This is a genomic window from Streptomyces sp. NPDC014907, assembly GCF_055562975.1.
Genome location: NZ_JBVHEG010000006.1, coordinates 151449 through 202457 on the forward strand (window position 1 = coordinate 151449; position 51009 = coordinate 202457).

47 protein-coding genes, 1 tRNA gene and 1 pseudogene (1 of these 49 cut by a window edge) are annotated in these 51009 nt (G+C 74.2%); 31 read left to right on the forward strand and 18 right to left on the reverse strand.

The genetic code is table 11. From position 1 onward, the window contains the following. A protein-coding gene (locus tag ACZ3IL_RS18440) for an MFS transporter (protein ID WP_467391466.1) crosses the window boundary here: on the forward strand, nucleotides 1-986 show its 3' portion. The gene continues 553 nt to the left of window position 1, outside the view; the window shows 986 of its 1539 coding nt (coding positions 554-1539); its start codon lies off the left edge, out of view; its stop codon occupies nucleotides 984-986. Between the two features lie 33 nt (nucleotides 987-1019). Here the strand turns inward: ACZ3IL_RS18440 and ACZ3IL_RS18445 are convergent, their stop codons facing one another. Next, entirely contained in the window at nucleotides 1020-1517 is a 498-nt protein-coding gene (locus ACZ3IL_RS18445; protein WP_467391467.1) for a MarR family winged helix-turn-helix transcriptional regulator, read from the reverse strand. Nucleotides 1518-1675: 158 nt separating this feature from the next. On the opposite strand from ACZ3IL_RS18445, the gene ACZ3IL_RS18450 reads away from it, so the two are divergent. Then, nucleotides 1676-2464, forward strand: coding sequence for a dioxygenase family protein (locus ACZ3IL_RS18450; RefSeq protein ID WP_467391468.1), 789 nt, complete (start codon nucleotides 1676-1678; stop codon nucleotides 2462-2464). Here ACZ3IL_RS18450 and ACZ3IL_RS18455 read toward each other — a convergent pair. Then, nucleotides 2361-3058, reverse strand: a pseudogene (locus ACZ3IL_RS18455) (hypothetical protein); the annotation flags it as partial. The gene ACZ3IL_RS18450 and the pseudogene ACZ3IL_RS18455 overlap by 104 nt on opposite strands. 335 nt (nucleotides 3059-3393) lie before the next feature. On the opposite strand from ACZ3IL_RS18455, the gene ACZ3IL_RS18460 reads away from it, so the two are divergent. Beyond that, nucleotides 3394-4395, forward strand: a complete 1002-nt coding sequence (locus ACZ3IL_RS18460; RefSeq protein WP_467391469.1) for a sigma-70 family RNA polymerase sigma factor — start codon at nucleotides 3394-3396, stop codon at nucleotides 4393-4395. Between the two features lie 76 nt (nucleotides 4396-4471). Here the strand turns inward: ACZ3IL_RS18460 and ACZ3IL_RS18465 are convergent, their stop codons facing one another. Then, complete coding sequence (locus ACZ3IL_RS18465; protein WP_467391470.1) at nucleotides 4472-5431, reverse strand: helix-turn-helix transcriptional regulator; 960 nt, start codon at nucleotides 5429-5431, stop codon at nucleotides 4472-4474. A gap of 62 nt (nucleotides 5432-5493) precedes the next feature. Between ACZ3IL_RS18465 and ACZ3IL_RS18470 the strand changes: the two genes are divergently transcribed. Next, nucleotides 5494-7101: an MFS transporter gene (locus ACZ3IL_RS18470; protein ID WP_467391471.1), complete on the forward strand. Its 1608-nt coding sequence runs from the start codon at nucleotides 5494-5496 to the stop codon at nucleotides 7099-7101. An 84-nt stretch (nucleotides 7102-7185) separates the two neighbouring features. Here ACZ3IL_RS18470 and ACZ3IL_RS18475 read toward each other — a convergent pair whose 3' ends face one another. The 3 genes from ACZ3IL_RS18475 to ACZ3IL_RS18485 all read right to left on the reverse strand — a co-directional run bounded on the left by ACZ3IL_RS18475 (nucleotide 7186) and on the right by ACZ3IL_RS18485 (nucleotide 10383). After that, nucleotides 7186-7959, reverse strand: coding sequence for a DUF6227 family protein (locus ACZ3IL_RS18475; protein ID WP_467391472.1), 774 nt, complete (start codon nucleotides 7957-7959; stop codon nucleotides 7186-7188). A gap of 138 nt (nucleotides 7960-8097) precedes the next feature. Continuing rightward, nucleotides 8098-9174 (reverse strand): P1 family peptidase, encoded by a 1077-nt coding sequence (locus tag ACZ3IL_RS18480; protein WP_467391473.1) that lies wholly within the window; start codon nucleotides 9172-9174, stop codon nucleotides 8098-8100. Between the two features lie 33 nt (nucleotides 9175-9207). Next, entirely contained in the window at nucleotides 9208-10383 is a 1176-nt protein-coding gene (locus ACZ3IL_RS18485) for a low temperature requirement protein A (protein ID WP_467391474.1), read from the reverse strand. Nucleotides 10384-10926: 543 nt separating this feature from the next. On the opposite strand from ACZ3IL_RS18485, the gene ACZ3IL_RS18490 reads away from it, so the two are divergent. Continuing rightward, nucleotides 10927-11148 carry a hypothetical protein gene (locus ACZ3IL_RS18490; RefSeq protein WP_467391475.1) on the forward strand — a complete coding sequence of 74 codons (222 nt, stop codon included), beginning with the start codon at nucleotides 10927-10929 and terminating at the stop codon, nucleotides 11146-11148. Between the two features lie 19 nt (nucleotides 11149-11167). Here the strand turns inward: ACZ3IL_RS18490 and mscL are convergent, their stop codons facing one another. The 5 genes from mscL to ACZ3IL_RS18515 all read right to left on the reverse strand — a co-directional run bounded on the left by mscL (nucleotide 11168) and on the right by ACZ3IL_RS18515 (nucleotide 16519). Further along, complete coding sequence (gene mscL, locus ACZ3IL_RS18495; protein WP_467391476.1) at nucleotides 11168-11701, reverse strand: large conductance mechanosensitive channel protein MscL; 534 nt, start codon at nucleotides 11699-11701, stop codon at nucleotides 11168-11170. A 117-nt stretch (nucleotides 11702-11818) separates the two neighbouring features. Beyond that, nucleotides 11819-12460, reverse strand: coding sequence for a hypothetical protein (locus ACZ3IL_RS18500; RefSeq protein WP_467391477.1), 642 nt, complete (start codon nucleotides 12458-12460; stop codon nucleotides 11819-11821). 394 nt (nucleotides 12461-12854) lie between these two features. Then, nucleotides 12855-13184 carry an FmdB family zinc ribbon protein gene (locus tag ACZ3IL_RS18505; protein WP_467391478.1) on the reverse strand — a complete coding sequence of 110 codons (330 nt, stop codon included), beginning with the start codon at nucleotides 13182-13184 and terminating at the stop codon, nucleotides 12855-12857. A 68-nt stretch (nucleotides 13185-13252) separates the two neighbouring features. Further along, complete coding sequence (locus ACZ3IL_RS18510; RefSeq protein WP_467391479.1) at nucleotides 13253-14554, reverse strand: MFS transporter; 1302 nt, start codon at nucleotides 14552-14554, stop codon at nucleotides 13253-13255. A gap of 387 nt (nucleotides 14555-14941) precedes the next feature. After that, the gene (locus ACZ3IL_RS18515) at nucleotides 14942-16519 is read right to left on the reverse strand and encodes a potassium/proton antiporter (RefSeq protein ID WP_467391480.1); all 1578 of its coding nucleotides are present in this window, start codon (nucleotides 16517-16519) and stop codon (nucleotides 14942-14944) included. Between the two features lie 259 nt (nucleotides 16520-16778). Between ACZ3IL_RS18515 and ACZ3IL_RS18520 the strand changes: the two genes are divergently transcribed. Further along, a complete protein-coding gene (locus tag ACZ3IL_RS18520) occupies nucleotides 16779-19553 on the forward strand; it encodes a penicillin acylase family protein (protein WP_467391481.1) in 2775 nt (924 codons plus the stop codon). Here ACZ3IL_RS18520 and ACZ3IL_RS18525 read toward each other — a convergent pair. Beyond that, the gene (locus ACZ3IL_RS18525; protein WP_467391482.1) at nucleotides 19543-20151 is read right to left on the reverse strand and encodes a 5-formyltetrahydrofolate cyclo-ligase; all 609 of its coding nucleotides are present in this window, start codon (nucleotides 20149-20151) and stop codon (nucleotides 19543-19545) included. The genes ACZ3IL_RS18520 and ACZ3IL_RS18525 overlap by 11 nt on opposite strands. A gap of 104 nt (nucleotides 20152-20255) precedes the next feature. On the opposite strand from ACZ3IL_RS18525, the gene galU reads away from it, so the two are divergent. The 7 genes from galU (at nucleotide 20256) to ACZ3IL_RS18560 (ending at nucleotide 25791) form a co-directional block, all read left to right on the forward strand. Further along, entirely contained in the window at nucleotides 20256-21167 is a 912-nt protein-coding gene (gene galU / locus ACZ3IL_RS18530) for a UTP--glucose-1-phosphate uridylyltransferase GalU (RefSeq protein ID WP_467391483.1), read from the forward strand. A 106-nt stretch (nucleotides 21168-21273) separates the two neighbouring features. Continuing rightward, the gene (gene glp / locus ACZ3IL_RS18535) at nucleotides 21274-22602 is read left to right on the forward strand and encodes a molybdotransferase-like divisome protein Glp (RefSeq protein WP_467391654.1); all 1329 of its coding nucleotides are present in this window, start codon (nucleotides 21274-21276) and stop codon (nucleotides 22600-22602) included. Between the two features lie 57 nt (nucleotides 22603-22659). Further along, a complete protein-coding gene (moaC, locus tag ACZ3IL_RS18540) occupies nucleotides 22660-23145 on the forward strand; it encodes a cyclic pyranopterin monophosphate synthase MoaC (protein WP_467391484.1) in 486 nt (161 codons plus the stop codon). Between the two features lie 74 nt (nucleotides 23146-23219). Beyond that, nucleotides 23220-23708, forward strand: coding sequence for a MogA/MoaB family molybdenum cofactor biosynthesis protein (locus ACZ3IL_RS18545; RefSeq protein ID WP_467391485.1), 489 nt, complete (start codon nucleotides 23220-23222; stop codon nucleotides 23706-23708). Then, the gene (locus ACZ3IL_RS18550) at nucleotides 23705-24316 is read left to right on the forward strand and encodes a GNAT family N-acetyltransferase (RefSeq protein WP_467391486.1); all 612 of its coding nucleotides are present in this window, start codon (nucleotides 23705-23707) and stop codon (nucleotides 24314-24316) included. The genes ACZ3IL_RS18545 and ACZ3IL_RS18550 overlap by 4 nt, the downstream gene beginning before the upstream one ends. Before the next feature lie 137 nt (nucleotides 24317-24453). Next, nucleotides 24454-25482, forward strand: a complete 1029-nt coding sequence (sepX, locus tag ACZ3IL_RS18555; RefSeq protein WP_467391487.1) for a divisome protein SepX/GlpR — start codon at nucleotides 24454-24456, stop codon at nucleotides 25480-25482. A 235-nt stretch (nucleotides 25483-25717) separates the two neighbouring features. Further along, a tRNA-Ala gene (locus ACZ3IL_RS18560) sits at nucleotides 25718-25791 on the forward strand. A 193-nt stretch (nucleotides 25792-25984) separates the two neighbouring features. Here ACZ3IL_RS18560 and ACZ3IL_RS18565 read toward each other — a convergent pair. Then, complete coding sequence (locus ACZ3IL_RS18565; RefSeq protein ID WP_467391488.1) at nucleotides 25985-26464, reverse strand: GNAT family N-acetyltransferase; 480 nt, start codon at nucleotides 26462-26464, stop codon at nucleotides 25985-25987. A 50-nt stretch (nucleotides 26465-26514) separates the two neighbouring features. Here ACZ3IL_RS18565 and ACZ3IL_RS18570 point away from each other — a divergent pair, with 50 nt between their 5' ends. Continuing rightward, nucleotides 26515-27318, forward strand: coding sequence for an exodeoxyribonuclease III (locus tag ACZ3IL_RS18570; RefSeq protein WP_467391489.1), 804 nt, complete (start codon nucleotides 26515-26517; stop codon nucleotides 27316-27318). 59 nt (nucleotides 27319-27377) lie between these two features. Here the strand turns inward: ACZ3IL_RS18570 and ACZ3IL_RS18575 are convergent, their stop codons facing one another. Beyond that, nucleotides 27378-28061: a MerR family transcriptional regulator gene (locus ACZ3IL_RS18575; RefSeq protein ID WP_467391655.1), complete on the reverse strand. Its 684-nt coding sequence runs from the start codon at nucleotides 28059-28061 to the stop codon at nucleotides 27378-27380. A gap of 260 nt (nucleotides 28062-28321) precedes the next feature. Here ACZ3IL_RS18575 and ACZ3IL_RS18580 point away from each other — a divergent pair, with 260 nt between their 5' ends. The 4 genes from ACZ3IL_RS18580 to ACZ3IL_RS18595 all read left to right on the forward strand — a co-directional run bounded on the left by ACZ3IL_RS18580 (nucleotide 28322) and on the right by ACZ3IL_RS18595 (nucleotide 31992). Continuing rightward, the gene (locus tag ACZ3IL_RS18580; protein WP_467391490.1) at nucleotides 28322-29848 is read left to right on the forward strand and encodes a flavin-containing monooxygenase; all 1527 of its coding nucleotides are present in this window, start codon (nucleotides 28322-28324) and stop codon (nucleotides 29846-29848) included. Nucleotides 29849-29856: 8 nt separating this feature from the next. Then, complete coding sequence (locus ACZ3IL_RS18585; protein ID WP_467391656.1) at nucleotides 29857-30765, forward strand: alpha/beta fold hydrolase; 909 nt, start codon at nucleotides 29857-29859, stop codon at nucleotides 30763-30765. Then, nucleotides 30762-31643 (forward strand): SDR family oxidoreductase, encoded by an 882-nt coding sequence (locus tag ACZ3IL_RS18590; protein WP_467391491.1) that lies wholly within the window; start codon nucleotides 30762-30764, stop codon nucleotides 31641-31643. The genes ACZ3IL_RS18585 and ACZ3IL_RS18590 overlap by 4 nt, the downstream gene beginning before the upstream one ends. Nucleotides 31644-31806: 163 nt before the next feature. Further along, the gene (locus ACZ3IL_RS18595; protein WP_467391492.1) at nucleotides 31807-31992 is read left to right on the forward strand and encodes a hypothetical protein; all 186 of its coding nucleotides are present in this window, start codon (nucleotides 31807-31809) and stop codon (nucleotides 31990-31992) included. 66 nt (nucleotides 31993-32058) lie between these two features. Here ACZ3IL_RS18595 and ACZ3IL_RS18600 read toward each other — a convergent pair whose 3' ends face one another. Continuing rightward, nucleotides 32059-34215, reverse strand: coding sequence for an FG-GAP repeat domain-containing protein (locus tag ACZ3IL_RS18600; RefSeq protein WP_467391493.1), 2157 nt, complete (start codon nucleotides 34213-34215; stop codon nucleotides 32059-32061). 111 nt (nucleotides 34216-34326) lie between these two features. On the opposite strand from ACZ3IL_RS18600, the gene ACZ3IL_RS18605 reads away from it, so the two are divergent. Beyond that, nucleotides 34327-34830: a GNAT family N-acetyltransferase gene (locus ACZ3IL_RS18605; protein WP_467391494.1), complete on the forward strand. Its 504-nt coding sequence runs from the start codon at nucleotides 34327-34329 to the stop codon at nucleotides 34828-34830. Nucleotides 34831-34871: 41 nt separating this feature from the next. Here the strand turns inward: ACZ3IL_RS18605 and ACZ3IL_RS18610 are convergent, their stop codons facing one another. Both ACZ3IL_RS18610 and ACZ3IL_RS18615 read right to left on the reverse strand, forming a co-directional pair. After that, a complete protein-coding gene (locus tag ACZ3IL_RS18610; RefSeq protein WP_467391495.1) occupies nucleotides 34872-35282 on the reverse strand; it encodes a RidA family protein in 411 nt (136 codons plus the stop codon). 244 nt (nucleotides 35283-35526) lie between these two features. Beyond that, nucleotides 35527-38898: a S41 family peptidase gene (locus ACZ3IL_RS18615; protein WP_467391496.1), complete on the reverse strand. Its 3372-nt coding sequence runs from the start codon at nucleotides 38896-38898 to the stop codon at nucleotides 35527-35529. A 191-nt stretch (nucleotides 38899-39089) separates the two neighbouring features. On the opposite strand from ACZ3IL_RS18615, the gene ACZ3IL_RS18620 reads away from it, so the two are divergent. After that, a complete protein-coding gene (locus tag ACZ3IL_RS18620) occupies nucleotides 39090-39671 on the forward strand; it encodes a TetR/AcrR family transcriptional regulator (RefSeq protein ID WP_467391497.1) in 582 nt (193 codons plus the stop codon). 97 nt (nucleotides 39672-39768) lie between these two features. Beyond that, nucleotides 39769-41952 (forward strand): MMPL family transporter, encoded by a 2184-nt coding sequence (locus ACZ3IL_RS18625; protein ID WP_467391498.1) that lies wholly within the window; start codon nucleotides 39769-39771, stop codon nucleotides 41950-41952. Nucleotides 41953-42005: 53 nt separating this feature from the next. On the opposite strand, the gene ACZ3IL_RS18630 is transcribed toward ACZ3IL_RS18625, so the two are convergent. Beyond that, a complete protein-coding gene (locus tag ACZ3IL_RS18630; RefSeq protein WP_467391499.1) occupies nucleotides 42006-42380 on the reverse strand; it encodes an SsgA family sporulation/cell division regulator in 375 nt (124 codons plus the stop codon). A 143-nt stretch (nucleotides 42381-42523) separates the two neighbouring features. Here ACZ3IL_RS18630 and ACZ3IL_RS18635 point away from each other — a divergent pair, with 143 nt between their 5' ends. From ACZ3IL_RS18635 to ACZ3IL_RS18680, 10 genes are all read left to right on the forward strand, one after another. Beyond that, complete coding sequence (locus tag ACZ3IL_RS18635) at nucleotides 42524-43561, forward strand: energy-coupling factor ABC transporter permease (RefSeq protein ID WP_467391500.1); 1038 nt, start codon at nucleotides 42524-42526, stop codon at nucleotides 43559-43561. Nucleotide 43562: 1 nt separating this feature from the next. Beyond that, on the forward strand, nucleotides 43563-44327 hold the full coding sequence (gene cbiQ, locus ACZ3IL_RS18640) for a cobalt ECF transporter T component CbiQ (RefSeq protein WP_467391501.1): 765 nt from the start codon (nucleotides 43563-43565) through the stop codon (nucleotides 44325-44327). After that, nucleotides 44324-45082, forward strand: coding sequence for an energy-coupling factor ABC transporter ATP-binding protein (locus ACZ3IL_RS18645; RefSeq protein ID WP_467391502.1), 759 nt, complete (start codon nucleotides 44324-44326; stop codon nucleotides 45080-45082). The genes cbiQ and ACZ3IL_RS18645 overlap by 4 nt, the downstream gene beginning before the upstream one ends. A 76-nt stretch (nucleotides 45083-45158) precedes the next feature. After that, nucleotides 45159-46334 carry a serine hydrolase domain-containing protein gene (locus ACZ3IL_RS18650; RefSeq protein WP_467391503.1) on the forward strand — a complete coding sequence of 392 codons (1176 nt, stop codon included), beginning with the start codon at nucleotides 45159-45161 and terminating at the stop codon, nucleotides 46332-46334. A gap of 79 nt (nucleotides 46335-46413) precedes the next feature. Then, nucleotides 46414-46977, forward strand: coding sequence for a YbaK/EbsC family protein (locus ACZ3IL_RS18655; protein WP_467391504.1), 564 nt, complete (start codon nucleotides 46414-46416; stop codon nucleotides 46975-46977). 49 nt (nucleotides 46978-47026) lie between these two features. Further along, entirely contained in the window at nucleotides 47027-47806 is a 780-nt protein-coding gene (locus ACZ3IL_RS18660; RefSeq protein ID WP_467391505.1) for an SDR family NAD(P)-dependent oxidoreductase, read from the forward strand. 82 nt (nucleotides 47807-47888) lie between these two features. Continuing rightward, complete coding sequence (locus ACZ3IL_RS18665) at nucleotides 47889-48959, forward strand: YihY/virulence factor BrkB family protein (RefSeq protein ID WP_467391506.1); 1071 nt, start codon at nucleotides 47889-47891, stop codon at nucleotides 48957-48959. 109 nt (nucleotides 48960-49068) lie between these two features. Further along, a complete protein-coding gene (locus ACZ3IL_RS18670) occupies nucleotides 49069-49671 on the forward strand; it encodes a phosphatase PAP2 family protein (RefSeq protein ID WP_467391507.1) in 603 nt (200 codons plus the stop codon). A gap of 212 nt (nucleotides 49672-49883) precedes the next feature. Then, nucleotides 49884-50303: a phage holin family protein gene (locus ACZ3IL_RS18675; RefSeq protein ID WP_467391508.1), complete on the forward strand. Its 420-nt coding sequence runs from the start codon at nucleotides 49884-49886 to the stop codon at nucleotides 50301-50303. Then, nucleotides 50300-50866, forward strand: coding sequence for a DUF3618 domain-containing protein (locus tag ACZ3IL_RS18680; RefSeq protein ID WP_467391509.1), 567 nt, complete (start codon nucleotides 50300-50302; stop codon nucleotides 50864-50866). The genes ACZ3IL_RS18675 and ACZ3IL_RS18680 overlap by 4 nt, the downstream gene beginning before the upstream one ends. Nucleotides 50867-51009: the final 143 nt, after the last annotated feature.

Here is a 51009-nt window from a genome sequence, read left to right on the forward strand (position 1 = left end):
TCGCCGCGGTCGCGGCCGTCGGCGCGTACCTCGTCGTCCGCGAGCCCGCGGGCGGCCGCAACCGCTCCGCGCTCGACGTCCCCGGAGTCGTCCTGTCCACCCTGGGCCTGGTCGCGCTCGTGTACGGCTTCACCCGCGCCGAGTCCGAGGGCTGGAGCGAGGCGGGCACGGTCGGCCTCTTCGCCGGCTCCGCCGTGCTGCTCCTGGCGTTCGTGGTCACCGAGGCGCGCGTGAAGTCGCCGCTGCTCCCGCTGCGCGTCCTGGCCGACCGCAACCGCGGCGGCGTCTACCTGTCGCTCGGCCTCGCCGTCATCGCGATGTTCGGCCTGTTCCTCTTCCTGACGTACTACCTCCAGGTCGTGAAGGGGTACTCGCCGGTCAGGACGGGCTTCGCGTTCCTGCCGATGATCGTGGGCATGATCACGGGTTCGACCCAGATCGGGGCGCGCCTGATGACCCGCGTCCCGCCGCGCCTGCTGATGGCCCCGGGCTTCCTGACCGCCGCCGTCGGCATGCTGCTCCTGACGCGGCTGGAGATCGGCACCTCCTACGCCGGCCTGATCCTGCCCGCGCAGCTGCTGCTCGGCCTGGGCATGGGCACGGCGTTCATGCCGGCCATGTCGCTCGCGACGCACGGCGTGGACCCGAAGGACGCCGGCGTGGCCTCCGCGATGGTCAACACCTCGCAGCAGGTCGGCGGCGCCATCGGTACGGCCCTGCTGAACACGATCGCCGCCTCGGCGACCACCGCCTATCTGACCGGCCACGCGGCCGGCGCCACCACCCCGGCCGCCCGGAAGCTGCTCCAGCTCCAGAGCATGGTCGAGGGGTACGCGGCGGCCATCTGGTGGGCGGTCGGCATCCTGGCGGTCTCGGCCGCGATCGCCTTCGCGTTCATCACCACCGGGAAGCCGGAGGGCGGCGTGGCCGCCGGGTCCGGCGCGGACGCCGGCGACGAGGTGAAGATCCCGGTCCTGGTCCACTGACCCCCGGCCGGCGCCCCCGCCCCGGCTCCGCGCTCAGCGGAGCCAGGGCAGGTCCGCGTCCGGGCCCACGGGTTCGAGCCCCTCCGCCATCACCCGCATGATCTCGCCGAGCTGCCCCACCTGTTCCGGGGAGAGCCGGTCGAAGAGGGCCTGGCGCACGGCCGCCACATGGCCGGGTGCGTTCCGGCGCAGGACCTCCGTGCCCTCGTCCGTGAGCCGGGCGAACTGGCCGCGCTTGTCGGAGGGGCAGTCCTCGCGCCGGACCCAGCCGTTCTTCTCCAGCCGGGCCACGGCGTGGGAGAGCCGGGAACGGGTGATCTTGGCGTCCTTGGCCAGTTCGGTCATCCGCATCCTGCGGCGGGGCGCCTGGGAGAGCCGGACGAGCAGGCCGTAGTAGACGTGCGGCATTCCGGCGTCGCGCTGGAGCTGGCGGTCGAGGTGGTCCTCCAGGAGCGTGGTGGCGTGCAGGTACGCGCGCCAGACGCGGTGCTCCTCGTCGGTGAGCCAGCGGGGTTCGGTCGTGTCTCCCATGCCCCCATCGTACGACTCATCCTTGAAAGTTGAACTATATCGTCCTATGCTGCTTCCCCGGTGAACTTGAAGTTTCAAGAACCGGGTCGCGGTGCACCGGAACGAACGGAAGCACGCGGAACACATCGGAACCCTGCCGGAAGTCGGAGGTGGCCGCCATGGACGCCACGCTGGAACGGATGCCCGCCCTCTACCTGTCCCACGGGGCCCCGCCGCTCGCCGACGACCCCCTCTGGCCCGGCGAACTGGCCGCCTGGGCCGCCGGCCTGCCGCGCCCGAAGGCGATCCTGATGGTCTCCGCCCACTGGGAGGAGGCCCCGCTCGCGCTCGGCGCCACCGAGACCGTCCCCCTCGTGTACGACTTCTGGGGATTCCCCGAGCACTACTACCGCGTCCGGTACGGGGCCCCCGGCGCGCCGGCCCTCGCCGAGAGCGTCCGCAAACTGCTCCGCGCGCCCGGCACGCCCGTGCAGGACATGCCCGGCCGGGGCCTCGACCACGGCGCGTACGTCCCGCTCGTCGAGATGTACCCCGACGCCGACGTGCCCGTGCTCCAGATCTCCCTGCCCACGCTCGACCCGCGCCGGCTCATGGACATCGGGCGCCGGCTCGCCCCGCTGCGCGACGAAGGGGTCCTGATCGTCGGCAGCGGCTTCTTCACCCACAACCTCGCCGCGCTCCGGCACCCCGGCGGCGGGGTGCCCGCCTGGTCCGCCGAGTTCGACGCCTGGGGGCGCGAGGCCCTGGGCGCGCGGGACGTCGACGCCCTCCTCGACTTCGCGGACAAGTCGCCCGCCGGACGCCTCGCCCACCCCCGCACCGAACACTTCGCCCCGCTCTTCGTCACCCTCGGCGCGGCGGACGCGGCCGGCGACCTCGCCACGGAGCGGTCGGTGATCGACGGCTTCTGGATGGGCCTCGCCAAGCGGTCCGTGCAGTTCGGCTGACCGCCCCCGGCCGTCCTCGGGAGACGGGCGGATTCAGCTCGACCGCGCGGAGGGCGGCCGCCGGGGCCGGCGGCCCGCCCACGTCGAGCGCCGTGTCCGCGAACTCGACCGTGTGGTCGGCGCCGTGCGCCGCCGCCCGCGCGAAGACCTCCTCGGGCCTCCACGGGGCCCGCGCGTACGGGGCGGCCGCCGCCGGGGCGTGGGCGGCGGTCACCGCGGCCGCCGCCGCCCAGGCCGCGGCCGGGCTCGGTACCCACAGCGCGCGGGGGAGCGCGGGCAGGGCGCGCAGGACCGCGGTCGCCGCGTGCGCCGGCATGACCGGTCCGCCGTACCCGCGGGACGCGTACCGGTGCGTCGCCGCCGCCACCAGCTCCTCCAGCAGCGCCTTCGCCGGGTCCGGGCCGTGCCCCACGCCGGGAACGCCGTCAGCCGCGCGAGCCGGCTCCTGATCCCGCCCCCCTGGTCCGGCACCGGGGGCACGGAGTCCAGCGCCGCCGCCGTCGGCGCGGCGGGCAGCGCGGTGAGCGGCGGAAGCGGCTGGTGGCGGGCCGCCCGGTACCCGAGGGCGTGCGCCGGTTCGGCGCGGCGCGGACCGCCCCCACCGTCCCCACCGGGGGGCGCGGGCGCGGGACGGGCAACCCCGTACCACCGTGACGCGTCTGAAGGAGTGCCGCCGGGTGTGATCGTGATCTCACCCGCGGTGAGGACGAGGGCTCGCGCCGAGGGTGAGGCACCCCCTCCACGGCCGCTCTGACCTGCGCGTCCACGGATGCGGGCGGACCATCGGGTGCGGTGGGAGCCGCGCAGGATACTGCATGATCGCGAGAATCCAGGGGCGGGTGGGAATTCTGTCCTGATTCCAGTCGTTGTTTCCGTCGGATGCAGGGCACCCGAAAGGGTGTCGTGACCTACTCAGCAAGGGAGCACGCATGGCAACCCGTGCCGTTGCCCGCCGCAAGACCTCCGCCGTGAGCGGGGCCGGCCGGGCAAGCAGCGTTCGCGCCGTGGGCGGGGAGATCGCCGATCGCGACCTGGTCGGCATGTACCTCGACGAGATCGCGCGCACGCCCCTGCTCGACGCCGCCAAGGAGGTCGAGCTCTCCCAGACGATCGAGGCCGGCGTGTACGCCCGGCAGATCCTGGACGGGGAGGTCGAGAGCGAGGCGGGCGGCGCGACCCGCGAGGAGCTCGAAGCGCTGGTCGCCGAGGGCGAGCGCGCCAAGGACCTCTTCATCAAGTCCAACCTGCGGCTCGTGGTGGCCGTCGCCCGGCGCTACCCGCGCAGCGGCCTGCCGCTGCTCGACCTGATCCAGGAGGGGAACGCGGGCCTGGTGCGCGCGGTCGAGAAGTTCGACTACGCGAAGGGCTTCAAGTTCTCCACGTACGCGACCTGGTGGATCCGGCAGGCCATCACCCGTTCCATCGCCGACCAGTCCCGCACCATCCGGCTCCCCGTCCACCTGGTGGAGGAGCTGGGGCGCATCCGGCGCGTGCAGCGCGAGTTCAACCGGGAGAACGGGCGCGATCCCGAGCCCGCGGAGATCGCCGCCGAACTCGGCTCGACGCCCGAGCGGATCGTCGACGTCATGGACTGGGCGCGGGACCCGGTCTCGCTGAACATGTCGGTGGACGACGAGGGCGAGACCCAGTTCGGCGACCTCCTGGAGGACACCTCGGCGGTCTCCCCGGAGCAGTCGGTGCTCACGCTGCTGCGCAGCGAGGAGCTGGACGACCTGATCGCCAAGCTGGACCACCGCACGGCCTCGATCATCCGCATGCGGTACGGCATCGAGGACGGACGCGAGCGGACCCTGACCGAGGTCGGCAAGGAGCACGGACTGACCCGCGAGCGCATTCGCCAGATCGAGAAGCACGCCCTCCTGGAACTGAAGAAGATGGCCCGCGACACGGGCTTCGACGCGGTGGCCTAGGCCGGCCGCGCGTCCGGAGCCGGCCGCGCCCCTCCCCGGAGCCCGGGGACGGCGCGCGTCCCCGGCCCCGGGGCGCTCACCCGCGCACCGACGCCGCCAGGCGTCCCGCCAGGTCCTCCACGTACGCGCGCAGGGGTTCCGGGCCGTGGACGGTGAAGGGGGAGTCCACCAGGGCCAGGCGCAGGGCCAGCCACTCGACGGAGTCGGTGGAGCGGGCGCGCAGCCGGCAGGAGGACGGACCCGTCGGGGCGGGGACCAGATGGGACGGCAGGCGGGCCGTCACGAAGTCGGCGGGCGCCTCGAACGACACGTCCAGGTCCAGTTCGGGCTGCATGCGGGAGATGGAGCCCGCCAGGAGCTGCGCCGCGTCGCCCGCGGGCAGTTCGCGCGGGCCGAAACGGGCCCCGGTGGCCAGCGGGTCGCTCACCCGGTCCACCCGGAAGGTGCGCCAGTCCTCGCGCCCCAGGTCGTACGCGACCAGGTACCAGCGGCGCCCGGTGGAGACGAGCCGGTAGGGCTCCACCAGCCGCTTCGACTCGACGCCGTCGCCCGCCCGGTAGCCGAAGCGCAGCTTCTCCCGCCCGGTGACCGCTCCCGCGAGCGTGGTCAGGGTGGCGGGCGCGACCGTCGCGCCGTCGCCCCGGGTCAGCGGGATCGTCGCGTTCTGGAGGGTGGAGACCCGGTGCCGGAGGCGGGCGGGCAGGACCTGCTCCAGTTTCGCCAGGGCCCGTACGGAGGCCTCCTCCACGCCCTCGATGGCGTGTCCGGCCCCGGCGCGCAGCCCGACCGCGATCGCGACGGCCTCCTCGTCGTCGAGGAGCAGCGGCGGCAGGGCCGTACCGGCGACGAGCCGGTAGCCGCCCACCGCGCCCATGGACGCCTCGACCGGGTAGCCGAGGTCGCGGAGCCGGTCGATGTCCCGGCGGATGGTGCGCGGGGAGACCGAGAGCCGTTCGGCGAGTTCGCTTCCGGGCCACTCGCGCGGGGTCTGGAGGAGCGAGAGCAGGTTCAGGAGTCGTGCCGGGGTGTCCGTCATGCGTCCAGCATGCGTCCCATCTAGGACATGATCCGACCTACATACCTCCTATCGTCCTTCGTATGAGTTCACACGACGCCGTCACGGGCGCGGCGGCCCCCGCCGCCCCGGCCCCCACCGCCCCGGTTCCCGCCGGCCCGGCCTCCGCGGCCCCGGACGACAGGCGGCGCTGGATCGCCCTCGCCATCGTCATGACCGCCGCCTTCATGGACCTGGTCGACGCCACGATCGTCAACATCGCGATCCCCAGCATCGAACGGGACCTCGGCGCCTCCTTCGGGGCCATCCAGTGGATCACCGCCGGGTACGCGCTCGCGTTCGCCGCCGGGCTGATCACCGGCGGGCGGCTCGGCGACATCTACGGCCGCAAGCGCCTCTTCCTCCTCGGCACCGCCGGCTTCACCCTCGCCTCGGCGCTCTGCGGCTTCGCGGCCGGCCAGGAGATGCTGGTCGCCTCCCGCCTCCTCCAGGGCGCGGCGGCCGCGATGATGGTGCCGCAGGTCCTGTCGATCGTCCACGTCACCTTCCCGGCGCACGAACGCGGCAAGGTCTTCGGGCTCTTCGGCGCGATCGTGGGCCTGGGCGCGGTCTCCGGCCCGCTGCTCGGCGCGCTGCTCACCCAGTGGAACATCGCGGGCCTGGAATGGCGCCCGATCTTCCTCATCAACCTGCCGGTCGGCATCGCGGGCCTGCTCCTGGGCCGGAAGTTCATCATCGAGTCGAAGGCGCCGAAGGCGCTCCGCCTCGACCTGGTCGGCGTGCTCCTGGTGACCGCCGCGCTGCTCATGCTGATCTACCCGCTGACGCGCGGCCGCGAGCTGGACTGGCCGCTGTGGGGCCACCTGATGATGGCCGGCAGCCTCGTCGTCTTCGCCCTCCTCGTCGCCTACGAGAAGCACAAGACGCGCAAGGACGGCTCGCCGCTCGTCGAGCTGTCGCTGTTCAGGGTGAAGAGCTTCGCGGCCGGCATCGCGGTGCAGCTGACCTTCGGCGTCGTGATGGGCATCTTCTTCCTGGTCTGGACGCTCTACATGCAGATCGGGCTCGGCTGGAGCGCGCTGCGGGCGGGCCTCACCGGTGTGCCGTTCTCGATCGCGGTCTCGACGGCCGCCGGCCTCTCGGTGCAGAAGCTGGTGCCGCGCTTCGGCCGGAAGGTGCTCCAGGCGGGCGCCCTGACGATGACGGCGGGCGTCCTGCTCTACCTCTTCGAGGCGGGCCGGTACGGGACCGCGATCACCTCGTGGCAGATGATCCCGCCGCTGGTCGTGATGGGCCTCGGCATGGGCCTGATCGTGGCGCCGCTGACGGACGCGGTCCTCTCGGAGGTGCCGCGCGAGCACGCCGGTTCGGCCTCGGGCCTGATCAACACGACCACGCAGATGGGCAACGCGCTCGGCCTCGGCCTGGTGTCGGTCGTCTTCTTCGGCGTGATCGACGACGGGCGCCTCTCCGGGGCCCCGGCGGAGACGGGCGCGGCCTTCACGGACGCCTTCCAGAACGCGATGGGCTGGGTGGCGGGCGTGCTCGCCGTGATCTTCCTGGTGATGTTCGCGCTGCCCGCGAAGCCGAAGCAGCACCTGGAGGGCGGCGAGGGCGACGGTGGGGAGGACGAGGGGAACGGCGACACCGCGGCCGTCGTCGTCGAGAAGGAGTCGGCGCTCGCGCGCTGAACCGCCGCGCGCTGAACCGTCGAGCGAAGGGCCCCGGCCCCGGGACGCCTCCCGGGGCCGGGGCCCTTCGCCGTGCCGGCGGCGTCAGCGCACCCGGGCGCGGGACTCCATCGCGCTGCGGGCCGCGTCCTCGTCCTCGTACACCTCGCACATGTGACGGCCGTCGGGAGTCGCCGTGTGCTCGACCTCCCAGAGGCTGACCTCGCTGCCGTCGAGCAGCAGGAACTGGTGCTCGTAGAGGGTGAAACCGGCCTCCCTGCCGCCCGCCACCGGGCAGCGGCGCCCGAAGGCCTGCGTGATGTGGTGCGCGAAGGCCAGCCGCAGACGGCGGGCCGTCGCCCCGCCCGGCCGGTCCGCGTTCTCCGCGCGCCGCAGGACACGGCGCGCGTGGTCGGCGGAGTTGTCCGGCACGTACGTCCTCGGCCGGGCGGGTATCGGATGGGTGAGCAGGGCGCTCAGCGGCTCGAAGTCGTCGTCCCCGTCGGGGCCGTGACCGCCGGCGGGGTCCGCCGGGCGGCCCGGCGGACCGCCCGGCAGACGGGAGGCCGCGAGCCGGGCCTCCGCCTCCCGCGTGTACAGCTCGTGCTGCTCGGCGCCGTCCCGGCCCGCGTTGTGCACGAGCTCCCAGAGGCTGAGCGTGCTGCCGTCGGCGAGCAGGTACGTGTGGCGGTGGGTCGTGCGGTGCAGCGACGCGCTGTGGTGCGAGGAGTGCGGCGTGCTGGAGTGCGCGAGCGCCGTGCCGAGGCGCTCGACGGTCGAGTCGGGCAGGTCGAAGGAGTTGAGTGCCCGGCCGAGAAGCCGTTCGATGTGCGTCTCGGTCGTCTCGTACGGATCGGGAAGATCCTGCGGATCGTTCAAGAGGGTCTCCAGGCCGTCGCCGCATGTCACTCGGTGCTTGCTCAACGTAGTCCCTGGGTCTGACATCGTGTCCGGGTTCCGGCAAAACGAGCGGAGGACGGCCGGAGTTCCCGCCCCCGGCCCCCAACTCCCGTGGGTCTAGGGGGAGTGCGGACCCTCGGGCGGTCCGTACAGCTCCCGGTACGAGGGGAAGTCCCCGCCGGGGCCGCGCAGTCCGGCGGGAGCCGCGAGCAGCGCCCGGACGATCGCCCGGGTCACCAGGTCCGCGCCCGCCGCCAGGATCTCGTTCAGGGCGAGCGGGTCCGCCCCGCCCGGCAGCTCCCGGGCCCCGGTGGCGAGGGCGAAGACCGTGTCCCCGTCGTTCATCAGGTGCACCGGCCGGACGGCGCGCGCGATGCCGTCGTGCGCCGTGCCCGCGACCTTCCGCGCCTGCGCGCGGGACAGCGCGGCGTCCGTCGCGACCACGGCGAGCGTGGTGTTCAGCGGGGGCGGGGCGGACGCCGCCCGGGCCTCCGCGAGGCGCCGCCGCGCCGCCTCGTGCACCTCCGGGCCGGGGAAGGCGGGCCGCCCGTCCTCGAAGTAACTCCCGTACGGGACGCCCGTGGACGGGTCCACGGCCGAGCCGACCGCGTTCACCACGACCAGCGCGCCGACCGTGACGCCCGACGCCAGGACGGTGCTCGCCGTCCCGACACCGCCCCGCAGGCCGCCGACCACGGCCCCGGTGCCCGCGCCGACCGCGCCCGTCGCCACGGGCGCGCGGTCGCCGCTCGCGTGGGCCGCCTCCACCGCCGCCCGGCCCGTCCCCGCGCCGGGCCGGGCCGTGAAGTCACCGCCCCGTCCCAGGTCGAAGACGCACGCGGCGGGCACCACCGGCACCACGTGGGACGGGTCGGGGCCCACCCGGACGCCCCGGTGCCGCTCCGCCAGCCAGGCCGTCACCCCGGAGGCGGAGTCAAGGCCGTAGGCGCTGCCGCCGGTCAGGACGACCGCGTCGATCCGCCGGACCACGTTCCGCGGGTCCAGGGCGTCCGTCTCCCGCGTGCCCGGCCCGCCGCCCCGTACGTCCACGGCGGCGACCACCCCGCCCTCCGGCGCGAGGACCACCGTGGTCCCGCTCAGCGCCCCGGGCCCGGCCACGTGCGCGTGCCCCACGCGCAGCCCGTCCACGTCGGTGATCGCGTCCTGACCGTGCGCCCGCCGGGGGAGTGTCATGCCCCCTGCCTACCACGGGGCCCGATGCCGGGGTCAGGATTCCGCGGCACCGGACCGCCGGTTCCGGGCGGTCAGGACCACCCCGGCCGCGACGGCCGCCGTCGCGACCAGCCCGGCCGCGAGGACGGCCCAGCGGCCCGCGAACGAGCACATCAGGATCGCGAGCGCCGCGACCGGCAGGACCGACTGCTGGGCGATGCCGACCTTGAAGTGGCGGGCGTGCAGCAGCCACACCGACAGCAGGAAGAGGGCGGCCGGGACCGTCACGGCGGCGGAGGCGGCGAGCGTCGAGAGGGGGGCCTCGCCCACGGCCTGCTCGACGGCGATCTCCAGGCCCGCCCCGACCGCGGCGGCCGACGCGAAGATCACGTAGTGCCCGTAGCCCCACAGGAAGGCCTGGCGGCTGGAGGTCAGCCGGTCGTGGGCGGGCACGGCGAAGTAGACCCACCAGGCGGCGAAGACGAGCAGCAGACCGCCGATGGCGATCGGCAGCAGCTCGTTCAGGGCGTCGTTCGCGACGACGCCCGACTTCACGGCGACGGTCGCGGCGGCGATGGTCTCGCCGAGCACGATGATGGTGAACAGGCCGTACCGCTCGGCGATGTGACGGGGATGCCAGGTGCTGGGGGCGTCCTTCTCCGCGTACACGGGCACGGCCATCTCGGCGAGCGCCATGACCACGAAGACCCACGGGCGGGCGGGTTCGGGCGCGAGGACCAGCGCGAGCCAGCCCACCTGGACGGCGAGGACCCCGCCCGCGTACCGGCGGCACATCGTCCGCTCGGCCGGGTCGGTGGCGTGACGGGCGGCGCGCAGCCACTGCGAGACCATGGCGAGGCGCATCACGACGTAGCCGAGGTAGACGACGAGGAAGTCGTGCTCCTCGAAGGCGCGCGAGACACCGGCCGCCAGGACGAGCACACCGGCGATCTGGACGAGGGTGACGACCCTGTAGAGGACGTCGTCGTTGTCGTAGGCGGAGGCGAACCAGGAGAAGTTCATCCAGGCCCACCAGATGGCGAAGAAGATCATCGCGTAGTCGGCGACGCCCTCGCCGGCGTGCCCCGCGGCCACCGCGTGCACCAGCTCGGCGCCCGCCTGGGCGACGGCGACGACGAAACACAGGTCGAAGAGGAGTTCCAGGGGCGTGGAGGCCCGGTGCGACTCCTCGCGGGAGCGGGCGGCGAGCGGACGGAGAGGTGCTGTCATGGGCCCAGCACATCAGAGCGGGCGGACCGTGGCACACCGCGGGCGGCCCGCGTGTCCGCCACCGCCACCCCCCGCCGCCGGCTCCGGCGGGATCGGCGCCGCCCGGGCCTTCCCCTGCGCGAGCTCCGTCCGCAGCGCCGGCCCGCCGGCGGCTGCGGCAACCCCCGGGCCGGGCACACCGCGCCGGGGTCGGGGCTGGGTGCGGGAGCGGTGCAGGAGCCCGAGCGCTCCCCGGAACTCCCGTCCGCCCGCCCGACCGGCTGCCCGGCCGCCCGTCTCGTGCCCGCCCTCCCGGCCGTCCGCCGGTCGGCTCCGGGGCCCGACGACCGTGGTGGACCCGTGGGCGCGTGGGCGCGTAGACATGTGGGCGACTGGACGCCGGGCGGTGCCGGCACCGCGTAGGGAGGTGCGGGCTTCCTCGTTCCGTCCTCCCCGGTGGTCCCCGGCCTCCGGCCGTCCGTCCCGGAGGGGCGCTGAACGGCGGGTCCCGGTACCGGGCCCGACCGGGGGGACGGACGCGGGGAGCGGGCGTACCCTGGAGGGATGAGCACCGCCCCCGCCCACGGCCCGCGAGATACGGAGCGATCCGGCACGCCGTCCCGTTCCGAGGACAGGCCGAAGCCGGTCATCGTCTTCGACGATCCGCTGGACCGGCAGTCCGCGGACGACACGGACCGCGGGTGGGGCGAGCGGCCTCCGGCCGGCGGTGACGGCGCCGCCGACCTGGCGCGCTTCCTCGACGAGAAGCCGCCGCACCACCTCTGAACCCGGCGCGCCGCGCCGGTCAGGAGGTGGAGTGCGCTCCCGCACCGCCGGAGCCCGCGCCACCGCCGGGCCCGCGGGACGTTCCCGCGCCCGGGCCCGACGAGGGGCCGCCCTGGGCGACCAGGTGGTCGCGGATCTCCTTGAGGACTTCCAGCTCGCTGACCTCCAGGGTCTCCTGGACGCCTTCCTTCGCCTTGTCGTGCGCGGCGCGCTTCGCGAGGATCTTCGCCATCGGCAGGACCATCAGGAAGTAGACGACGGCCGCGGTGATCAGGAAGCTCAGCACCGCGCTGAGAACCAGACCCCACTGGATCTGGATGCCCTGCATCTCGCCGTCGACCATCTTGCAGGGGTCCTTGAGGCAGGACGCGTAACTCTCCAGGTCCTTCGTGCCGAAGGCGCCCACGACCGGGTTGATGACGCCCTTGACCACCGAGTTCACGATGTTCGTGAAAGCGGCACCGACGACGACCGCCACCGCGAGGTCGATCACGTTGCCGCGCATCAGAAAGGCCTTGAAGCCTCCCAGCAGACTTTCCTTCTTCTCCGCCACCGAGGTGCCTTCCGTGTTCGTCCCGTGTGCTGTGTGCGCAGTCATTACGCCGTGTGGGGGGTGGGGGCGTCCAATCGGTACACACGAGACGGTTACCCGCCAGGCTGTGCGTGCGAATCAGCACACCGTCACCGCCAGCCGGGACGTGACGCCCGCGCTCGCGAGGGCCGCCGCCGTCGTCCGGGGCACGGACAGGACCACGAGCGCTCCTCCGTCGGGACGGGACTCGTCCGGGAGCGGAACCCCGGCCACCCGGGCGCCCGTCGCGATCACCCGGGTCTCGCCCTCCTCGCCCCACCGCGCGGCGATCACGTCGACCCGGTCTCCGGGCCTCAGCAGCCGTACGGTCGCGGCGTCGGCGATCCGTACCGGGGCGGACGCCAGCGGGACGGCCGCCACCGGCCGGGCCCGGGCGGCCGGGGTCCCCGGCGCCCCGGCGGACCTCCCCTGTCCTGTCTCCGCCGGACCCGCTCCCGGCGGGCCCGGCAGCCCCGGTCCGGCCACGGCCAGCGCCGCCGCCATCAGCGCCAGGAGGACCACCGGCGCCCGCCGCCCCCTCCGGAGCGCCCGGCGCAACCGGTGCCGCGCGCCCCGGACCCGCAGCGGTTCGAAGGACGGCACCACGCACGGCGCCGGCACGGAGGCACCGGAGACGGCGGGGGCACCGGAGAGGGCGGGGACGTCGAAGGCGCCGGAGGCCACAGAGGCGGCGGAGACGGCGGGAGCGCCGGGGAGAAGGGCGGGATGGGTCGTGTGCATCGCGGGGCACCGCCTGTCCTGATCGGTAACGGGAGCGGCTTCCACTCTTCCCGTCCCGCCCCCACCCCGCTCCGGCCTGGGGATCACCGGACGCCTGTGGAAAACTCCCTCACCCGCCCGAGCGACACCCGCCCGAGCCGCGACCGCCCGAGCCATACCCGCCCGAACCGCCACCGCCCCGAGCGGCCGCCCCGCGATCGGCACCCGCCCGCACCCCGCCGGATACGCACCGAACCACCCCGCCGATACGCACCGAGCCGTCCCGCCGGGCACGCACCGAGCCGTCCCGCCGGGCACGCACCGAGCCGTCCCGCCGGGCACGCACCGAGGGCCCCGTCGCATGCGACGGGGCCCTCGGTGGAGGAACGTACGGACGTCGTCCGGGACGACCGGATCAGGCGGCCGAGCTTCCGGTGCTCGACGAGGACGCCGAGGAGGAGGAAGAGGACGACGAGGCCGCAGCGGCGGGCTTCGCGTCCGGCGTCGAAGTGGTCGAGGACGCGGCGGTCGAGGACTTCGACGCGGCCGGCGAGCTGCTCGACGACGAGCCGCGGCTGTCGTTCCGGTAGAAGCCGGAACCCTTGAAGACGATGCCGACGGCCGAGAACACCTTCTTCAGGCGGCCCTTGCAGCTGGGGCACTCGGTCAGCGCGTCATCGGTGAACTTCTGCACCGCCTCGAGGCCTTCGCCGCACTCGGTGCACTGGTACTGGTAGGTCGGCACGTGACTTCCTCCTGGCACTCACACTCATCGAGTGCTAACGACGATCCATAGTGACGCATTCCGTGGAATCAGTCCACCGACACCGGCGCGCGGTGACCGACACCACGTGCCGTGATCCGGCCCGGCCCGGCCGGCTTCAGCCGCGACCGCAGCGCCACCAGCGTGATCAGGGCCAGGGCCGTGCCCGCCAGCGGCACCAGGAATCCGGCGCTGGCGCCCTGGGCGTCCGCGAGGCGTCCGGCGACCGTGACGGCCGCGGCCTGCCCCAGCGCGACGGCGCCGGTGAGCCAGGTGAAGGCCTCGGTGCGGGCGGAGGCCGGGATCAGGGTCTCGACGATGGTGTACCCGGTGATCAGGGCGGGGGCGATGCACAGGCCGACGACCAGGCCCAGGGCGCCGAGGAGCAGCACCGAGTGCACGGACCACAGCAGGGAGGCCGCCGCGGTGAGGCCGGTGTAACCCAGGATCAGGCGGCGGCGGGGGCCGGTCTTCCAGGCGACGGCGCCCATGGCGATGCCCGCGAGCATGTTGCCGGCGGCGAAGACCCCGTACAGCAGGCCGTTGGCGCCCGGGTTGCCGATCTCCTCGCTGAAGGCGGTGAGGGAGACCTGCATGCCGCCGAAGACCGAGCCGATGCCGAGGAAGGCGACGATCAGGACGCGGACGCCGGGCACGGAGAGCGCCGGGCGGTGGGGCTCGGAGGCGTGGGCGGTGGCGGCGCCGAACGCGGGCTGGGTGGCGCGCTGCGCCGCGAAGAACAGGCCGCCGACCAGGGTCAGCGCGGCCTCGGCGATCAGGCCGGCGGCCGGGTGGACGCCGGTGCACAGGGCGGTGGCGAGGACGGGTCCGACGACGAAGGTGAACTCGTCCGTCACGGACTCGAAGGCGGCGGCCGTCGGCATCAGCGGGGTGCCGTCGAGCCTGGCCGCCCAGCGCGCCCGGACCATCGGGCCGACCTGGGGCACGGAGGCGCCGGCGGGCACGGCGGCCAGGAACAGCGCCCAGAGCGGGGCGCCGGCCAGGGCGAGGGCCACGAGGAGGGAGACGGAGGCGGTGTGGACGAGGACGCCGGGGACCAGGACGGCGCGCTGGCCGAAGCGGTCGGCGAGCTTGCCGCTCTGCGGCGCGAAGAGCGCCATGGAGACACCGGTGACGGCGGCGACCGCGCCGGCGCTGCCGAAGGAGCCGGTGGTGTGCTGGACGAGCAGCACGATGCCGATGGTCAGCATCGCGAAGGGCTGCCGGGCGGCGAAGCCGGGCAGCAGGAAGGACAGCGCGCCGGGGGTGCGCAGCAGCTGTCCGTAACCGGGCCGCTTGTCCGTGGGGACCGGGCTCTTGCGGGCCTTGTCCGTGTCGACCGTGGACACCACGGTCCTTGCCTTTCCGCCGCCTGGTAGCGCGTCCCGTGCACGGATGGTGCGGGTGTCGCCGAGAGCTGTCCTCATGCGCGGAACTGCGGTAGATACCGGGCCGGCCCCACGGTGGAGGGGCGCCACGGCCGCCATACGGTCGCGCCAGCTCTGCTTCAGGCAGAGTTGGTTCGATCAGGTGTGCCTTCATGATACAGGGAGGAGCGCTCCCCCGTCCGGGAAAGCGCTCCTGTCTCCGGACGGGCACCTGGCTTCGACCGGCCGTCCGCCCCTGCCGCTCGGCCGTCCGGCCTGCCCGGACGGTCCTGCTCGCCGGGCTCACCCGGCCCGCGCGGTCTCCCCTGGACAGTCCGGCTCACCCCGGCCCGTCCGGCCCGTCCCGGCCCCTCAGTCCCGTCCGGTCCGCCGTGCCCGTCCGGTCTTCCGTTCCTTCCCGGTCCCCTCCGGACCGTCCGCCCCTCCGGACCGTCCCGGCAGGTGGAAACGCGCCGCCGTCGCCGGGGCCGGTCCGAGCGCCGTGGAGCCGCCCGTCCCCAGCCAGCCCGCGAGCTTGCCGCCCTGGCCGACGGCCCGCAGGCGCCGTTCCGCGGCGTCCCGCACCGGGTCGGTGGCCACGACCAGGAGTTCGTCGCCGTGCCGCAGGACGGTCGTGGGTCCCGGGACGAAGCTCTTCCCGTCCCGTACGACGAGGGTGACCGCCGCTCCGGCCGGGAGGCGCAGTTCCGCGACCTCCACGCCGTGCATCCGGGAACCCTCCGGGACGGCGACGGAGAGGAGGTGGCCGCGCAGCCGTTCCAGGGGGGCGGACTCGACGCCGAGGTCGGCGGCCCCCGCGGAGTCCCCGAGCCTGAGCGCCTTCGCCAGCCAGGGCAGCGTCGGGCCCTGGATGAGGGTGTAGACGACGACGAGGACGAAGACGATGTTGAAGATCCGTTCGCTGCCCTCGATGCCCGCCACCATCGGGATGGTGGCGAGGATGATGGGGACGGCCCCGCGCAGGCCGGCCCAGGACATGAGGGCCTGCTCCTGCCAGGGGATGCGGAACGGCAGCAGGCTGACCAGGACCTCCATGGGCCGCGCGACCACCGTCAGGACCAGGCCGATGACGACGGCGGGCCAGAAGTCGTTGACGAGTTCGTGCGGGGTGACGAGCAGGCCGAGCAGGACGAACATCCCGATCTGGGCGATCCAGCCGAGCCCCTCGGCGAAGCCCCGGTTCGCGGGCGCGTGCGGCAGCCTGGCGTTGCCGAGGACCATCGAGGCGAGGTAGACGGCGAGGAAGCCGGAGCCGTGCGTCAGGGCGCCGGCGGCGTACGCGGCGACGGCGATGGCCATGACGGCGATCGGGTAGAGGCCGGAGGCGGGCAGGGCGACGTGCCGCAGCCCGAAGGCGCCGGCGAAGCCGACCGCGAGGCCGACGGCCGCGCCGATGGCGAGTTCGAGGGCGATCTCGCCGATGAGGACGTACCAGTGGTCGACCGGTCCGGTGGTGGAGAAGGCGACGACGAGGATGACGACGGGGGCGTCGTTGAAACCGGACTCGGCCTCCAGGACGCCGGTGACCCGTGAGGGCAGGGGCACCTTGCGCAGCACGGAGAAGACCGCGGCGGCGTCGGTGGAGGAGACGACGGCGCCGATGATCAGGGCCTGCCGCCAGTCCAGGCCGACGAGGTAGTGGGCGCCGGCGGCGGTGATGCCGACGCTGACCGCGACGCCGAGGGTGGAGAGGACGACCGCGGCCGGAAGGGCCGGTTCGATCTCCTTCCACTTCGTGCCGAGGCCGCCCTCGGCGAGGATCACGACGAGGGCCGCGTAGCCGATGACCTGGGTCAGTCCGGCGTTGTCGAAGGCGACGTCGCCGATGCCGTCCTGTCCCATGGCGACGCCGATCCCCAGGTACAGCAGGAGGCTGGGGAGGCCGCTCCGGGACGAGATCCGCACGGCCGCGACGGCGATCAGCAGCACGAGCGAGCTGACGAGCAGGAGTTCGTTGAGCTGGTGGACAGTCAGTGGCCGTTCCTTCCCCTCACATGCGGCTGGATCGTTCCTCCAGCGGGCGACACTTCGTTACCTTACCTAATCTTTAACGTTTTCTTGACGCGTTCCCCGACCTTCTTCGCTCACCAGTACGGTTCTCTTCCTGACACCGCGTCCAGGCCGCCCGGACGCTGCGCCTAAGGTGGCTCCCGTACTCCAGGACCACCCTGCCCCGCGAAGGACAGCGATGCCCTCCCACACGACAGCGCCCCCCGCCAAGAAGAAAGGGCGGCGTGCCCGCCTGCTCCTCCTCGTCCTGGTTCTCGCGCTGGTCGCGGTCATCTGCGGCGGCGGATACTGGGGTGTCAGCACCGTCCGGGCCTCGTTCCCGCAGACGGCCGGCGAGATCCGCCTCGACAGCCTCTCGGGGCAGGTGGAGGTGAAGCGGGACGCGCAGGGGGTCCCGCAGATCTACGCCGACAACGAGACGGACCTCTTCCGCGCGCAGGGCTACGTCCAGGCGCAGGACCGGTTCTACGAGATGGACGTCCGCCGCCACGTGACCGCGGGCCGCCTCTCGGAGATGTTCGGCGAGAGCCAGGTCGAGACGGACTCCTTCCTGCGCACGCTCGGCTGGCGCCGGGTCGCGCAGCAGGAGTACGACACGGTCCTGTCGGCGGAGACGAAGAAGTACCTCCAGGCGTACGCGGAGGGCGTCAACGCCTACCTGAAGGACCGGGCGCCGAAGGACGTCTCCGTCGAGTACGCGGCCCTGACCCTCACCGGCGACTACGCGATCGAGCCCTGGACGCCGGTCGACTCGGTGGCCTGGCTGAAGGCGATGGCCTGGGACCTGCGCGGCAACATGCAGGACGAGATCGACCGCTCGCTGCTCACCAGCCGGCTGACCCCGGCGCAGATCAAGCAGCTCTACCCCGAGTACCCGTACGCGCTCCACCAGCCGATCGTGGACAAGGGCGGGATCGACGCGTCGACCGGGAAGTTCGGCCCCGGGGGCGGTGCCGGCGGGAACGGCGGCGCGACGGCGGGGGAGGCGGCGGCCGGCGGTTCCGGCGGTTCGCGGGGCTCCGGCCGCCCGAACGGCTCCGGCGGCTCCTCGCGGGACGCGCAGTCCCAGCTCGGCGCGCTCTCCGAGGTCCTCGACGGCATTCCCGCCCTCCTCGGCCCCAACGGCAACGGCATCGGCTCGAACTCCTGGGTCGTCGCCGGGAAGTACACGACCTCCGGCAAGCCGCTGCTGGCCAACGACCCGCACCTCGCGCCCCAGCTGCCGTCCCTCTGGTACCAGATGGGCCTGCACTGCCGCTCGGTCTCGGCCACCTGCCGCTACGACGTCGCGGGCTACACCTTCTCCGGCATGCCCGGTGTGATCATCGGACACAACGACAGGATCGCCTGGGGCCTCACCAACCTCGGCGCCGACGTCACCGACCTCTACCTGGAGAAGATCGGCCCCGACGGCTACCTGGTCAACGGCAGGGTCAAGCCCTTCGCGGTCCGCGAGGAGACCATCAAGGTCGCCGGCGGCCCCGACCGCAAGATCACCGTCCGCTCCACCGAGCACGGCCCGCTCGTCTCCGACCGCTCCTCCGAACTGGAGACGGTCGGCCAGAAGGCCCCCGTCGGCAACACCGCCCCCGACCGCGGCACCGGCTACGGCGTCTCCCTCCAGTGGACCGCGCTCCAGCCCGGCAGGTCGATGGACGCGATCTTCGCCATCGACCGCGCCAAGGACTTCGCCTCCTTCCGGGCCGCCGCCAGGAACTTCGAGGTCCCCTCGCAGAACCTGATCTACGCGGACACCGAGGGCAACATCGGCTATCAGTCCCCGGGCAAGATCCCGCAGCGCGCCAAGGGCGACGGCACCCTGCCCGCGCCCGGCTGGGACCCGGCGTACCGGTGGAAGGGATACGTCCCCTTCGAGAAGCTGCCCTACGAGTACAACCCGGAGCGCGGCTACATCGTCACCGCCAACCAGGCCGTGATCGACCCGAAGAACTACCCCGACCTGCTGACCAAGGACTGGGGCTACGGCTCGCGCAGCCAGCGGATCAACGACCTCATCGAGGCGAAGACCAAGGACGGCGGCAAGATCTCGCCGGACGACATGCGGACCATGCAGACGGACAACCGCAGCGAGATCGCGACCCTGCTCAACCCGCTCCTGCTCAAGATCGACATCGCCGACCCGCACGTCCGCGAGGCGCAGAAGCTGCTGGAGGGCTGGGACTACACCCAGGAGCCCGACTCGGCCGCCGCCGCCTACTTCAACGCCGTCTGGCGCAACGTCCTCAAGCTCGCGTTCGGCGACAAGCTGCCCAAGGAGGTGCGCGCCGAGGGCGACTGCGTCAACGTGCGGCCGGCCGACGCCACGGGACCGGTCGACGAGCAGAACAAGCTCGTCCGCGAATGCGGCCAGCGCGACCCCGACTCGGCGCAGCCCGACGGCGGCGACCGCTGGTACGAGGTGGTCCGCCCGCTCCTCAAGCAGGAGAGGAACGAATGGTGGACCACCCCCGGCAACCGCACGGACCGGCCCACCGAGACCCGTGACCAGCTGCTCGCCCGCGCCATGAAGGACGCCCGCTGGGAGCTGACCGCCAAGCTCGGCAAGGACGTCTCCACGTGGAGCTGGGGCCGGCTGCACCAGCTGACCCTGAAGAACCAGACCCTCGGCACCGCCGGACCCGGAGCCGTGCAGCGGCTCCTCAACCGCGGCCCGTGGAACCTGGGCGGCGGCGAGGCGGCCGTCGACGCCACCGGCTGGAACGCGGCCGGCGGCTACGAGGTCATCTGGGTGCCGTCGATGCGGATGGTCGTCAACGTCGGCGACTGGGACAGGTCCCGGTGGATCAACCTGACCGGCGCCTCCGGGCACGCCTTCCACACCAACTACACGGACCAGACCGACGCGTGGGCGAAGGGCGAACTCCTCGACTGGGCCTACGGCAAGGAGGCCGTGAACGCGGCGACGAAGGACACCCTGGTCCTCAAGCCGTAGGGCCGGCGGTACGGAAGCGGACGACCCCTTCCGGGGTCACCGCCGCGTGCACGGGGTGGTCGTGCGGTTCCTCCGGGACCCGGGCGACCACCTCCGCCGCATGGAGGAGCACCACCAGGGCGGGGTCCTTCCCGGCCCGCGCCAGCCGGGCCAGGACCCGGTCGTACGAGCCGCCGCCCCGCCCGAGCCGCATCCCGCGCGCGTCGACCGCGAGGCCCGGCAGCAGGACGGCGTCGGCCCCGCACACCGCCTCCGGGCCGAGCCGGGGCCCGACCGGTTCGAGGAGCCCCCGGCCCGCCCGCGCCAGCCGGTCCGGGCCCTCGTACGCGGCCCAGTCCAGGTCGTTGTCGGGGAGCAGCACCGGAAGCAGGACCCGCACCCCCCGCGCGCGGAGCGCGTCGAGCAGCGCGCGCGTGCCCGGCTCGCGGCCCACGGAGACGTAGGCGGCGACGGTGGAGGCCCCGGCCAGCTCGGCGAGTTCCAGTCCGTTCCGGGCGAGGGCGGCGGCCGTTTCCGCCAGGGACGCGGCGTCCAGGGCGGCGCGGGCCGCCAGAAGTCGGGTGCGCAGTGCGGCTTTTTCGGACATCTCCGGTGTCATGACGGTCCTCTGTGAATTCACGAAGCGCTCTTAACTGCCTTTATGCGGAGGAAGTTAATCGGAGCCACATCTTTCTCTCATTCCGAGCCGTTAGTGTGCATCGCATGAATCACACGCCCCCCCGGTTCGGCCGGATCAGCAAGGCTGTCATTCCGGCCGCCGGCCTCGGCACCCGCTTCCTCCCGGCGACCAAGGCGACGCCGAAGGAGATGCTGCCGGTCGTCGACAAGCCGGCCATCCAGTACGTCGTCGAGGAGGCCGTCGCGGCCGGCCTCTCCGACGTACTGATGATCACCGGACGGAACAAGCGTCCCCTGGAGGACCACTTCGACCGGAACTACGAGCTGGAGGAGACCCTGAGCCGGAAGGGCGACGACGACCGCCTCTCCAAGGTCCAGGAGTCCAGCGACCTGGCCACCGTGCACTACGTGCGCCAGGGCGCCCCGCGGGGCCTGGGCCACGCCGTGCTGTGCGCCGCCCCGCACGTCGGGGACCAGCCCTTCGCGGTGCTGCTCGGCGACGACCTGATCGACCCGCGCGACCCGCTGCTCGCGCGGATGGTGGAGGTCCGGGAGCGGGAGGGCGGCAGCGTGATCGCGCTGATGGAGGTCGAGCCCTCGCAGATCCACCAGTACGGCTGCGCGGCGGTCGAGGGCACCGCCGACGCGGACGTCGTGAAGGTGACCGACCTGGTGGAGAAGCCCGGACCGGGCGAGGCCCCCAGCAACTACGCGATCATCGGCCGTTACGTGCTCGACCCGGCCGTCTTCGGGGTGCTGCGGGAGACCCCGCCGGGGCGGGGCGGGGAGATCCAGCTGACCGACGCCCTCCAGGAACTCGCCTCGGACGGGAGGACCGGCGGACCGGTGCACGGCGTCGTGTTCAAGGGGCGCCGCTATGACACCGGCGACCGGGGCGACTACCTGCGTGCCATTGTCAGACTCGCGTGCGAACGTGAAGATCTGGGACCGGACTTCCGGGCCTGGCTCCGGAGATACGTCAGCGAGGAGATGTAGCGCCTTGAGCAGCAGCACGGCACCGTCGCCGTCCCCCGACGGGGACCACGAGGGGCACGGAGAGCACGAGGGGCACGGGGAGCACGGCGGCCACCGTGACCACGACATCCGCGGCGACCGGGGGAGGGGCGACGCGGCGGACCCCTGCGCGGGCCCGGCCGGCGGACTGTGGTCGGTGGACGAGCACCTGGACGACATCCTCGCCTCCGTCTCCCCGCTCGAACCCATCGAGCTGCAGCTCCTCGACGCGCAGGGCTGCGTCCTGGTCGAGGACGTGACGGTGCCGGTCGAGCTGCCGCCCTTCGACAACAGCTCCATGGACGGGTACGCGGTCCGGGTCGCCGACGTCGCCGGAGCCACCGGGGAGTTCCCCGCCGTCCTCACGGTCGTCGGCGACGTCGCGGCGGGCGCGGACGGCCTGCCCGAGGTCGGCCCCGGCCAGGCGGCCCGCATCATGACCGGCGCCCCGCTGCCGCCCGGCGCCGAGGCCGTCGTCCCCGTCGAGTGGACCGACGGCGGTACGGGCGGGGGCGCGGCGACGGGCATGAGCGCCGCGAGCACCGTCCCCGGCGGCGCGTCCGGCGAGGTCAGGGTGTACCGGGCCGCCGAGGCCGGCGCCCACGTCCGCGCGCGCGGCGGCGACGTCCGGAAGGGAGAGCTCGCCCTCGCGGCCGGCACCGTCCTCGGACCGCCGCAGATCGGCCTCCTCGCCGCGATCGGGCGCGGCACGGTCCGGGTCCGCCCCCGCCCCCGGGTCGTCGTGCTCTCCACCGGGAGCGAGCTGGTCCAGCCCGGCGAACCGCTGGGGCCGGGCCGGATCCACGACTCCAACAGCTTCGCGCTCGCCGCCGCCGCGCGGGACGCCGGCGCCCTCGCCTACCGGGTGGGGGCCGTCGCCGACGACGCGGAGACGCTGCGCGCCACCCTCGAGGACCAGCTCATCCGGGCGGACCTGATCGTGACCACGGGCGGGGTGAGCGTCGGCGCGTACGACGTGGTGAAGGAGGCGCTGACCGCGGACGGCGAGGTCGACTTCCGCAGGCTGGCCATGCAGCCGGGCAAGCCGCAGGGGTTCGGGGCGGTCGGCGCCGAGCGCATTCCGCTGCTCGCCCTGCCGGGGAACCCGGTCTCCTCGTACGTCTCCTTCGAGCTGTTCGCCCGTCCCGCGATCCGCGCCCTGATGGGCGTCGAGGACCTGCACCGGCCCCGGGTGCGGGCGGTCCTCGACGCGGACGGGACGCTGAGGTCCCCGGCGGGCCGCCGCCAGTTCCTGCGCGGCGCGTACGACCGGGACACGGGCGCCGTCACTCCCGTGGGCGGTGCCGGCTCCCACCTGGTCGCGGCCCTCGCGCACGCGGACTGCCTGATCGTGGTCCCGGAGGAGACGGAGAGCGTGGAACCGGGAGCCGAGCTGGAGGTGGTCCTCCTCGGCTGAGCGCGTACGGGTGGGGGTACGGTGTCGTCCCACACAGCGACCGGGAGTGTCACGGCCATGAGCACGCAGCAAGGTCTCACCCACATCGACGAGGCGGGGGCGGCCCGCATGGTCGACGTCTCCGCGAAGGAGGTCACGGCCCGCACGGCGCGCGCCAGCGGGCGGGTCCTCGTCTCGCCGCGCGTGATCGAACTGCTGCGCGGCGAGGGCGTGCCGAAGGGCGACGCGCTGGCGACCGCCCGGATCGCCGGGATCATGGGCGCGAAGAAGACGCCCGACCTCGTCCCGCTCTGCCACCCGCTCTCCGTCTCGGGCGTGACGCTCGACCTGTCGGTCGCGGACGACGCGGTCGAGATCACGGCGACCGTGAGGACGACGGACCGCACGGGCGTCGAGATGGAGGCCCTGACGGCGGTCTCGGTGGCGGCCCTGACCGTGGTCGACATGGTGAAGGCCGTCGACAAGGGCGCGGTCATCTCCGACGTGCGGGTGGAGGAGAAGACGGGCGGCCGGTCGGGCCACTGGACGCGGGGCGAGTCGTGACGCGCGGCGGCCGGGTCGCGGGGACGCGCGAGCACCCGGAGCCCGCCGGGGCCGCGACGCCGGGGGAGGCTCCGGTGGACGCCTACTCGGCGCTCGTCGTCACCGCCTCCAACCGGGCGGCGGCCGGAGTGTACGAGGACAGGGGCGGTCCGCTGATCGCCGAGGCCCTGACCGCCCTGCGGTTCGCGGTCGAGGGGCCCCGGGTCGTCCCGGACGGGGAGCCCGTCGAGGCGGAGCTCCGGGCGGCCGTCGAGGCCGGGTACGACCTCGTCGTCACCACCGGCGGTACGGGGATCTCGCCGACCGACCTGACGCCGGAGGCGACCCGCCGGGTGCTGGAGCGGGAGATCCCGGGCATTCCGGAGGCGATCCGCGCGTACGGCCGGGAGAAGGTGCCCACGGCGGCGCTCTCCCGGGGCCTCGCCGGCGTCGCGGGCGGCACCCTGATCGTGAACCTCCCCGGCTCCACGGGCGGGGTGCGGGACGGCCTGGCCGTCCTGGAGCCGCTGCTCCGGCACGCCCTCGACCAGATCCGCGGCGGCGACCACCCGAGACCGTCGTGACCCCGTCCTGGCCGGTGGTCCTCGCCGACGGCGACGTCGTCCTGCGCCCGATCAGGATGCGGGACCACGCGGCCTGGCGCGAGGTGAACCGGCGCAACCGCGAGTGGCTGCGGCCGTGGGAGGCGACGGTTCCGCCGCCGCCCCCGGGCGGCCCGCCCGCCCGGCGCCCGACCTACCGTCAGATGGTGCGCCACCTGCGCTCGGAGGCGAACGCCGGCCGGATGCTGCCGTTCGTGATCGAGTACCGGGGACGGCTCGCCGGCCAGTTGACGGTGGCGGGGATCACCTGGGGCTCCATGTGCTCGGGGCACGTGGGGTACTGGGTGGACAGCGCGGTGGCCGGGCGCGGGGTGATGCCGACGGCGGTCGCGCTCGCCGTCGACCACTGCTTCCGCACGGTCGGGCTGCACCGCGTGGAGGTGTGCATCCGTCCCGAGAACGGGCCTTCGCGCCGGGTCGTGGAGAAACTCGGCTTCCGCGAGGAGGGGCTGCGGCCCCGCTATCTCCACATCGACGGCGCGTGGCGGGACCATCTGGTCTTCGCGCTCACCGCGGAAGACGTCCCGGAAGGACTGCTGAGGCGCTGGCGTTCCACGAGAATGAAATAAGTGTTCGAATTAAATCGCCAGTTGGCGACCCGTCGGCCCGAACAATCACAAAAAACTTCAGTGATATCAGCCAGATCGTGCGACACACCGGGCCAATTGGCCGATGCCTTCGCGCGAACCCCTCTACCGTGTGAATCGTGAGCAGCAGCGGCCTCATCTACGCAGTCATCGTCGGGGCCTGGGCCGCCTACTTGGTGCCGATGTGGCTCCGCAGGCAGGACGAGCTGAACGAAGCCCGTCCGACGGAACGCTTCAGCACCGCCATCCGGCTGCTTTCCGGACGGGCGGGCATGGAGCGCCGTTACGCCAAGGAGCTGAAGGAGCGGGACCGTACGGCGGAGGGTCCGACGCCCGACGTGGACCCGGACGCGGTGACCGAGCACCTGAGCTCGGTCGACGTCCGGGCCTTTTCCGCGCCCGCGACCAGGACCGAGGCGCGCCTGGAACTCCCGGAACCGGAACCGGCCCCCTTCCCGGCCCGCCCCGCCCCCGGGGCCGCCGAGCGCGCCCGCCGGGGCAAGGTCCTCGCCCGGCGCCGCCGGACCACGATCGTCCTCTTCCTCGCCTTCACGCTCGGCGCGGTCGTCGCGGCGGTCGGCGGGGTCCCCTTCCTGTGGGCGCCGGCGGCCCCCGCCCTGCTGCTCAGCGCGTACATCGTCCACCTGCGGACCCAGGAGCGGCGGCGCTTCGTGTACGTGATGGACCGGCGCCGCGCCGAAGCGGCGGCCGCCCGGCTGCGCGAGAGCCGCCGCCCCGCCCCGACGCCCGCGCCGGAGGCCGGGACGACGCCCGCGACGGCCCCGGCGGTCTCCCCGCAGGAGGCCGACCGGCGCGCCCTGGTCGAACAGACCGACCACGCGGAGTGGGTGGACCAGCAGCGCGAGCGCGGCCCGGCCCGCGGCGACAGCTGGGACCCGGTCCCCGTCCCGCTCCCCACGTACGTCACCGCCCCGGTCGCCCCGCGCGCCACGAGCGGCGTCGACATCACGGACCCGGACACCTGGAGCGCGGCCCGCTCCTCCACGGCGGCCGACCCGGCCCCCGCCCCCTCTCCGGCCCCCCGCCGCCGTGCCACCCCGCCCCGGCGGGGCCGCGACCAGGGCCGCACCCCCCTCTTCGACCAGTACGCGGACGACGACGACCGCCCCCGGGCCGCCAACGAGTGAGCCCCGGGGCCCACCCCCGCCCCGTCGCCCTCCGGCGCGGGGCCGCGTCGTCCGGGACGTCCGGAGAGGCGAAGTAGAACGGCACGCCGGGACGGTCTGCGAGGAGCCGCCCCGTCCGGCCCCGCCGCGCACGGCGCGACGGTCGCCGCGCGGGTCCGGGGGCCTCCCCGGTGACCTGCGGCGGAAGCGATTTTTGTTCTCGCCGGTCGGGGTGCTAATGTTTCACACGTCGCAAGGGCCTGTGGCGCAGTCTGGTAGCGCACCTCGTTCGCATCGAGGGGGTCTGGGGTTCAAATCCCCACAGGTCCACAGACAACGAGAGTCCCGCCCGGTCGCAAGACCGGGCGGGACTCTCGCGTTTCCGGGCGCATCCACGACCGTGTCCGGTCCTCGCCCGCGGGTGAGGACCGGTGCCGGGCGCCCGGCCGGTCGTGTGCCCGGCACCGTCCGTCGCCTCCCGCCGTCCCGGGGGAACCGCGCGGCGGGCCGTCGCGACGGGGCGTCAGGTCAGCGGCTTGGCGTAGCAGAGGCTGCTGGGGTGGTCGCGGTAGTGGCCGAACTTGGCGCAGGGCTCGTAGCCGCTGGAGGTGTAGAGGGCGATGGCCTCCGGCTGGGCGTCGCCGGTCTCCAGGACCATGCGGACGCGGCCGGCGGCGCGGGCGTCGGCTTCGAGGGCCGCGAGGATGCGGCGGGCCAGACCCAGGCCGCGCGCCTCCGGGACCACGTACATGCGCTTCAGTTCGGCGTCGCCGTCCGAGTAGCCCTGGTCGTTCTCGTCCTGGGTGCGCCAGCCGCCGGTGGCGACGGGCTTGCCCTCGGGGGTGTAGGCGAGGAGGTAGAGGCCGCGCGGCGGAACGAACATCGTGGCGTCCAGCGGTGTGACGTCGCCCTCGTCGTCGTAGCGGAGGGCGTATTCCGCCTGCACCGCGTCATTGAGCTTCACGGCGTCGGGGTGGTCATAGGGCGTGGGCTGGATGTGCATGCGATTCATCGTACGTGTGTACGTATTGTGGGTGCCGGTATTCTCCCGGGATGCTCACCGTCACCAGCGTGAATGTCAATGGTCTCCGCGCCGCCGCCAAGAAGGGCTTCGTCGAGTGGCTGGCCGGGACCTCCGCCGACGTCCTCTGCCTCCAGGAGGTGCGCGCCGAGGAGACCCAGCTGCCCCCGGAGGTGCGGGCGCCCGAGGGCTGGTTCGCCGTGCACGCGCCCGCCGCCGCCAAGGGGCGCGCCGGGGTCTCCCTCTACACCCGGCGGGAGCCGGACGCGGTGCGCGTCGGTTTCGGGTCGGCCGAGTTCGACGGCGGCGGCCGGTACGTCGAGGCCGACCTGCCCGGCGTGACCGTCGCCAGCCTGTACCTGCCCTCCGGCGAGGCCGGGACCGCGCGGCAGGACGAGAAGTACCGCTTCATGGGCGAGTTCCTGCCGTACCTGAAGGAGCTGAGGGCCCGGGCCGCCGCCGGCGGACGCGAGGTCGTCGTCTGCGGCGACTGGAACATCGCCCACCGCGAGGCCGACCTCAAGAACTGGAAGGCCAACAGGAAGAGCGCCGGCTTCCTGCCCGAGGAGCGGGAGTGGCTGGGCCGTGTCCTCGACGGGGAGGACGGGGGGTACGTGGACGTCGTACGGGCGCTCCACCCCGACCGGGAGGGCCCCTACTCCTGGTGGTCCTACCGGGGACGGGCCTTCGACAACGACGCCGGATGGCGCATCGACTACCAGATCGCCACGCCCGGACTCGCCGCCAGGGCCGTGGAGGCGCACGTCGAACGGGCCGCCACCCACGCCGAGCGGTGGAGCGACCACGCGCCGGTCACCGTCGTCTACGGGGCGTAGGAGGCGGTGGGGAGCCCGTCCGGCCGTGTTGTTCGCGGTCGGAGCCGGACGGGGCCGGTTCAGGGCTTGTCGCGCAGTCGTCTGTCCAGGGCCAGGGACAGTTCCGCCTCCACCACGCTCTTGGCGAGGGGGCGCAGGCGCCACAGGTCCTCCTCGGCGGCGTGGGCGCGCAGGAGGTCGGTGAAGAGTTCCGCGAGGGCCTCGGCGTGCTCGCGGACCCGGGCGCCCGCCCCGAGGACCTCCGCGAGCGGGACGCCCTCCCGGACGAGGGAGGCCGAGACGCCGAGGAGGCGGCGGCTGACGTGGACGATCTCCTCGCCGTCGGGCACCAGATAGCCGAGTTCCAGGGCGGCGGCGAAGTTCTCCGGGGTGACCTCGCCCGCGAAGTGGTCCGCCAGCTCCTCGGGGGTGAGCCGGACCGGTTCCTCCTCGCTGGGGGTGTCCAGGGCGAGGACCTCGCGGACGTTCCGGCCGCTCTCGAAGGCGGCGGTGAGGTCGGCGATGCCGTTGAGGGTGTGGCCGCGTTCCAGGAGGGCGGCGATGGTCCGCAGCCGGGCCAGGTGCTGCTCGTCGTACCAGGCGATCCTGCCCTCGCGGCGCGGCGGCGGGATCAGGCCCCGTTCGCGGTAGAAGCGCAGGGTGCGCACGGTGATGCCCGCCGCCGCCGCCAGCTCCTCCACGCGGTACTCGCGCACGCCGCCGCCGGCGGCGGTCGCGGAGCCGGTGCCGGGACCCCCCGTCACGCCGCCCCCCGCCACGCCGCCCCCCTTCGCGCCGTCGGGGCCCGTCGTGCCGGTCTCCGTGCCGCCGTCGTCCGTCGTGCCGCGTCGGCCTCCGTGTGCGCCCGTCCCCGGACCCGATCCTTCTGCCACGCCCGCCAGCCTATGTTGTACCGCCGGTAACTTTCCCTCGTCGTACCCCTACCGCTCGGTAGGGCGCTGCTCTACAGTCCCCACCATGCCAGTGATTGCTGGCGGAATGGGCCGGACGCACGGGAGGCGGCATGGCGAAGCACGAGCACGTACGGGTGGCGGTGATCGGATCGGGATTCGGCGGCCTGGGGGCCGCCGTCCGGCTGCGCCGCGAGGGGATCACCGACTTCGTGGTCCTGGAGCGGGCCGACTCCGTGGGCGGCACCTGGCGCGACAACAGCTACCCGGGCTGTGCCTGCGACGTCCCCTCCCACCTCTACTCCTTCTCCTTCGCGCCCAACCCCGACTGGCCCCGCACCTTCTCCGGACAGCGGCACATCCGCGCGTACCTGGAGCACGTCACGGACACCTTCGGCATCCGGCCGCACCTGCGCCTGAACCACGAGGTGCTGCGGATGGTGTGGGACGCCGAGACGCTGCGGTGGGAGATCGAGACCTCCTCCGGGTCCTTCAGCGCCGAGGTGGTCGTCTCCGCCACCGGACCGCTCTCCGACCCCAAGATCCCCGACATCCCGGGGCTCTCCGACTTCCCCGGCAAGGTCTTCCACTCCGCCCGCTGGGACCACGACTACGACCTCACCGGCAAGCGCGTCGCCGTGATCGGCACCGGCGCCTCCGCCATCCAGATCGTGCCCGCGATCCAGCCGCGGGTGGAGAGGCTGACGCTCTTCCAGCGCACGCCCCCGTGGGTCATGCCCCGCATGGACCGGAACATCACCGGCGTCGAGCGCCGGCTCCACCGCGCCCTGCCCCTCACCGCGACCCTCCGCCGCGGCCTGCTCTGGGGCATCCGCGAACTCCAGGTCGGCGCCTTCACCAAGCACCCGGGCGAACTGGGCCTCGTCGAGAAGCTCGCCAGGGCCAACATCGCCAGGGCGGTCAAGGACCCGGCGCTGCGGGCCCGGCTGACCCCCTCGTACCGCATCGGCTGCAAGCGCATCCTGCTGTCGAACACGTACTACCCGGCGGTCGCGCGGCCCAACGTCGACGTCGTCGCCTCCGGGCTCCGCGAGGTCCGCGGCTCGACCCTGGTCGGCGCCGACGGCACCGAGACCGAGGCCGACGCGATCGTCTTCGGCACCGGCTTCCACGTCACCGACATGCCGATCGCCCCGCGCGTCGTCGGCGCCGACGGGCGTTCGCTCGCCGAGGCCTGGAAGGACGGCATGGAGTCGCTGCGCGGCGCCACCGCCGCCGGCTTCCCCAACTGGATGACGATCATCGGCCCCAACACGGGCCTGGGGAACTCCTCGATGATCCTGATGATCGAGTCCCAGCTCAACTACATGGCCGACTACCTGCGCCAGCTCAACGTCCTCGGCGGGCGCGCCGCCCTCGCCGTCCGGCCCTCCGCCGTGAACGCCTGGAACCGCAAGGTGCAGGCCCGGATGGAGCGGACCGTCTGGAAGTCCGGCGGCTGCGAGAGCTGGTACCTCGACGCCAACGGCCGTAACACCACCCTCTGGCCGGGCACCACCGGCGAGTTCCGGCGCGAGACCCGGCGGGTGGACCTCTCCGAGTACGAGGTCCTCCGCGCGCCCCGGCCCGCCCCGGCCGCGAAGACCCGTCCGCCCCGCACGAAGGAGGCCGCCCAGTGAGCCGGCACCTGACCCCGCTCCCCGAGGCCCGCGAACTCACCGCCGTCTCCGCCGACGGCTCCCGCCTCCACGTCGAGGTGTACGGCCCCGAGGGCGCCCCCGCCGTCGTCCTGGCCCACGGCTGGACCTGCTCGATCGGCTTCTGGGCCGACCAGATACGGGCGCTCGCCGCCGACCACCGGGTCATCGCCTACGACCAGCGCGGCCACGGCCGTTCGCCGGACCCCGGCCCCGGCGGCTACTCGACGACGGCGCTCGCCGACGACCTGGAGGCGGTGCTCTCCGCCACCCTCGCCACCGGCGAGCGGGCCGTCCTCGCCGGCCACTCCATGGGCGGCATGACGATCATGGCCGCCGCCGAGCGCAACGGCCTGCGCGACCACGCCGCCGCCGTCCTGCTCTGCTCCACGGGCCCCTCCCGGCTGACCGCCGGGGCCACCGTCGTGCCGCTGCGGCCCGGCCGGCTGCGCACCCGGCTCACCCGGGCCGTCCTCGGTTCGAACGCGCCGCTCGGCCCGGTCAACGCCGTCTCGAAGAAGGTCCTGAAGTACGCGACGATGGGCCCCGGCACGGCGCCGGAGCGGGTCGACGCCTGCGCCCGGATCGTGCACGCCTGCCCGCGCGGCGCGCGCCACGGCTGGTCGCAGGTCCTCGCCGGCCTCGACCTCGAACGGGAACTGCGGTCCCTGCGGCTGCCGGTGGCCGTGCTCGTCGGCACCGCCGACCGGCTCACCCCGGCCGCCCACTCCCAGGCCATGGCGGACGCGCTGCCGCACTGCACCGACTTCGTCCGGCTGACCGGTGTGGGCCACATGACGCCGATGGAGGCGCCCGAGGCCGTCACCGCGCAGATCCGTGAACTGACCCTCACGTACCTGGGCGCGAAGGACACCGCGCACGTCAAGGAGGAAGCATGAGCAGGGTGAGTCTCGAAGGCCAGGTCGTGGTCGTCACCGGGGGGGCCCGGGGCGTCGGCGAACTCCTCGCCCGCAAGCTCTCGGCGCGCGGCGCGAGGATCGCGCTCGTCGGCCTGGAGCCCGAACTCCTCAAGGAGGTCGCCGGGCGGCTGCACACCGAGGCCGACTGGTGGCACGCCGACGTCACCGACCACGAGGCGATGGCCCGGGTCGCGGCCGAGGTGAAGGAGCGGTTCGGGAAGGTCGACGTGGTCGTCGCCAACGCCGGTGTCGCGACGGGCGGTCCGTTCGCCGAGTCCGACCCGGTCGCCTGGCGCCGGGTCATCGAGGTCAACCTGATCGGCGGCGCGGTGACCGGCCGGGCGTTCCTGCCCGTCCTCATGGAGTCCCGCGGGTACTTCCTCCAGATCGCCTCGCTCGCCGCGATCACCCCGGCGCCGATGATGACGGCGTACTGCGCCTCCAAGTCGGGCGTCGAGGCCTTCGCGCACAGCCTGCGGGCCGAGGTCGCGCACAAGGGCGTGAAGGTCGGCGTCGGCTACCTCTCCTGGACCGACACGGACATGGTCCGGGGCGCCGACCAGGACGACGTCATGCGGGAGTTGCGGCAGCGGCTGCCGTGGCCGTCGAACCGCACGTACCCCCTCGGCCCGGCCGTCGACCGGATCGTCGAGGGCGTCGAGCGGCGCTCGCCCCACGTCTACGCCCAGTGGTGGCTGCGCGGGATGCAGTCGATCCGCGGCTACCTGCCCTCCCTGATCGGGGTCGTGGGGCAGCGCGAGGTGAAGCGCTTCGAGCCGCGTCTCGGCTCGATCCCCAAGGGACTCGTGGGCGCGGGGGGCGCGGCCGACGAGCGGGCGAGGGCCGGGAAGGCCTGACCGGCGCGAGCCCGGGGCGGGGTCCGGGGGAGGGCTTCGGAGAAGGGCCCTTCCCCCGGACCTCACTGTCCGTAATTGATCGACATGCGTGGAATGTCCGCCCGTGTGAGGCTGGTCGAGGCCGGGGACAGGTCGTCCCCCACCTCGCTAGGAGTGAACTTCCATGGGTATGCAGGACCAGTTCAAGGGCAAGGCGGACCAGCTCAAGGAGCAGGGCAAGAAGGCCATGGGCAACGCGAAGGACGAAGCGTCCGAGCGCGCCTCCCAGGGCCGTGAGCGTTCCGAGGACGCGACGCGCCGGGCCCAGCAGGAGGCGCGGACCCGCTCCGGCCAGGACCGCGACGCCTGACGTCCGCCGGTTCGCACCGAAGGCGCACCCGGGAGACCGGGTGCGCCTTCGCGCGGTCCGGGCCGGTCAGGCGACGGAGTCGTACGGGCCGTCGCCGGAGGTGAGGGCCGCGAGCCGGGCCCCGTACAGGGGCGTCCGCCACTGGCCGGTGCCCCGGTGGAGGTACTCGCCGGCCGGGCCGAAGCCGACGAGGTCCGGCCGGCCGTCGCGGTCGGCGTCGCCGGTGCCGACGAGGTCCCGGTACGTGTTCCAGCCGCCGCCCACCCGGGTGCGGGGGGCGAAGCCGCCGTCGCCCTTGCCGAGGTACTGCCAGAGGACACCGGCCCTGTCCCGGGCGAAGAGGTCTCCGGCCGGGCCGCCCGCGACGTTCCCCACGGCCGTCAGCCGGTCGTAGACGCCCCAGCCCCCGCCGATCTTCTTCCGGGCGGAGAAGGGGGCGGTGGCGGAGCCCGTGCCCCTGTACAGGTACAGGTCGCCGGACTTGTCCGTGGCGACCAGGTCGGCCCGTCCGTCGCCGGTCAGATCGCTGCCGCCCGCGAGCTGGTCGTAGGCCTGCCAGCCGCCGCCCACCTTCGTCCGGGCGGTGAAACCGCCGCGGCCGTCGCCCCGGTACAGCCAGAGGTCGCCCGCCCTGTCCCGGGCGACCAGGTCGCCGACCGCCGAGCCCGCGACGTCCCCGGTGGCCTCGATGCGGTCGTAGACCTGCCAGCCGCCGCCGACGAGCCGGCGCGGATCGGCCAGGAGCTGGGTGCCGTAGGAGGTGTCCGACCGCCACAGGCGGCCGGAGCCGTCACGGAGGAGGACGTCGGGCGCGCCGTTGTCGTCGAAGTCGTGCGGCTTGGGCGTGCGGGTGGTCCTGAAGCCGCCGGTCGCGGTCGCGGTCGGGCCGAGGCCGTTGAGCGGACGGGCGGTCAGCCGCCAGGTGTAGTCGCCGTTGTACTCGCCCTGCCAGTCGAAGACCGCCTTCCGTTCCGACTGCGGGTGGTCGTAGAACGTCTGGGACTGGCCGGTCCGGGTGTGCCGCACGGTGAGCGCCACCTCCGCGCCGGTCCGGGACAGGTTCCAGGTGAACCTCGCGACCCCGGCGTTCCTGTCGAGGTCGACCGTGGCGGGGACGTCGTGGCCCGTGACCGTCATCGCGGTGGGCTCGCCGGTGGACGCCACCAGGGTGACGGCCGGGCGCGCGTCCCCCGTCGCCGTGATCCGGTACACGCCCTCGCCGCCGCCCTCGGCGAGGCTGCCGCCCCGCACGTACAGGCTCCCGTCGGGGCCTCCGGCCGCCGAGGTCAGGTGGTCGAGGAGCTTCACCCTCGCCCCGGTGGCCGGGTTGTACGCGGTGAGGGCGTACATCGGGCCCGAGAAGGCGAGGCCGCCCGTGTCCCCGTACACGACCCAGCCGCCGACCAGGGCGACCCGGAAGTGGTTGCCCCACGTGCCTTCGACCGGCACCCTCCGGGCGGAGCCGTCGGCGCGGTCCACGAGGACGATCGCCGGACGGGAGGGGTCCGAACCGTCGGCCCACGCGGTGTGCGTCGCGGAGACGGCGGCGAACGAGGCGCCCGCCGGGACGCCGGCGGTGGGAACCTCCTCGACGGCGTGGGCGGCGGAGCCGATCCGGCCCCACTTCGTCACCCCGCCCGCCGTGAAGGCGACCAGGGCCTCGTCGGGGGCGCCGGGCAGAACCGTGAGCCCGGTGACGCCGGCCGGGAGGCCGGTCACGCGCTCCGTGCCGCCCGCCTCGGTGTGCTTGTACAGGACCGTGCCCGAGTCGGGCCGCACGGTCGTGAACACGGCGTCCCCGACGGCCCCGGCGTACGCCGTTCCGGGCGCCGTGCCGAGGGGAACCCTCAGCGCCGACCCGGTGGACAGGTTCCGGAGGGTCACCCCGGACATCTCCTGGAAGACCAGGAAGTCCGTGGTCCGCGTCGACCGCATGGCGGTCGGGAAGCCGTGGTCCACCACGGAGCCGTCCGCGTACCGGACGAAGCGCTTCGACCGGCCGTCGTAGGACTCGGCCAGGAAACCGCCCGCTCCGGCCGCGAGCAGCCGGTGGTCCTTCGGGAAGGGGACGGGGGCCGCGGCGGCGTCCGCCGTGACGGTCACGGCCGACGTCGGGGGGACGGCGGTCGCGGGGCCCGCCAGGGAGCCCGCGCCGAGCGTGACGGCGAGGACGGTGGTGACGGCGGCGACGAGCCGGCGTCGGTTCGGGGAAGCGTGGGGCACCTTCGTTTTCCTCCCGGGGCGCCGGCGCGCGGTGCACCGGCACTCGTACTGACTGCCGAAGGAGCGGAAAGTTGTACGCGTTCCGCGCCGGATCTCCGTACGGTGGCGCCCATGGCCGTACTCCAGCGTCTGCGCCCCGACCACGCCCCCGCCCTGCTCGCCTTCGAGCGGGAGAACCGGGCCTACTTCGCCGCGTCCGTGCCCGACCGGGGCGACGCGTACTTCACCGGCTTCGAGGAGCGGCACCGGGCCCTGCTCGGCGAACAGGAGGCCGGAACCGTCCACTTCCACGTCCTGGTGGGGGAGGACGGGGAGGTCCTGGGCCGCTTCAACCTCGTCGACGTGGCCGGCGGGAGCGCCGAACTCGGCTACCGGGTCGCCGAACGGGCGACCGGACGCGGGGTGGCCACGGCCGGGGTGCGGGAGGTGTGCCGGCTGGCCCGCGAGGAGTACGGGCTGAGCCGGCTGACCGCCGTCACGACCCTCGACAACGCGGGGTCGAGGGCCGTGCTCGGGCGGGTCGGGTTCGGCGCGGTCGGAAGCGTGACGCTCGACGGCCGCGCGGGGACCGCGTACGAACTGGACCTGGCGTACGGGGTGGTGGGGGCGGCCTGAGTCCGCGCCCCCGCCCCTCCCTCCCGCGCGGGGGGCGCGGGTCAGTCGACGAGGGCGGTGGCCTCGACCTCGACGAGCACGCCGGGCGCGAAGAGGCGGTCGACGCCGATGAGCGACGAGGGCGGGAAGGGCGTCGGCAGGCCGATCTCGTCCGCGACGCTTTCCGCCCCGGCCATGAAGGCCCCCATCTTCTCCGGCTCCCACTCGGTGACGTAGAACGTCAGCCGCAGGACGTCGTCGAACGTGGCGCCGGCTCCGGCGAGACCGCGCGCGGTGTTCCGCAGGGCCTGCGCGACCTGCCCGGACAGGTCTCCCGCCGCGACGGGCGTCCCGTCGGCGAGGCTGGAGGTCTGCCCGCTGACGTGGACGTGCCTGCTGCCGGTGCCGACGGCGACGTGGTGGTAGGGGGTGGGCTGAAGAAGGCCCTCGGGGGTGAAACGCCGGACGGACATCACGGTCTCCCTGCTGGTGACGAGCGCTGATGTGTCCTTGGTATCCGGGGGGCGCAGGACACTTCAACGAGACCAGGTTTCGCGGACGATACCGCCGCGGCCCACGGGGCGGACCGGGGACGCGAACGCCGCGCGGCGAACTCGCCAATGGGGGAAGGGAGTTCGGGAAGATGACCGGCCGGCCTCCGGGCCGGTCCCGAGCCGCCCGGCGGCGGGCCCGGTCCGGAGGCGTGCGCGGCGCGTCTCAGCCGTCCCGCCCGTCCGGCCCGTCCCGCCCGTCCGGCCCGTTCCGCCCGTCCGGCCTCGGCGGCAGCTTCGGCCGGGAGCGGTCCGGGAGGTCCACGTACCCCGGGGGGCTCGCCGCCGGGTTCTTCTCCAGGAGGGCCAGGGCGACGTGGACGGCGTCGTCCAGCTGGGCGTGGCGGCCCTCCGCCCAGTCCAGCGGGGTGCGCAGGACCGCGAGGTCGGGTTCCACGCCGTGGTTCTCCAGGGACCAGCCGTACTCGGGGAACCAGGCCGCGTTCATCGGCACGGTGATCTGCGTGCCGTCCCCGAGCCGGTGGCGGCCGGTCATCCCGACGACCCCGCCCCAGGTGCGCTGGCCGACGACGGGGCCGAGGCCGAGGATCTTGAACGCGGCGGTGATCATGTCGCCGTCGGAGGAGGTCGCCTCGTCCGCGAGGGCGACGACCGGACCGCGCGGGGAGTTGGTGGGGTAGCCGACGGGCTGGGCGTCGCGCGTGAGGTCCCAGCCGACGATCCTGCGGGTCAGCTTCTCGACGACGAGTTCGCTGATGTTGCCGCCGGCGTTGCCCCGCACGTCCACGATGAGGGCCGGCCGGGAGACCTCCATGCGCAGGTCCCGGTTGAACTGCGCCCAGCCGGAGCCGCCCATGTCGGGGATGTGCAGGTACCCGCAGCGCCCGCCGCTCAGTTCGCGCACCACGGCCCGGCGCTTGGCCACCCAGTCCTGGTAGCGCAGCGGGCGCTCGTCCACCAGCGGGACGACGGCGACGCGGCGGGCCGGCCCCTCGCCCCCGGCGGGCCGGAAGGTCAGCTCGACGGTGGTGCCGCCGGTCCCGGAGAGCAGCGGGTACGGCCCGGTGAGCGGGTCCACCGGGCGGCCGTCGACGTGGGTGAGGACGGCGCCCTCGCGGATGCCGGTGCCGGCGAGCGGGGAACGGGCCTTGGAGTCGGAGGACTCGCCGGGCAGGATGCGCCGCACCGTCCAGCCGGCCTCCCGGAGCACGAGGTTGGCGCCGAGCAGGCCCATGGGCCGCTGGTAGTGCGGCGGGCCCTCGTTGCGGCGGGCGGGGGTGACGTACGCGTGCGAGGTGCCCAGCTCGCCCAGGACCTCGCGGAGCAGGTCGGCGAACTCGTCGGGCGACGAGACCCGTTCGACCAGCGGCCGGTACTGGTCCAGGACCGCCGTCCAGTCCACGCCCCCCATGCCGGGCTCCCAGAAGTAGGCGCGGACGATCCGCCCGGCCTCGTCGAAGGCCTGGCGCCACTCGGCTCCGGGATCGACCTCGTGCAGGATGCGCCGCAGGTCCAGGTAGACGGTGGAGTCGCCGTCCCCGGGCTCGGTCGCGGGCACCGCCCGCAGTTCGTTCTCGTCCGCGACGACGAGCCGCGTCCCGTCGCCGCTGACCGCGAACCAGTCGAGGTCGGAGGCGAGTTCGCTCTTGCGGGCCTTGGTGATGGAGAAGTGCTCCAGGGTGGGGCGGCCCGAGGTGTCGGCCGGGTTGGCGAAGGTCTCGCCCAGCGCGCCGGAGATGGGCCAGCGCAGCCAGACCAGGCCGCCGCCGCTGACCGGGTGCAGGGCGGAGTACTTGGAGGCGGCGACCGGGATGGGCGTGACCCGGTCGGCGAGGCCCTCGGTCTCCACGGTGACCGTGCCGTCCGCCGTCTCCGCGTCGTCGTCGGCCGGGTCGAGGCCGCCGGCCGCCGGCCGCCCGTCGGGGAGGAGCGCGAAGGGGGACGGGGTCGCGGAGGAGAGCGGGACGAGGTAGGGGCGGCAGCCCAGGGGGAAGGACAGGTCGCCGGTGTGCACGTCGTACACCGGGTCGAAGCCGCGCCAGGAGAGGAAGGCGAGGTAGCGGCCGTCGCGGGTGAAGACGGGGTTCTCGTCCTCGAAGCGCCCGTTGGTGACGTCCACGACGGCGGGGGCGCCGGGGCCCGCGATGCGGGCCATCCGGATGGAGCGCAGGGAGCGGCCGATGCCGGGGTGGGACCAGGCCAGCCAGTCGCCGTCGGGGGAGAAGGCGAGGTCGCGGACGGGCCCGTTGACGGACCTGATCAGCTCGGTGACCTCGGCGCCGGGCCCTTCGGCGTCCGTGGCGCCGGTCTCCCCGGGCACGGTCAGGAGGAGGAGCCGGCCGTCGTGGGAGGCGAGCGCGATCCGTTCGCCGTCCGGGTCGGCGACCAGTTCCTCGACCCGGCCCAGTCCGCCGGAGACGAGCCGGCGCGGCGGCCGGTCCCCGCTGACGCGCGGCAGGTACGCCACCTCGACGGCGTCCTCGCCGTCGGCGTCGGTGACGTACGCGACCTGGCCGCCGCTGCCCAGCATCTCGGGCAGCCGGACCCGGACGCCCGGGGTGTCGGCGATGGTGCGGGCCGGGCCGTCGCGGTGCGTCAGCCAGTACAGGCTGCCCCGGACGGAGACGGCGCTGGCCCGGCCGGTCTCGTCCACGGAGACCGCGTCGACGTGGTGGGCGGCGGGCACCTGGTAGCGGCGGCGGCCGACGCGCTGGCCGCCGAGCCGCACCTCCAGCCTGCGGGGGCGGGAGCCGGGGGTGAGGGCGTCCACGATCCACAGTTCGCCCGCGCACTGGTAGACGACCCGGCGGCCGTCGGTGGAGGCGTGCCGGGCGTAGAAGTCGGCGTGGTCGGTGTGGCGGAGCAGGCCGGTGCCGTCGGGCCGGCAGGAGTACAGGTTGCCGACGCCCTCGTGGTCGGAGAGGAACGCGACCCGGCCGTCCACGGCCATGGGGCAGTCGAGGTGCCCGCCGAGGTCGGGCAGCAGCCGTTTCCCGTGCAGCCAGAGGCGGCCGGTGGCGCCGCCCCGGTACCGCTTCCAGGCCGCCGGCTCGTGCGGCGGCTTCCCGGTCAGGAGCAGGGTGCACCGTTCGCCGTCGTGGCCGGGGGCGGGGGTGTCGTCGGTGACGGCGATGTCGGAGACGGGGCCCCAGGGCAGCCGGCGGCCGGGGGAGCCGTCGGTGGGGACGGTGTAGGCCCAGGAGTAGTACGAGAAGGGCTGCCCGTGCGAGGAGACGGCGAGGATCTCGGAGCGGCCGTCCTTGTCGGGGGGAGTCCAGCCGCAGACCCGGGTGTCGGTGGAGCCCCAGTGGGTGAGCCTCCGGGTCGCCCCGCCGTCGACGGGGACGAGGTGGATCTCGGGGTCCAGGCTGCGCCAGTTCGTGTACGCGATGTGGCGCCCGTCCGGCGAGAAGCGGGGGTGTCCGACCCTGGTCCGGTCGACGGTGAGCCGCCAGGCCCGGCCGGGGCGGTGTCCCTCGGCCGCGAGCGGGGCGACCCAGAGGTCGTCCTCGGCGGCGAAGCACAGCAGGTCGTCGTGGAGGTGCGGAAAACGGAGATACGCGACGTCGTCACTCACCACACCATGCTTCCCGCGCGGAGGGGGCGGGGCAACTCGTGCGTGTCCGCGGCGGGGCGCGGCGCGGGGAGGTGTGGCCCGGGACACGTACGAAACGGTTTCGTTTCGCTGGGCGCGGGGTTATCTTCGTACGGTACGAAACCGTTTCGTTCGCACGCGTCGGGGGCGGACCACCGGAGGGAGCCATCGCCATGGCACGCAGCAGACTCACTCCCGAGCGGGAGACCGAGCTGTACACGGCCGTGCTCGACCTCCTCCGTGAGGTCGGCTACGACGCCCTCACCATGGACGCCGTCGCCGCCCGCACCCGCTCCAGCAAGGCCACCCTCTACCGCCAGTGGGGGAGCAAGCCCGAGCTGGTCGCCCGGGCGCTGCGCCACAACAAGCCGGCCGACCTCTCCGAGATCGACACCGGCTCGCTGCGCGGCGACTTCCGGGCCATGCTCGAACGGACCGACGACTGCCAGATGGAGAAGGACTCCGCGCTGATGCGGGGCCTGGCCCATGCCGTCCACGACAACCCCGACCTGCACCGGGCGCTGCGCGAACTCCTCATCGAACCCGAGATGACGGCCTTCCGCGAAGTGCTGCGCCGGGCGGTCCGCAGGGGCGAGGTCGACGCCGGCAACCCGGCGCTGGACCTCGTCCCGCACATGCTGGTCGGGGCGCTCGTCGCCCGCCCGCTGATCGAGGACCGGCCGGTCGACCACGCCTTCCTCAGCGCCTACGTCGACGCCGTCGTGCTCCCCTCACTCGGCGTCCGGCACCCCTGACCCCACCGCACCACACCCCCTGACCGCGTACCGCTCACGCCGTCGGGCCGGCTCCCCCGTCCTGTCCCGTCCCGCCCCACACCGGGAGTACGCACCCGTGGCCACCTTCCTCCACAAGCTGGGCCGCTCCGCCTTCCGGCGCCGCCGGCTCGTCGCCCTCCTCTGGGTGGCGCTGCTCGCGCTCGCCGGCGCCGGCGCCGCGACCGCGCCCGCCGCCACCTCCGGCTCCTTCTCGATACCCGGCACCGAGGCCCAGCGCGCCTTCGACCTGCTCGAAGAACGCTTCCCCGGCGCCGGGGCCGACGGAGCCACCGCCCGGGTCGTCTTCAAGGCCCCCGAGGGCCGGAAGGTGACCGATCCGGCGCACAAGGCCGTCGTCGAGGAGACCGTCGCCGCGCTGAGGTCCGGATCGGACCAGATCGTCTCGGTCGCCGACCCGTACACCACGCGCGCCGTCTCCCAGGACGGCTCCACCGCCTACGTCGCGGTCACCTACCAGGGCAACGCCATGGAGCTGACCGCCGAGACGCGCGAGGCCCTGAAGCAGGCCGGGCACGACGCGCAGGGCAAGGGCCTGACCGTCGAGATCGGCGGCGACGCCCTCCAGACCATGCCCGAGACCGGCGCCGGCGAGGTCGTCGGCGTGGTCATCGCCGGCGTCGTGCTCGTCGTCACCTTCGGCTCGCTCGTCGCCGCCGGACTCCCGCTGCTCACCGCGATCGTCGGCGTCGGCATCGGCGTCTCCACGATCACGGCGCTCGCGAACGTCCTCGACCTGGGCTCCACCACCTCCATCCTCGCGATGATGATCGGCCTCGCGGTCGGCATCGACTACGCCCTCTTCATCGTCTCCCGCTACCGCGCGGAGCTGGCCGAGGGCCGGGAGAAGGAGGAGGCCGCGGGCCGCGCGACCGGCACGGCGGGCTCCGCCGTCGTCTTCGCCGGGCTCACCGTCGTCATCGCCCTCGTCGGCCTGGCCGTCGTCAACATCCCGATGCTGACGAAGATGGGCCTCGCCGCCGCCGGCACGGTCGTCGTCGCCGTCCTCATCGCGCTCACCCTGATACCGGCCCTGCTCGGCTTCGCCGGGGACAGGGTCGTGGGCCGCAAGGCGCGCAAGGGCGCGGAGAAGGGTTCCGGGACGGAGACCGGCAAGCCGAACGGCGGCACCCGCTGGGCCCGGTTCGTCATCCGCCGTCCCGTCCTCGTGCTCCTCGTCGGCGTCCTCGGCCTCGGTGCCGTCGCCCTGCCCGCCGCCTCCCTGGAGATGGGCCTCCCGGACGACGGCGTGAAGCCGGTCTCCGCCACCGAGCGCCGGGCGTACGACCTGCTGTCCGACGGCTTCGGCCCCGGCTTCAACGGTCCGCTGCTCGTCGTCGTGGACGGCGACCGGGCCACCGCCGACCGGACGGTCTCGACGATCAAGGGTCTCGAAGGCTGGGCCGCCGTCACCCCGGCGACCCCGAACAAGGCCGGCGACGCCGCGACGATCACGGTGGTCCCGAAGGACCGCCCGTCCTCCGGCGCCACCGAGAACCTGGTCCACGACATCCGGGAGGCCACCGGCGACGACGTCCTCGTCACCGGCGCCGCCGCGATGAACATCGACTTCTCGCAGAAGATGAACGACGCCCTGGTGCCCTACCTGGCCCTCGTCGTCGGCCTCGCCTTCCTGCTCCTGACCCTGGTCTTCCGTTCGGTGCTCGTCCCGCTGAAGGCGGCCCTCGGCTTCCTGCTCTCGGTGGTCGCGGCCCTCGGCGCGGTCGTCGCGGTCTTCCAGTGGGGCTGGCTGGGAAGCCTCTTCGGGGTCGAGCAGACCGGCCCGGTCATGTCGATGATGCCGATCTTCATGGTGGGCGTCGTCTTCGGCCTCGCGATGGACTACGAGGTCTTCCTCGTCACCCGGATGCGCGAGGCGTACGTGCACGGCGAGCGGCCCGGCGAGGCGGTCGTGACCGGCTTCCGGCACAGCGCCCGGGTGGTCACCGCCGCCGCCGTGATCATGATCGCGGTCTTCTCCGGATTCATCGGGATGACCGACCAGATGGTCAAGATGATCGGCTTCGGCCTGGCCGTCGCGGTCCTCTTCGACGCCTTCGTGGTCCGCATGGCGATCGTCCCGGCCGTCCTCGCGCTCCTCGGCCACAAGGCGTGGTGGCTGCCGAAGTGGCTGGACCGCGTCCTGCCGAACGTGGACGTGGAGGGCGAGGGCCTCGCCGCGGGCACCGGCGGGGACGACGGGACCGGCGCGGACCCGAGGCCGGACCTCGTGAAGGTCTGACCGGCGGGCCGGACCGCCCGCCGGCCCCGGCCCCGCCCGCCGTCCGCGCGTCCTCAGGGACGCGCGGACGGCGCGCGCGTACCGGCGGGGCGGGAGGAGTACGTGTGCCGCAGGAAGCGGACCAGGGCGGCGGTGTCGAACTGGACCACCTCCACCCCGTCCTCCGTGTGGAACTCGACGACCGTCTGCACCCGCCCGCAGGGCCAGACCCCGATGTCCCCGCGCCGTGCCGGGGTGCGCAGGCCCTTCTCCAGGAGGGCGCGCGGGAAGGACCACTCGACGGCGCCCGGGAAGACGAAGCGGACGGTCGCCGGGGAGAAGTCCGGGTCGTACCGGAGGGCGACCGGGACGGGCCGGGAGACCGGCGCGTCACCGACGATCCGGCCCTTGGCACGGTCTTCGACTGCGGGGGCGGGTGCGGCGGCCATCGGGAGCTCCTGAAAGATTGTCCTTCTATCGACCGATGTATCGCTTCTGCCCATGGTTCCGCAGGTCATGCGCGGGCGTGCGCGGCCATGATGTGACCCGTGCGCTCTTGCGACCTCTTCGCAGGAACACCCATCATTCCGACGTGCACGTACCCGACGGATTCATCAACGCCCCCGTGTCGGCCGCCGCAGGCGTCGCCGCCGCCGGTGCCGTCGCCGCCGCCCTGCGCGGGGCCCGCCGCGAACTGGACGAACGGACGGCGCCGCTCGCCGGCCTCGTCGCGGCCTTCGTCTTCGCCGTCCAGATGCTGAACTTCCCGGTCGCCGCCGGAACCAGCGGACACCTCCTCGGAGGCGCCCTCGCCGCGATACTCGTCGGCCCCTGGACCGGCGTCCTCTGCATCGCCGTCGTCCTGCTCATGCAGGGCGTCCTCTTCGCCGACGGCGGCCTCACCGCCCTCGGCGTGAACATCACCGTCATGGGCGTCGTCACCGTCGTCGTGGCCTACGCGCTCTTCCGGGGCCTCGTCCTGGTCCTGCCGCGCACCCGCCGCTCGGTGACCGTCGCCTCCTTCGCCGCCGCCCTCGTCTCCGTACCGGCCGCCGCCGTCGCCTTCACCCTCCTCTACGCGGTCGGCGGCACCACCGACGTCCCCGTCGGCAAGGTCCTCACGGCCATGGTGGGCGTGCACGTCCTCATCGGGATCGGCGAGGCCGTCATCACCACGCTGACCGTCGGCGCCGTCATCGCCGTCCGTCCCGACCTGGTGTACGGCGCGCGCGGCCTGACCGCCCCGCTCAAGCTCCGCGTCGGCGGGGACCTCGTGGACGCCGGCCCCGCGCCCCTGCCCGCACCGGCCCCCGCCGGCTCCGCGAGGAGGCTGTGGGCCGGCGGCGTCGTGACCGCCCTCGTCCTCGCCGGCTTCGTCTCCTTCTACGCCTCCGCCAGCCCCGACGGCCTGGAGAAGGTCGCCGCCGACCAGGGCATCGACGCCAAGGCCGAGGAGCACGCCGCCGCGGGCTCGCCGCTCGCCGACTACGGCGTCGAGGACGTCGCCGACGCCCGCCTCTCCGGCGGCCTGGCCGGCGTCATCGGCGTGGGCGCGACCCTGGCCGTCGGCACCGGAGCCTTCCGCGTCGTGCGCCGCCGCCGGGCCCGCGCCGAAGCCGGGGCGGCCTGACGTGGGTGCGGGCCCTGCCCACGGGCTCCACCTGCCCGGAGACTCACCGGTCCACGCGCTGCCCCCGCACACCAAGCTCGTCGCCGTCCTCGGCTTCGTCCTGGTGGTCGTCTCGACGCCCCGCGAGGCCGTCTGGGCCTTCGCCCTCCACGCCGCGCTCCTCGGGGTGGTGGCGGCGAGGGCCCGCGTCCCGGCGCGCCTCCTGCTCGGGCGGCTCCTCGTCGAGGTGCCGTTCGTCGCGTTCGCGCTGCTCATGCCCTTCGTCGTGCCCGGCGAGCGGACCGAGGTCCTCGGGCTCTCCGTGAGCGTCCCCGGCCTGTGGGGCGCCTGGAACGTCCTCGCCAAGGGCACGCTCGGCGTCGCCGCCTCCGTGCTCCTCGCCGCCACGACCGAGCTGCGCGCCCTGATCCTGGGCCTCCAGCGGCTGAGGCTGCCGCCGCTGCTCGTCCAGATCGCCTCCTTCATGATCCGCTACGGCGACGTCGTCACCGACGAGATGCGCCGCATGTCCGTGGCCCGCCGTTCGCGCGGCTTCGAGGCGAGGGGCGTGCGCCACTGGGGCGTCCTCGCCAAGTCCGCGGGGGCGCTCTTCATCCGCGCCTACGAGCGCGGGGAACGCGTCCACCTGGCCATGGTCAGCCGCGGCTACACCGGCACCGTGCCGGTCCTCGACGCGACGGCCGCCACCCGCGTCCAGTGGGCGTGTGCCGCCGCGCTGCCGCTCACCGCGCTCCTGATCTGCCTCCTGGGACGGACCCTCCGATGACCGCTGCCCCCACCGCCCCCGCCTCCCTCGACGTGCGCGGCCTCGCGTACGCCTACCCCGACGGCCACCAGGCCCTCTTCGGGGTGGACCTGACCGTCGGGCGCGGCGAGCGGGTCGCCCTCCTCGGCCCCAACGGCGCCGGGAAGACCACCCTCGTCCTGCACCTCAACGGCATCCTCACCGGCGGCGCGGGCACCGTCACCGTCGCCGGGCTCCCGGTCGGCGGGAAGCACATGGCCGAGATCCGCCGCAGGGTCGGCATCGTCTTCCAGGACCCCGACGACCAGCTGTTCATGCCGACCGTCCGCGAGGACGTGGCCTTCGGCCCGGCCGCCGCCGGACTGCGCGGCGCCGAACTCGACGCCGCGGTGCGGCGGGCCCTGGAACGGGTCGGGATGGCCGAGTACGCGGACCGGCCGCCGCACCACCTCTCCTTCGGGCAGCGCCGCCGGGTCGCCGTGGCGACCGTCCTCGTCATGGAACCGGAGATCCTCGTCCTCGACGAACCGTCCTCCAACCTGGACCCGGCCTCGCGCCGCGAGCTGGCCGACCTCCTGCGCTCCCTGGACGTCACCGTCCTGATGGTCACCCACGACCTGCCGTACGCCCTGGAGCTGTGCCCGCGCGCGGTGATCCTCGGCGGGGGCGTCATCGTCGCCGACGGGCCGACCGGCGAACTCCTCGCGGACGAGGAGCTGATGGCCCGGCACCGCCTGGAGCTGCCGTTCGGCTTCGTGCCCCGGCCGGTGGCCTGAGGGCCCCGGGCCCGGCCCCCCGCGCGCCGCGTTGCACCATGGAGGGTCGGAACACGGCGAGACGAGGAGCGGGAACGTGGACGTCCGGGGCACGGTGGCGGCGGGCTGGGAGCCCGTCCGGGACGCCTTCCTGCGCAACTTCGAACAGCGCGGCGAGCGCGGGGCGGCCGTCGCCGTCCACCACGACGGCGTCCGGGTCGTCGACCTGTGGGCGGGCAGCCGGGACGTCGACGGCGAAGCGGGCGGGGACCCCTGGACCGAGGACACCGCCCAGGTCGTCCGCTCGGCCACCAAGGGCGTCGCCGCCGCCGTCCCCCTCCTCCTCCACCAGCGCGGCCTGCTCGACCTGGACGCCCCCGTGGGCACGTACTGGCCCGAGTTCAAGGCGGCGGGCAAGGACCGCGTGACCGTACGGGACCTCCTCGCGCACCGGGCCGGCGTGCCCGTCCTCGACCGGCCCCTCACCCTCGCCGAGGCCATCGACCTGCCGACGGCGACGGCCGCGATCGCCGCCCAGGCCCCCGTCTGGGAGCCCGGCACCGCCCACGGCTACCACGCCCACACCTTCAGCTGGCTGCTGTCCGGCCTGGTCCACCGGGTCACCGGCCGGACGGCGGGCCGCTGGGTGGCGGAGGAGATCGCCGGCCCGCTCGGCCTCGACCTGTGGATCGGCCTCCCGGACGCGGAGGCCCACCGGGCCGGCCGCATCGGGCCCGTCGAGGCGACCGAACCGGCCGGGAGCGGCGCGCTCCGGCTGCGCCCCCGGCGCGCGGTCACCGAGGCCTACCGGGACCCGGACTCCCTCACCCGGCGCGCCTTCGGCGTCATCGACCCGGCGCCCGACGAGAACGACCCCGTCTACCGGGCCGCCGAACTGCCCGGCTCGGCCGGCGTCGCCACCGCCCGCGCCCTCTCCCGCTTCTACGCCGCCACCCTGGGCCCGGTGGACGGCGCCGGGCGGCTCTTCGCCCCGGCGACGGTCACCCTCGCCCGCACCGAGGAGTCCGCCGGCCAGGACCGGGTGCTGCTCGTCGGCACGCGCTTCGGCCTCGGCCACATGCTGCACGGCCCGGCCTCCCCGCTCCTCGGCCCGTCGTCCTTCGGCCACCCCGGCCGGGGCGGCTCCCTCGCCTTCGCGGACCCCGAGTCCGGGACGGCCTTCGCGTACGTCACCAACGGCATGCGGAAGACGGTCACGGCGGACCCGCGCGCCCAGGCGCTGGTGCGGGCGGTGCGGTCGGTGCTGCCGTGACGGACGGTGCGGCCGGGGTCCCGTGACGAGTAGGGTCGACGCGCCGGAGAGCAGACCTGTCGCAAGGGGAGCGAGACGCATGACCGCCGACGACCTGGTGCACGACGCCCACGAGGCCCACGAGATCCACGACGCCCCCGACACCCACGACGCCCCCGCCCCGTACGCCACGTACGAGAAGCTCCTCGCCCTCCTCGACGGGCGCGGGGCCGCCTACCGGGTGATCGAGCACGCCCCCGAGGGCGCCACCGAGGCGGTCAGCGCGCTGCGCGGCCACCCGCTCGCGCAGGCGGCCAAGTGCATCGTCGCGATGGTCAAGACCGGCAAGAAGGAGAAGCGGTTCGCGCTCGTCGTCGTGCCGGGCGACCGGCGGATCGACCTCGCGGCGGTGAAGGCGCTGTACGGCGGCACGTACGTCTCCTTCGCCTCCCCCGGGATCGCGGAGGAGCTGGCGGGCTCCCCGAGCGGCACGATCCTGCCGTTCTCCTTCGACGAGCGCCTCGAACTGGTCGTGGACCCGGACCTGCTGGTCCACGAGGAGCTCTACTTCAACGCGGCGCGGCTCGACCGCTCGCTCGCCCTGTCCACGGAGGACTACAGGTCCGTCGCGGAGCCGCGCGTCGAGCGGGTGTCCACCGGCTGACGGCCGGGACCCCTGGTGCGAGGGGCGTGTCCGGTGCTGTGATCACCCCATGGATCTCAGGGAACGCCTCAGCGGGTACGGAGCACTGGTCACGGGCGCGGCGCGCGGCATCGGCGCGGCCACCGCCCGGCGCCTCACGGCGGAGGGCGCGCGGGTCCTCGTCGCGGACATCGACGGGGAGGCGGCCCGGACGACGGCCGCGGAACTGCCGGGAGCGGTCGCCGTCCGGTGCGACGTGGCCGACCAGGAGTCGGTGGACGCGGCCGTCGCCCACGCGGTGGAGGCCTTCGGCGGCCTGGACGTCCTCGTGAACAACGCCCTGGGACCGGTGACCCCCGACCGGGAACGCTTCGAGGACGAGCCGGACGAGGGCTGGGCCGTCCAGCACGACATCACCTTCATGGGCGCCGTCCGCTGCGCGCGGGCGGCGCTGCCGCACCTCGCGGCGGGCGGGCGCGGGGCGATCGTCACCATCGGCTCGGTCAACGCGGAGGCGGACTTCGGCAACCACGCGTACAGCGCCGCCAAGGCGGCCCTCGCCTCCCTCACCCGCACCCTGGCGGGCGACGCGGCGACGCGCGGGGTCCGCGTCAACCAGATCGACCCGGGCACGATCGCGACCCGGGCCTGGGCGGGCAGGGAGGCCGGGCTCGCCGCGCTCGCCGACCGGGTCTACCCCCTGGGCCGCGTCGGCACCCCCGACGACATCGCCGCCGCCGTCGCCTTCCTGGCCTCCCCGGACGCCTCCTGGATCACCGGCACCGTCCTCCGCGTCGACGGCGGCCTCCTGGCGGTGAACAAGCACTTCGCGGAGGTGCTGGGGGACTGACCCGGACGCCGCGCGGCCCCGGCGGACACGAACGGCGGTACGCGGTGGGCATGGGCGGCGCCCGGCGGGAAAGCCGCCAGGTATGACACGCACACCGAAGCCCGGACAGGGCGACCACCGGGGACGCCACGACGCCGACCGCGCCACGGGACCCGGCGGGGGCCGCGACGCCTCCGCCGGGCCGGACGCGGAGGTCGAGGAGCGGGCGCCGGACCAGTTGTCCGAGCTGCCCCGGCGGTCGTGGAAGGCCGTCCTGAAGGGCACGCTGAAGGAGTTCCAGGACGACGGGCTCACCGACCGGGCCGCGGCGCTGACCTACTACGGGGTCCTGGCGCTCTTCCCGGCCCTGCTGGTGCTGGTGTCGCTCCTGGGGATCGCGGGGGACTCGGCGACCGAACGGGTGATGGACAACCTCCAGAAGCTGGCCCCGGGCCCGGCGCGCGACGTGATCACCGACGCGGTCCGGCAGCTGCAGGGCAACGCGGGCGTCGGCTCGTTCATGGCGGTCGTCGGTCTGGCCGTGGCGGTCTGGTCCGCCTCGGGGTACGTCGCCGCGTTCATCCGCGCATCCAACGCCGTCTACGACATGCCCGAGGGCCGCCCGGTGTGGAAGGTCCTGCCGCTGCGGCTCGCGCTGACCGTCGTCCTGATGGTCATCGCCGTCGTCAGCGCGCTGATCGTCGTGTTCACCGGCGGCCTCGCCCGGCAGGCGGGCGCCGCGCTCGGCGTGGGCGACACCGCGGTGACGGTGTGGTCGATCGCGAAGTGGCCGGTCCTGGTCCTGCTCGTCACGGTCATGATCGCCCTCCTGTACTGGGCGGCCCCGAACGCCAAGGGCCGGGGGTTCAGGTGGGTCACGCCCGGAAGCTTCCTGGCGCTCGCCATCTGGATGGTCGCCTCGGCGGGCTTCGCGTTCTACGTCGCGAACTTCGCCTCGTACAACAAGACGTACGGGGCACTGGCCGGCGTGATCGTCTTCCTGGTGTGGCTGTGGATCACCAACCTCGCGATCCTGCTCGGCCTGGAGTTCGACGCCGAGATGTCCCGGCAGCGCGCCGTCGCCGGCGGCCACCCGGAGGACGAGGAGCCCTACGTCGAGCCCCGGGACACGCGGAAGTGGAGCGACGAGGACCGCCGTCGCCTGGAGGAGTGAGCGCCGTGGGGACGGACACCGGGCGGGGGCCGGACACCGGACGGGCAACGGACACCGGGCGGGCAACGGACACCGTGTGGAACGCCGGTGTGCGGGGAGACGGACGCGCATGAGACCTCTGGCGACGCTGCGCGACCGCGACCACCGGCTGACCAGGCGGATGGCCGCCTGGGACTCCCCCTGGGCCCGCCGGGTCCTGCCCCCGGTGGAGGAGGCGGCCCAGCACACGAAGCTGTGGTGGGCGGCGGCCGTGCTCATGGCGGCCGCCGGGGGCCCGAGGGGCCGCAGGGCGGCGGCCGCCGGGATCACGGCCATGGCGGTGGCCGAACTGCTCTCCAACGGGGTCGCGAAACAGCTCGTCGAACGCCGCCGGCCGCCGGAGGAATGGATTCCGCACGACGACGTGGAGGACCGGCCCGACAGCTCCTCCTTCCCCTCGGGACACACCGCCGCGGCCGTCGCCTTCACCGCGGCCGTCACGGCGTCCTGCCCCCCGGCGGGAGCCGCCTGCGCCGTACCGGCGGCGCTGGTGGCGGTCGAACGCGTCCACAGCGGCGCGCACTACCCCTCCGACGTGGCGGCCGGCGCCGCGGTCGGCGCCGTGGCCGCCGTCCTGGTCCGCAGGGCGCCGGGCCTCCTCCTCCGGAGCGCGCCCGGCCTCCTCCTCCGGAGCGCGCCCGGCCTCCCGGCCCGCCGCCGGTTCCGGCCCTGACGGCCGTCGAGTGATCCGGGGGACGCGGGGTACACGCGCCCCGAGGGCGGACGGCCGGGCCGCCACGACCGGCGGGCCACCGGGCCCCCGCGCCCGGACGGCACCGGCACCCGCCGGTCCGGCCGGCGGACCCGGCGACGCATCGGAGAGGCCGGCGGCCGCCCCCGCGCGGAACGGACCCGGCCGAGCAGACGAAGGAAGTGGTGAGTCCCATGAGCACCGCCGGACGGCCGGACCACGGCAGTACCGCCGACGCGTCGGTGGGCGAGCTCGTCTCACGGGCGTCGCAGCAGATCTCGGAACTGGTCCGCGACGAAATGCGGCTGGCGCGCGCCGAGATGACCCGGAAGGGCCGGCGCTACGGCGTGGGCGGCGGCCTGTTCGGCGGCGCCGGCCTGATCGGCGTCCTGGCCGCGCAGGCCCTCGTCGCGGCGGGGATCGCGGCGCTCGCCCTGGTCCTCCCGGTCTGGGCCTCGGCCCTGATCGTCGCCGCCCTGCTCGCGGTGGCCGCCGCCGCGACGGCGGCGGCCGGGAAGAAGCAGATCGACAAGGCCGGCGCGCCCGCGCCCCGGCAGACCATCGACAACGTCAAGGCCGACGTGGCCGAGATCAGGGAGAAGGCCCACCGATGACCGACGACCGTTTCCAGCAGGACCAGTCCGCGCCCACCCTGGAGGAGCTGCGCGAGCAGGCCGAGCACACCCGTGACGAACTCGGCCGGACGGTGGAGGCGCTGGCGGCCAAGGCCGACGTGAAGGCCCAGGCGAAGGAGAAGGCCGCCGACGTCACGGCCCAGGCCAGGGAGAAGGCCGCCGAGGTGAGGACCCAGGTCAGGGAGAAGGCGGCCGGCGTCAGGAGCCAGACCGGCGAGAAGGCGGCCGAACTCCAGGAACAGGCCGCCGAGAAGACCGCGCTCGTCACCGGACGGCTCCGGGAGGGGACGGTGAAGGCCGCGCGGCTGATGAAGGAGAAGACCCCCGACCCGGTCCTCGACCGGACGGCGCAGGCCGCCGAGCGGCTCCGCGACGGCGCGGCCCGCGCCGGTCACCTCGCCGCCGAGAAGACCCCGGAGCCGGTGCGCGAGAAGGCCGGAGCGGTCCTGACCGGGGCGAAGGACCGGCGCGTCCCGCTCCTCGTGGCGAGCGCCGCGCTGGCCGCCTTCCTCCTCCTGCGCCGGCGACGCGGACGCGGCTGAGGCCCCCGGGCGGCGCGTCCGCCCGGGACGGCGGGGGGGGGGGGGGGGGGGGGGCGGGGGGGCCGGGGGGGGCCGGGGGGGGGGGCCCCCCCCGCGGCGGGGGGGCCCGGGGGGCGGGGCGGGGGCGCCGCGGGGCCCGGCCC

What these genes read in the sequence shown, in the direction of transcription:
- ACZ3IL_RS18655 (WP_467391504.1), top strand. Translation starts at nt 46,414, where the DNA reads ATGACCGCCGACGACCTGGTGCACGACGCCCACGAGGCCCACGAGATC.
- ACZ3IL_RS18645 (WP_467391502.1), top strand. Translation starts at nt 44,324, where the DNA reads ATGACCGCTGCCCCCACCGCCCCCGCCTCCCTCGACGTGCGCGGCCTC.
- ACZ3IL_RS18465 (WP_467391470.1), bottom strand. Translation starts at nt 5,431, where the DNA reads ATGACGGACACCCCGGCACGACTCCTGAACCTGCTCTCGCTCCTCCAG.
- galU (WP_467391483.1), top strand. Translation starts at nt 20,256, where the DNA reads ATGAATCACACGCCCCCCCGGTTCGGCCGGATCAGCAAGGCTGTCATT.
- ACZ3IL_RS18610 (WP_467391495.1), bottom strand. Translation starts at nt 35,282, where the DNA reads ATGTCCGTCCGGCGTTTCACCCCCGAGGGCCTTCTTCAGCCCACCCCC.
- ACZ3IL_RS18620 (WP_467391497.1), top strand. Translation starts at nt 39,090, where the DNA reads ATGGCACGCAGCAGACTCACTCCCGAGCGGGAGACCGAGCTGTACACG.
- ACZ3IL_RS18450 (WP_467391468.1), top strand. Translation starts at nt 1,676, where the DNA reads ATGGACGCCACGCTGGAACGGATGCCCGCCCTCTACCTGTCCCACGGG.
- ACZ3IL_RS18470 (WP_467391471.1), top strand. Translation starts at nt 5,494, where the DNA reads ATGAGTTCACACGACGCCGTCACGGGCGCGGCGGCCCCCGCCGCCCCG.
- ACZ3IL_RS18665 (WP_467391506.1), top strand. Translation starts at nt 47,889, where the DNA reads ATGACACGCACACCGAAGCCCGGACAGGGCGACCACCGGGGACGCCAC.
- ACZ3IL_RS18500 (WP_467391477.1), bottom strand. Translation starts at nt 12,460, where the DNA reads ATGCACACGACCCATCCCGCCCTTCTCCCCGGCGCTCCCGCCGTCTCC.
- moaC (WP_467391484.1), top strand. Translation starts at nt 22,660, where the DNA reads ATGAGCACGCAGCAAGGTCTCACCCACATCGACGAGGCGGGGGCGGCC.
- ACZ3IL_RS18590 (WP_467391491.1), top strand. Translation starts at nt 30,762, where the DNA reads ATGAGCAGGGTGAGTCTCGAAGGCCAGGTCGTGGTCGTCACCGGGGGG.
- ACZ3IL_RS18480 (WP_467391473.1), bottom strand. Translation starts at nt 9,174, where the DNA reads ATGACACTCCCCCGGCGGGCGCACGGTCAGGACGCGATCACCGACGTG.
- ACZ3IL_RS18580 (WP_467391490.1), top strand. Translation starts at nt 28,322, where the DNA reads ATGGCGAAGCACGAGCACGTACGGGTGGCGGTGATCGGATCGGGATTC.
- ACZ3IL_RS18605 (WP_467391494.1), top strand. Translation starts at nt 34,327, where the DNA reads ATGGCCGTACTCCAGCGTCTGCGCCCCGACCACGCCCCCGCCCTGCTC.
- ACZ3IL_RS18525 (WP_467391482.1), bottom strand. Translation starts at nt 20,151, where the DNA reads ATGACACCGGAGATGTCCGAAAAAGCCGCACTGCGCACCCGACTTCTG.
- ACZ3IL_RS18670 (WP_467391507.1), top strand. Translation starts at nt 49,069, where the DNA reads ATGAGACCTCTGGCGACGCTGCGCGACCGCGACCACCGGCTGACCAGG.
- ACZ3IL_RS18460 (WP_467391469.1), top strand. Translation starts at nt 3,394, where the DNA reads ATGGCAACCCGTGCCGTTGCCCGCCGCAAGACCTCCGCCGTGAGCGGG.
- ACZ3IL_RS18595 (WP_467391492.1), top strand. Translation starts at nt 31,807, where the DNA reads ATGGGTATGCAGGACCAGTTCAAGGGCAAGGCGGACCAGCTCAAGGAG.
- ACZ3IL_RS18680 (WP_467391509.1), top strand. Translation starts at nt 50,300, where the DNA reads ATGACCGACGACCGTTTCCAGCAGGACCAGTCCGCGCCCACCCTGGAG.
- ACZ3IL_RS18660 (WP_467391505.1), top strand. Translation starts at nt 47,027, where the DNA reads ATGGATCTCAGGGAACGCCTCAGCGGGTACGGAGCACTGGTCACGGGC.
- ACZ3IL_RS18490 (WP_467391475.1), top strand. Translation starts at nt 10,927, where the DNA reads ATGAGCACCGCCCCCGCCCACGGCCCGCGAGATACGGAGCGATCCGGC.
- ACZ3IL_RS18565 (WP_467391488.1), bottom strand. Translation starts at nt 26,464, where the DNA reads ATGCACATCCAGCCCACGCCCTATGACCACCCCGACGCCGTGAAGCTC.
- ACZ3IL_RS18445 (WP_467391467.1), bottom strand. Translation starts at nt 1,517, where the DNA reads ATGGGAGACACGACCGAACCCCGCTGGCTCACCGACGAGGAGCACCGC.
- ACZ3IL_RS18570 (WP_467391489.1), top strand. Translation starts at nt 26,515, where the DNA reads ATGCTCACCGTCACCAGCGTGAATGTCAATGGTCTCCGCGCCGCCGCC.
- ACZ3IL_RS18630 (WP_467391499.1), bottom strand. Translation starts at nt 42,380, where the DNA reads ATGGCCGCCGCACCCGCCCCCGCAGTCGAAGACCGTGCCAAGGGCCGG.
- ACZ3IL_RS18675 (WP_467391508.1), top strand. Translation starts at nt 49,884, where the DNA reads ATGAGCACCGCCGGACGGCCGGACCACGGCAGTACCGCCGACGCGTCG.
- ACZ3IL_RS18520 (WP_467391481.1), top strand. Translation starts at nt 16,779, where the DNA reads ATGCCCTCCCACACGACAGCGCCCCCCGCCAAGAAGAAAGGGCGGCGT.
- ACZ3IL_RS18485 (WP_467391474.1), bottom strand. Translation starts at nt 10,383, where the DNA reads ATGACAGCACCTCTCCGTCCGCTCGCCGCCCGCTCCCGCGAGGAGTCG.